Consider the following 57,671-nt stretch of genomic DNA (forward strand, 5'->3'; position numbering starts at 1 on the left):
AATCCGCCCATAAGGGACTTACACCCTCTGGAAAAATACACGCTGTAAGTTTTGTTTTCTAATTCGACAATTTGTATTTTCGAATTTTTATTCAAACTTACAGCGTGTGTCCTGCTCATGCAGGGCACACTCAGCGGTTTTGATATAGTGGGGTTTTAGTGGAATTATCGTTCCGCATCAAGTTTTCGTTAAGCCGAAAAATTAGCGATTACGATTTCCCCACCATCTCAAAACCACGAGACGTTACAGGCAAGTTTAGCCAAAAAACCGCATAAAAAATACATCTATTTAAAATGAAAAAAATTATTGTCACTTTACTAATACTAAACTTTAATTTAACTTTTTCACAAGATTACTTTGAAGGTAAAAACCTGTATTGTAAATCCGAAAATCCCGAAGCAATGAAGCTTTTTAATTTAGGTATTGAAACTTTATATTTAAATAAATCTTTAGACCCGAAATATCTCAAAATAACTTCAAATATTTTCTTTAAAGCATATAAAACCGATTCGACATTTTGTGATGCAATTTTTTTTACAGGATATACTTTGAGATTATTGAAAGACAAAAAAGCTATAGCTTGTTATATAATGGCTGACAGTATATCAAAAAAAACTTTAGAATTTAAAATTAATTTAGCATCCGAAGGATTAAGGCTAGGTGAAGAAAGATCATTAAAAATTGCACGAAAAAAATATAATGAAATAATAACTTTATTTCCCGAAAATCCAGAAGGTTATTATGGCTTCGCGTTAACATCTCCAATTTTCGGAGATGCAGAGAAAGGACTGGAAAACATAAATATCGCAATTGGAAAATACAAATTATTAAATCCAAAAATAAAAGACCAAGTAATATTTTTAAAAGGCATTTTATTATCTCAAAACAAGAAATATAGTGAGGGTCTAGAATATTTAGAAAAAAGCTATTCAACTTATAAAAAAGATGAAAACTTTAAAATACATTATTCATTATGTTTGCTCAAAGTTTCTGAAATTAAAAATGACGAAAAAATGAAACAAAAGGCGATTAAGTTCTATGACCAAATAGAGAATAAAGACCAAATTGCAGAAGAGATTAAATCCTTGCTGAAATTTTAAAAAATAATAAACGAAAAAATATAATACTTTATTTTTGCTATAAAAAAGGTAGGAATTGTGGTTGAATTTGAACTTTCGACTAAAAAAAACCAGCCTGTAACAGCTGTTTTGATATAGTGGGGTTTTAGTGGAATTACGGTTTCGTATCACTTTTTATACAAAGTAGAAAATTATCATTTACGAATTCCCACCATCTCAAAGCAGCGGGACGTTATGTGACACCTTATCAGAACTCATGAGAAAATACGCATTTTTATTAATACTTTTTACCATTTGTGTTCATTCACAAAATAAATTTATTTTGGTTAATGAGTCAATAAAGAAACAGAAACTTGAAGAAATTTCTTTGGTCAAAAATGAGAAAAAGTATCGTGGACGAAATACTTTGTGGTTTGAATGTGACAACAAACAGAATTTAGAATATTTAGACAAAGATTCTGACGAAAATTATGTCAAGTTTGATGAACTTGGAGTAATTAAAAGCTCAATCATTGTGATTCAAAAAACAGAATATAATTCAGAAAAATATATTTTACTTGAAACTAAAACTTGCATACAATTAATACTTGAAGGTTTTCCGTTAAGAATTGAACACTCAGAAAAATATGTGGTGTTTAATAATCCTGGAACTGACGAAGCATATAAAATTCAAATTCTGGAATTTAAAAATGACTTTTTTGAAATTAAACATACGATTTCATTTCCAAAAGAAATTTTACCAAAAGGAATTTTGAAGGTTGACAATAAAGAATTGTTCATAATAGACGTAGAAAATAGAATATGGAAAACAACTATGGAATAAAGGCGTCACATAACAGCTAGGGTTTCGTTGCGTTCGAAGAACGAACAATGAACCCGCGGTTGAACGGAACCGATTACATGCCGTCAACACTATGGGGTTATCGTAAAATTATTTGGAGGATTTCAAGAGGATTTGGAGTCCTCTTTTTTTTTGCCGTATTGTAAGAGCAATTTTTATAGTGATTTCATTCACATTTATCCATAAAATCCCTTACCCACAAAATTAGCTTTCATAGGAATTAGAACTGTGGCTACCGCCAAGATACCAAGCAGGCGGACCACGCTGGTCGAAAACCGCTATTCGGTGTAAATTACCCGTTTTGCAACAAGGACATTTGGGCAAAAAAGGTTTCTTCTCTGCTTTTTCTAGTACTTTTACTTTCAATTTCTCTTGCAAAAGTTTGAGCTTTTGACGTTTCCAAGTACTGCTCAAAAAACCGTAATGCCGTATTTTTACACCCGAGCCCAAAGGGCGAACTGACGAAGTAAACCGTTTGGGCAGAATATGCAACGCAAACCGTCGGATAAATTCGGAGTGCGTCAGTGTCATTTGTTTTTTGAACCCGTTTTGCCTGTAATCCTTGTACGCAAAAGTCACGTTTTGATGGTCAATACTTTGGATGCGGTTGTTGCTAATGGCGATTTTATGGGTATATCTTCCCAGATATTCCACCACTGATTTTGGACTTCCAAAAGGCTTTTTGGAAAAAACCACCTAAAAATAGGGAACTGGCAAGAACTCGCTCTGTCTGGCTATTGTCCACTTATATAAGCACAGCGGAAAAGCTAGGGCCGCAAAAAATTATTTTTTATAATTTGTTTAAAATGTTGTTAAAAAGAGTAAACAAACCATATTATTGTTTACCTTTGAGTATCTTAATTTAATTTAAACTTAAAATATTGACTATGAAATTAGTAAAAACAATTAGTGCATTTGTATTATTAGGAGTAATCACTACTTCTTGTGGAGAAAAAAAACAAGCAGAATCAACAGACATGACTGATTCAACAGCAGTAGCAATGGACACTACAGTTGTAGTGGAAACACCAAACATTGTAGGAGTAGCCTCTGGAAATGCAGATTTCTCAACACTTGTAGCAGCTGTAAAAGCAGCAGGTTTAGTTGAAACATTAAGTAGTGAAGGTCCTTTCACTGTTTTTGCACCAAACAACGCTGCATTTGATAAACTTCCTGCAGGAACTGTAGATGGTTTATTGAAACCAGAAAGTCTTGATAAACTGAAAGCAGTTTTGACGTACCACGTAGTATCAGGTAAATTTGACGCTGCAACAGTAATTGATGCCATTAACAAAAACAACGGAAAATACACTGTTACCACCGTTCAAGGAGGTACAATCGTTTTAAGTTTGAAAGACGGTAAAGTAATGTTAACAGATGCCAATGGCGGAATGGCAACAGTTGTTCTTGCTGATGTAGCTGCTTCAAATGGAGTAATTCATGCAATCGATACTGTAGTGATGCCTAAATAAGGTTTAAAACTTTTATTTTATAAACCGTTGTACCAATACAGCGGTTTTTTTTTGCAAAATTACTACCAATTCCCTTTGCTATTTCTATAATAAACGACTTCTTAGGCTATCTTTGGACTTCCATATCCCAACATTTGAAAAAAAATATACTTAACTGTGCGGGTAATAATTGGCAAACCGCGGGCTCTCCCTTTATTACTTGCATCTACCCTATTTTAAAAACATTTCTTTTTTGAATAAAGAAAAATGCTACCTTCTATTTCAAACTAACAAATTGAAAAAAATAATGTAGATACCCATCATTAAGAATATTATTTAAATGACTCAATACATTTGATTTAAAACACCTACCATGAAATTTTCTTCTTTTCTAATTCTTATTTCAGTATTGCTTTTGAATTGTCAAAACAAAGACAAGCTTGCGCCAAAAGCACCAATTAAAAAAAAGGCAGACACTTTGCACATTGTTGAAGAAAGCAACCAAAAGACAACCGATAGTGTGACCGCTATACAAACGCAAAAGACTCACCAACTCATTCTAACGTCAAATGCTTTACAAGTAATAAATACAAAGACAGGTTCCACATCGGAAATTCCTTTTGGCAAACCCTTTGATGAAATGAAAGAGATCGTGTCTAGAATTTTACAATCAAAACCAATATCCGAAGGAATTAATGCGGAATGTGGCGCTGGACCGCTAAAAATGGCATCTTGGAATAATGGATTGACGCTAGTGTTTCAGAAAAAAGGGGCACAATCAGTAGAATCAGAAAGCCCCTGGGAATTTGCGGGTTGGTATGTAAGCCTCAACCCACGAAATACAACAAAGAGTACTACCATGGCAGGAATCGGTATTGGATCTACGAGAGGCGAAATGGAAAGCGCTTATGTGATTATCGTGAAGAAATCCAGTTTGGGATATGAATTCTCAACGACTTCTGGCCTATATGGAATTTTTGACGGCATGGGAAAACAAGCAAAAATCACAACTATGTGGAACGGCGTTAGTTGTAATTTTAGATAAGGTAAAAAAAAGTCGTCAAACTATTTCAGCTACAAAAATAAAATTCAGAAAAATCAGCTAAAGCAATAGGTTTAAATTGAAACTTTTCTTTTTTTGTTGATTTTCAGTGCTGTCGTTTAAAACAATCACATGGATTGATGCCCCAAATAAAATTTTTTTGACCAAACCATTCGCAGGCAAAGCCAGAGCTGCGGTAGAATTTAGATAAAAATTATAAGCTCCACATTAAAATCACCTCTTAAAATCAATACCTAAAATTGAGAATTAAATATAGAAAAGGGGCGCAAAATTAATCCAGACAAATCGAAAGTTCCTGTTTTAGATTTGTAGTCTAAAAAATAACTATTGTATATAGCTTCCGTTTTGATTTTGTGCGATTAGCTATTTTTTTCTCTTCTAAAGTAAAAAAAGTGTAAAAATTCCATTTTAATTTCCCCATATCCTATTTTTGAAAATATCAACGGTTTGTTTTATATGTTGGTTTATAACCAAAAGGATGACGATAACTAACATGGCATACCCTACGACGGTAAAGATTTCCATATTAGACAATAAAACCGATTGTTTGGCCACGGAACTTGCGATTTTTTTTAACGCTAATTGACCCGCATTATCCTCCGTATACCCTTTAGAAATAAAACTTTCAGTTGCTTGTGAAATACGCATTTGAGTTACCGCACTTTCAGGTGTTACAGATTGTATTAACTTTGAATAATGAGTGTGTTGCAGATAAACACCTGCATTTTGAATAAATGCAAACCCCATCATACTTCCCCAAAAACGTCCCGCTACGCCTACAATTCCAGCAAACGGAGCAAAAGGAGTGGGTACCGCAGAGACAGTAAATAAGACTAACGGCACAAAAATAACTCCAACAGCCACTCCTTGTAAAACATAAGGAATTGCGATATCAGACAAGGTAGCATCGGGGACAAAAAGAAAAGTAAACCACAAATGAAAAACAGCAAAAAGTGAAAATCCTATTATAAATATAAAACGTATGCTCAGTGCCTTTGCTAAAAACAGTCCCGCTAAAAACATTCCTATTACATTCCCAAATACATTTAAATATTGCACATGCGCCACTCTTGAAGGTTCCCAATTCCAAATTACAAACATTGTACTGTGACAAATATTCAAAGTCGATCGGGCGATATAAAAAAATACCGAAAGGACTAATCCGGTTCGTAAATTAGCATAGCGAAATACATTGAGATCAAAGGTAGGTCGCTTGAGCATCATTTGTCGAAAAATAAATAAACCTCCCGTGATTAATGAAAGAACTAATGCTGAAATTATTTGGTGGGAATCGAACCAATATTTCTTTTCTCCATAAACAAAGAAAAATGCTCCTGATAAAATGGCCGTGAGTAAAAGAATAGAACTTGCCCAATCTACTTGATATAAAGGAATTTTTCTATGAAAACGATGTCCTTCAAAAGTTATCATAATTAAAGCCACACACATCACTTGAAATAATGCCGAACCATACGCCATATATTTCCAATCATAATTTTCCAGCAGCCACACCGCAATATTCATGATGAAAGGTGAGGCTAGCATCAACGCACCATAATTAACAGTAAAGCCAATAATCACTGCATTTTTAGATTTGAACCTTGAAATTAAGAAATGTCGCAGCGGCACCACAGGCAAGCCCATCAAAATACCTTCGGCTACTCTTAAGATGATAAACAGTGCGTAATTTTCAATGTAAGCCGTTAAAATAAAGGTTAATGCTGCCAAACTGTAAATGACTATAAAATACTTTTTAGTTGGAAAAAATTGAAATAGACGGGTTTCAATTAGAATCGTAGTCAAAAAAGTTCCATAAGTCACACACATCGAAAACTGTAAATCTTCAATTTCTACATCTAGAAAACTGGCTGAATACGTCAAATTAGAAGTGTAAACGCCTAGCAAAACCATCGAGTGTGTCAAACAGATAAACAAAATCGCGATGCTAGCCCAGTTGGGTACCCAGGATTTAAAAATGCTTTTATTTGACATTGGTTATTGGTGTTCTGCTACAACTATAACATTCATTCCTGCTCGAAGGAAAGCCGTTTGAGCGGCTGGTTCTTGTAGTCTGATTCTAACAGGAATACGTTGTTCGATTTTAATAAAATTTCCAGTGGCATTGTCGGGCGGTAAAAGCGAGAAACGCGCGCCACTAGCGGGCGATATTGATTCAATAATTCCGATGAATTTTCGTCCGCTAATCGCATCAGCTTGTAGCGTTACCTCTTGACCCATAGACAAGTATTGTATTTGGGTTTCCTTAAAATTAGCCGTAATCCATTTTTCCTTGCTCACAATAGAGACTAAAACTTGTCCTTCTTTTAGTAGTTGTCCGGGCTGAATCATTTTTTTTCCCACCCAGCCATCATAAGGAGCCGTAATCACGGTATAAGAAAGAAACAATGCAGCGTTATCCGCAACGGCTTGTTTAGCTGCAATTACAGTCTGAGCCGTTGGGATTTTAGCAGATGCTTCGGAAGTATTTAACGCTGCTGATTGAATGGTATTGACAATTTCTTGGTACTGGGCTTGAGCCGATTGATAATCGGCTTTAACTTTTTCGACTTGTTGATTCGTGGTTGCTTCCTGTTTTAATAAAGATTGATAGCGGTTGTATTCCAGTTTTGTTTGCCAAACTTTACTTTTTGCAGCCTCGAGTTGCGATCGTCTTACCAGAATAGCATTAGAAGTGGTCGCAACATTTTTTTCTATCACATTGACATTGGCTTTAGCATTTTCAACCTCGGCCAAAGCACTATTTAAATGCGATTTATATTCCCTATTGTCTAGTATAATTATCGTGTCTCCCTGGTGTACAAACTGATTTTCATTGTATCGAACTTCCTGAACATAACCCGTTATTCGAGTCAAAATAGGTGTTACATATTGTTCTACCTGAGCATCATTTGTTTCTTCGTGATTTCTATTAAAAAAATAAAACCAAATCCCTAGAACAATTCCCATGACCACTAAAACAGTTGCAATCACTGTAATCAGTTTACTAAATGATTTGTGGGCTCTTGATGAATTTTCTATTTTTATCATATTCGCTGAGAACTAAAATTATATAAAAACTTGAATTATTTTTTGGAAAGAATTCCCGCTGTATGAAGCAATTCGTATTGTTTCATCAACGCATCGATTCTGGTAGCTATTCTATTAAACTTGGCCTGAAGCAAGGCATTATCAGCATCCACCATTTCAGTAATTAAAACAAGTTGGTTGAGGTATTTTACTTTAACAATGCGATAATTCTCTTGGGCTAAATCCAGTGCCTTCTTGGTTACCACCAATTGATCGCTTATTTCCTGATATTGGGTGTGCTGCCTAAATACTTTATCAGTCATCTCATTTTTAACTATTTCGGATTCATTTTGCTGCAATTCTAATTGTAAGTTAGCCACTTGAACCTGCACCTTATTTTTGTACAAAGCTGACAAATCATACGTAGCTTCCACGCCTATTTGGCCAATGGTATATAAAAAAGGCATGTCTAATCGAAACGCCATGTAATTAGGGTACCGTAAATTGTAATTTCCAAAAAATCCAATTTTAGGCAGATACTTTGCTTTGACCATTTTTAGCTCTGTCTTTTTGACCGCTACTTCCCCACTCGCCATTTTCATTTCCTCATTTTGCATAGTCTTCTTAAAATAGAAATCATAATCCTCCATCGTGTCCCTATCAAATAGGCCTGTTGTATCTATTTCTATATTGGATTCCTCCGGCAATTGCAATACTGTTTTCAACTCTTGAAGTGCAATCGTGCAATTTTTATTGTTCGTCAAAGCAGTCAATTCCCGATCTGAAAGTTGCAATTCGGCACGCAAGACTTCATTTTTTGTCACTGTTCCAAACGCTTTAAATGCTTTTACCTCTTTTAATCGCTCTTGCTCTTCTTTAATGCTTTCATCAATAATTTTTTGAAGTTCCATCATTTTGTAAATACCCAAAAAAGTAGCCACAACCTCTAAACGCACATCATTCTTTGCCTTCTCTACGTTGATTTCTGCAATTTCACTTTGTAGTTTTGATTTTTTTATCGCATTGTTGATGCCATTTGCCTCATAAATAGGCATGCGGAAGTTTGAAACGGCATCGTAAATCAAATTACCTGGCAGTGGCGCAATCGTTTCTTTTTGGCTAAAAAAACCACCACGATACTGCGTTAAATCTGACAATCGCGAATACATGGCATTAAAATGAACTTCAGGTAAACGAAGATTTTTAGCAGTTCTAATTTCTGTCTCCGTAATCTTTCTTTGGATTTGGGCTTTTCGAATGGTCTTGTTATTTTCGTTGGCAATTCGCATCGCTTCAGGTAAAGTGAGTGCAACGGATTGTTGGGCTTGTACTGCCATTGCGTATGGAAACAAGAGTAATGTTAACAATACACTTTTTAAAAAATTAATCTTAGGTTGCTCTGGTGTAACCTGCTTTTTAAGAAACATAATAAAGATAAAAGAATAGTACACAAAGGTCTTTAATTTTATTGATGCTGTAAAAACATCAAAAGTCAAATATGTATTCATATCGGACAAAATTAAAAAGGAAGGTAATTCTGAACATGAGCTTATCCTTTTTTCAGTATTTCGACACCATTTAAATAATCAGAAGGGCGCTGTCCCAATATTTTGAAAAAAGTATTGCTGAACGTGGGAACACTGTTGTATCCAACAGTCCGCGCCACTTCACTTATGGAAAGTTTTTTTTCAAGTAATAATTCTATTGCTTTCAAAATTCGTCGGATCGTAAAATATTGAATAAAAGACATACCCAAATCTTTCTGAAACAAACGGTATAACGATCGCTCGCTAAAACCAAAGCGACTGGCCAGGTCCGAAAACAAAATCGTATCTCCCCAGTTTTTTTCTAAATAGTCAATAATCTTTAGCAACCGCATGTCTTTTGGAGAGGGTAAGGACAAAGGCAATTTAGTCCGGCAAATTTCTGGTAAAATAGCTTTTATAGCATTGGCAATGATAAAATTTCGACTTCCTTTTTTCAGGTTTCCGTTCCATCGATTCGTGAAAAGCATCATTTGCAACAAAAGATCATTAACAGGATAAATTCCTTCTGTTTCATAAAAAGATTCTTCATCCTTTTCAATAGGAAAATACAAATTTCGCATCATCACTTTTTCAGAGCTGGGATGAATGCTGTGTGCTACACCACCTGGAATCCATATAAAATGGCGAGCTGGAAGGAAATAAGTTCTCGTTTCGGTGGTGACGTAGACAATACCACCTTCGGAATAGAGCATTTGAGCTTTATCATGCTTGTGAGTTGGAATCAATAATTCCCCCATTAAATCATGATGGCAATAAATACTTTTTTTATCGGTATCTACTTCTTTAATGTAATATTTCTCTGTGGAAACTGCTATTAAATTCATTGTGGCTTATCTGAATATGTTTTTGGCGTATTAGGATACAAAACCAATGCGTAATTGTATTAAAATTGTATGGCAAATAAATCAAATTAAAAATAATTGATTTAATCTTTATTAAAACATCAATTTTCCGTTAATTTTATTAGTAAAAAACCAATTATGCAATCGGATAGAATCAAATTTCAAAGTTACAAAGACAAAGTTATTACAGCGCAGGAAGCAGCTCTTTTTTTCAAAGACAAAATGACCGTTGGAACTAGTGGTTTTACGAAAGCTGGCGATAGTAAAGCTGTTTTACCTGCTTTTGCAGAAAGAGCAAAATTTGAAAATATTGCAATCACTTTGATTACCGGTGCCTCTTTAGGACAAACTACCGACACTGATTTAGCCAATAATAATGCTTTGTATAAAAGAATGCCTTTCCAGTCCGATGCTGCTTTGCGAAAAAAAATAAACGATGGCGAAATACTTTATATTGACCAACATTTAAGTGAAACGGCTGAAATGTTAGAAAATAAACACCTGCCAAAAATTGATATTGCGGTAATTGAAGCCACTTATATTGATGAAAATGGAAATATTATTCCCACGACTTCTGTTGGTAACTCGCCTACATTTGTTCATTTAGCAGATAAAATTATAATTGAAATAAACACTTCTATTCCACTGGGATTCAAAGGAATTCATGATGTTTACATTTCTGAAAATTATCCAAACAGACAAATTCTCAATGTGACGGCTTCAAACGATAGAATTGGTCAGGACTATATTACCATTGATTCTAAAAAAGTAGTGGGAATTGTTTTTACAGAAATTCTAGACAGTCCGGCTCAGCCTACGGAAATAGATGTAAAAACTGCCGCTATTGCGGGGCATCTTTTAGGTTTTTTAGAAAATGAAATTACAGCAGGGCGCTTAACCAATTCGTTGATGCCACTTCAGGCTGGAATTGGAAAAGTAGCCAATGCTGTTATGTCTGGATTTGCGAAAAGTAGTTTTGAGAATTTAGTGATGTATTCCGAAGTTTTGCAAGACAGCACCTTTGAACTTATAGATAGCGGAAAAATGAATTTCGCTTCGGCTTCTTCTATTACTGTTTCAGAAAATTGTTATAAAAAAATACTGGCTAATTTTGATTTTTATAAAGATAAGATGCTACTTCGTCCGCAAACCATAAGTAATTCGGCTGAGGTCATCAGAAGATTAGGCGTTATTGCAATCAACACAGCGATAGAATTTGATATTTACGGCAATGTAAATTCAACGCACATTGCTGGAACCAAGATGATGAACGGCATTGGCGGGTCAGGTGATTTTGCTCGAAATGCCTATCTGAGTATTTTTGTAACCCAATCCTCCTCTAAAGAAGGAAATGCTGTTTCTCATGTTTTACCAATGGTTTCCCATGTAGATCATACGGAACATGATGTCGATGTTTTGATCACGGAGCAAGGAGTCGCTGATTTGAGAGGTCTGGCGCCAAGAGAACGCGCCAAAGTAATTATCGAAAATTGTGTTCATCCCGAGTACAAAGAAGAATTATCGGATTATTTTAATCGTTCCAAACTTCGCGGTGGTCACACACCACATCTTCTGGAAGAAGCTTTTAAATTTCATTTGCGATTCTTAGAAACTGGTTCCATGAAAAAAATGCTATAATCATTTATCATTAACCCAATTGAACCTTTCATGCTAATAGAAGATGCAGTGCCGAAAATTGCCTGTCGTTTTCCCTTAACAAAAATTCTTAAAGAAGACAAAGTATACTATTCGCTATTTAACCTTGCTGATTGCAATCCAAAAGACCGTTTATAATTATATTTTTTTAGAAGAAACAACAGTTTTACAGACTCCGTTTGATTTTAACGTTCTACTAAAGGGTAAAAGAATTGATTTAGTTGGTTTTCGTTCCACATATATTGCGTAGTTTTGACCATAGCACTTTGTCTTTCTGCTGCTCTATTTAAATGCAAAAGAGACCTAATAAAAAAACTTAAAAAAAACAATAATGACATCTTTTAGCAAAGAATTATCCTTTCGTTGGTCTGACTTAGACCCTAATTTTCATGTACGCCACAGTGCTTATTATGACTTTGGTGCACAACATCGTATTGAAATTCTAGAAGGTTTAGGCCTAACGATGAAAGTTTTACAAGCGCAGCATTTTGGTCCAATTCTATTTAGAGAAGAATGTATTTTTAGAAAAGAAATAAAACTTTCTGATAAAATCATAATGCGTACCAAAATTTCTAAAATGAAACCCGATGCTTCACGCTGGTCTATTGTGCATGAGTTCTTGAATGAAGAGGATAAACTTTGCGCCATAATAACTGTTGATGGGGCTTGGATGGATACAAAATTGCGAAAAATTGCTCAACCTACACCTGAAATTGCTATTGAAGCCATCAGTCTTTTTCCTAAAAGTGAAGATTTTATCAGTCTTTAATAAATTGAAGAATCCAATCCTATTTGTTTTATCATTTCTACATAATTAAGGTTTAAAAAAGAGTAATCAACTAATTCTAAAAAATCATGAGAACAAGAAGCTACTCCGTCACTTATAGAATTATGCATTGGTCCATTGCATTTTGTTTCATGGCAATGCTTTTTACTATATTTTTAAGACTTACGTGGATGAACAAAAACAATGTCGCACTAATCATTCAAGATTATTTAGCGACTACAAATCAATCTTTATCACAAGACCAGATCCTTACACTTGCCAAAAAAATAAGAAAACCTATGTGGGATTGGCATATTTATATTGGATACGCTTTGGTAGGTTTGTACAGCATCCGAATTTTGCTTCCGTTTTTTGGACAGATGAAGTTCTCTAATCCTTTTAGTCGTGGCCTTACGGTACAGGAAAAATTCCAATATTACATTTATGCCATTTTTTATGTCTGTGTAGCCATTTCTCTAACGACAGGTTTAATTATCGTTTTAGGTCCAAAAAATTTAAAAGAGCCAATGGAACAAATACACGTACTTTCGATTTACTATTTGTTGACCTTTATCGTTCTTCACTTAGGAGGTGTTTTCTTATCAGAGTTTACGACACAGAATGGATTAATTTCGAGAATGATCAGTGGGTCAAAAAAGGAAAAGTAAACTAGGATGGAGTAAAAATATTTGTTTCCCCATGCATCCGTTTCTTTTTATACTTTTATAATTATGTTATACATTAGCTACTAATCCATAAAAAAACCAATAATGAAATTATCAAAACTATTCCCAGCATTGCTATTGATTTTGATCTTTAGCAGTTTTAATTCATTATTTACGGATACAAAAAGCGCACTATCTAAAGCGTCAGCTGAGGAATATTACCAAATTAAAACGTATATTTTTAAAACCGAACAACAAGAACAAACTACTGACCTGTACTTAAAGGAGGCGTATTTACCCGGTTTAAAAAAACTAGGAATTAAAGATATAGGTGTTTTTAAACCTATATCTAACCGCACGGATACACTAAAAAAAATTATCGTGATAATCCCTTTTTCTACTTTAGAAGGATTTCTAACGCTAGACAAAAAACTAGCAAAAGACAAAAGGTACTTGCTTGCAGGTGCTCCCTATTTGAATGCAACGCACAAGCAGCCGCCTTACCTGAGAATAGAATCCGTTTTACTAAAAGCTTTTTCAGATCATCCGTTACTAAAAAAACCAATATTGAATAGCATAAGAAACAATCGTGTTTATGAATTAAGAAGTTACGAATCAGCAACTGAAACCATTTACGCCAACAAAGTAGACATGTTTAATGGTGGTGGAGAAATAAAACTGTTTGACAAACTCGGATTTAATGCTGTCTTTTATGGCGAAGTCATCTCCGGTGCCAAAATGCCTAACCTAATGTACCTGACTACTTTTGCCGATAAGGCGAGTCGCGAAGCACATTGGAACTTTTTTTCAGAAGCACCAGAATGGAAAGAAATGTCCTCCCTCCCAAAATATCAAAATAATGTATCGCACATGGATATCACGTTTATGTATCCTACTGACTATTCTGATTATTAATTCTAAAATACAAGTACTATCTGTGTTACTATGTTCATCATAATCTACCCAACACTTCTAGGAGACTGTGCCGTTTTTAAGGCACCATATTTTAAAATCACGGAAAACTAGCGCATAAATTCGATTGGTTCCACTAAACAACGATTGAATACAACCATCGTACTTTTTTTAAGAAGACCATCATAACAGCTCTCTTAAGTACCCCTTCAGCAAGAATAGCCGTAATTTGCTGGAACACTATTTAAGTAGGTGTTTACCTTAAACGTTATCTGTTGAAAAATAGCCTTTTTGAAACTCATTAGTGAAAATTAAAACTATTGTTTACATTCCTTTTATCACCAATTCAAAGTTAAATCGGCTCCATTATCCTTTTTAATCGCTATAAATAAGGATTAGATTGGTTCGTGTACCATCTTATAAATTTCAGTATCTTTAGTACCAATTTAAGCTATGGAAACTTTCAATACAATACTAAAACTGGGAGCTGGCGTGGGTTTATTCCTATTCGCTATTTACCTTGTTGAGGAATCCCTAAAGAACCTCTCTGGAAGAAGTTTCAAACTATTTTTGCAACGGATTACAAAAAACAATATTGGCGCTGTAGTGGGTGGTACCATTGTAACCGGTATTCTCCAGAGCAGTTCTATGGTTTCTTTAATGGTTTTAGCTTTTGTTGGCGCTGGTGTTTTTACAATGAAAAATGCGATGTCCATTATCTTGGGCGCAAATTTAGGAACAACAATTGCCAGTTGGTTAGTGGCCACACTCGGCTTTAAAACCAATATTGAAGTCATTGCTTATCCAGCCGTTTGCTTAGGCGGTTTTCTACTGATCCTATTAGGAAACCGAAAAAAAATAAAATACGTTTCTTATTTTCTTTTGGGATTTGGATTGATGTTCATCGGACTTTCCTTTATGAAATCAGCGATGGAATCACAAGTTCAGCACTTTGATTTTTCGCATTATGCTTCCATGCCATTACTTGTTTTTCTGATTATTGGTTTTTTAATTACACTGATTGTACAATCAAGCTCCGTGACCATGGCACTGACATTAAGTGCATTAAACGCTGGAGCAATTGGATTTCCTATGGCAGCTGCTATAGTTTTAGGCGGAGAAACTGGCACAATTATTAAAATATTAGTAAGTGCCATTGGTGGCAATGCTTCCAAAAAAAGGGTAGCTCTGGGCAATTTATTTTTCAATATTTTCATTACTGCCATTGCATTTATCTTATTAAAACCCATTCTATTACTAATTACTGACGTTATAAAAATTAAAGATCCGTTGATTGGTTTGGTTACCTTTTCTAGTCTGATCAATTTATTAGCCATCGTGCTGTTTCTTCCAGTATTAGATTCATTTACTAAATTTTTAGAGCGTTTTTTCAAAAATACGGATGGCAATACTGCGGCTTTTATAGGCCATGCTTCCATTGAGGAACCGGAATCGGCACTGGATTTATTTCGTCTAGAAGCCAACTACTTTATACACAACTCAATACTTTTCAATCTGGAATTATTTAAAATCAATAACTTCGATTTTCACAAACAAAGTGATTTTACAGCAATTAATGAAAAACGGAACTATAATTCGAAAACAAGTGAAGAAAAATATGAGTTTCTGAAACAGCTCCAAGGTGAGTTACAGGCGTTCCATCTAAAATTAAGAGCAAAGTTGAACAGTGAACAAAGTTCAGAACTCAACCAATTAATATCAGCCGTACGAAGTGCTATGCATGCCGTCAAAAGTGTAAAAGATATTCATAGTAATATTACAAATCTGAGCCACTCTTCAAAAGATATCAAATACCAGTTTTTTATGCACAACAAAAAAGAAACTGAAAGCCTCTATTTAAAATTAAATGGACTCTTATTCAAAGAAAAACAGTCTAGTTTTGACGAACTTGTATCTTTATTTAATAGCATTCAAAAAAACTACACCTCGGCGCTTAATACCTTTTACACAGATGTGCAACTTACTACAATTGAAAGTATCGATATAACGACAGTCATTAATTTTAATAGGGAACTTTTTACCGCCAACAAAGCGATTTTAATGGCTGTGAAAGACCTTTTATTGGAGGAGAAAGTAGCGGAACATTTTAATGAAATTCCCATTTATAAGACCTAAAGAACATTTATTTCAATGTAAATAGACTCGATAATTTTACAACTTTATTCGTAAACTATATAAGCTTTTTAACAATCAATTTTTGACCTTTATAGGCTATTGCGTTTGGGATTGAAATTGCAATTCTGATTTAAATTTGCTATTTTTAGCCAAAAATTTACCTCGTTTGAAAAAATATTTAAAGAAAAGTTTAAAAATTTTCCTTTGGATAATAGGATCTGTAATTCTATTATTCTTAGCAGTGGTTATTGTCATTCAAATCCCCTCTGTTCAAAATTATGCTAAAAGCAAAGCGGTAGCCTACCTGGAAGGAAAAATAAAAACCAAAGTGACCATTGACCGATTAGAAATTGGTCTGCCTAAAAAAGTGATTTTGGAAGGCGTTTATTTTCAAGATCAAAAAAAAGACACTCTTTTTGCTGGAGAAAAGTTGGCTGTTGACATTAGTTTATTTCAATTAATGAACAATAAAGTCGAAATTAATTCTGTTCACTTAATAGGTATTTCTGCTAATTTAAGCAGAGATTCTAAGGCTATTTTTAATTTTGATTACATTATCAAAGCATTCGCTTCACCAGAAAAGCAAAAAAGTAATTCGCCACCCATGCAATTTTCTGTCGAAGAAATCAAGCTGGATCGCGTTCAATTTAAATACAAGGATGTCACCACAAACACAACGATTTATGCTAATCTAAATCATTTTGAAACAAGAATCAAAACCTTCGATCTGGACAAAATGAGCTTTGAAATTCCAAAAGCTAAAATCAATGGTTTGAAATTCAAACTAAAAAAAGGCATAGCGCAACCCTCCATTTCCACATTAGAAGCTACGATAAAAAATGAGCCAGAATCCATTTTAAATTTAAAACTTGGAGAAATGGATTTAGCCAAAATAGATTTTGATTATGAAAATGAAGTCACAAAATTAGCTACTACTTTTTATTTAAAAAAGCTTCTTGCTAAAATTGACAAAATGGATCTCAATAATAAATTTGCTATTATTGAAAGTCTCAATCTTACCGGCGTAGAAGGTGCACTAACTCTTGGTAAATCAGATAAAGTAAATACTACTCAAGAATCTAATGACACACAATCTACGAATTGGCAAGTCAAAGTAAATTCAACGGAGTTCAAACGTGTTAATTTTCGCTACGATAATAATAATGTCGCACCATCACAAAAAGGGATCGATTACAACCATTTAAATCTTACCAATTTAAACTTGCAAGTGGATGCGTTGAATTACAATCCGGAAAACATTTCTGGAACGGCTAATTCCCTTTCTGTAAAAGACAAAAGTGGCTTGAACATTCAATCTTTTACTGCTGACTTTTTCTACGGAAAAAAGAATGCTTTCTTTAAAAAATTATATTTAAAAACACCGCAAACAGAATTAAAAGATGAAATCCGAATTGGCTATCCATCCCTTGCATCTTTAGCCAAAAATCCTGGGGAATTAGGATTAATAGCTAATTTTAAGAAAAGTAAAGTTGGAGTCAAAGACATTTTACTTTTTGCCCCTACTTTAAACAATACAAATCCATTTAGCAGTAATCCTAATGCTATTTTGCTAATCAATGGAACCGTAAAAGGGAAAATAAAAAACATGCAATTCCCATCCATTGCTATTAGCGGCATTGGAAATACAAAAGTAGCAGCCAGCGGAAGCATTGTTGGTTTGCCAGATATCAACAAAACGTATTTTGACCTGAACGTAAAAGATTTACAATCGGGTGCCACAGATTTTGTTGGCTTTTTACCTAAAGGAACAATTCCAAATTCTATTCAGCTCCCATCACAATTCAGCGCTAAAGGAACTTTTAAAGGAACGATTACCGATTTTAATACCAACATGAATTTGATTAGTAGCTTTGGTAATGCAAAAATCAAAGGAACATTCGATCAAACTAGGAAAAATTATGAGAAATATAATGTCCAAGCTGAACTGACTAATTTTGATTTAGGTAAGTTTATCAAAAATGATTCCATTGGAAAAGTAACTTTAAAGACCAACATTAAGGGAACTGGTTTTGATCCAAAAACAGCAGTAGCCTCCTTAAACGGAAGTATTCAAAAAGCATACTACAATAAATATACTTACAAAAATATAAATGTAAAAGGAGCTATTGCCAAAGGAAACTTTAACGCAATTGCTTCCGCTAAAGATCCTAATCTGACTTTTGATGTCGTGAGTAGCGGTAGTTTTAGAGACAAGTATCCTTCTGGAAAATTAAAATTAAATGTGGATATTGCAGATTTGGAAAAGTTAAATTTACATGCAGGACCATTAAAAATAAGAGGTATTGTTGATGCTGACATTCAATCGGCAAATTTAGATTACCTAAATGGAACAATCAATGCACATAGCATTTCGGTTATCAATGCCAAAGATCAATTTGTTATAGATTCTATTACAGTGGTAGCCACATCAACAACTGAGAAAAACACATTATCCATAAAAGCTCCTTTTTTAGATGCTGAAGTTAATGGAAAATATAAGGGTTCGAAAATTGTTGATGCCGTATCCAATTCTGTTGCAAAATATTATGATAGCAGCCCGAATTCAAAAAAAATAGCAGTTGAAAACCAACAATTTGCTTTTGCAATTAACATAAAAGATAGCCCGATTATAATAAAAATGATTCCTGATTTGAAAAGTCTAGAACCTATTACTGTAACCGGAAAATACAATTCTGTAAATGATTCTATTGTTTTAAATGGTAGTATTCCAAAACTAATTTACGCAGAAAACACCATTACAAATGCCGTTTTAAAAATCGATACACAAGACAAAGCGCTGGTTTATAACTTTGTTATAGACGACATCCAAAACAAACAAATTCAGTTGCCACACACCAGTATTACCGGTAAAGTGGAAATCAACCGCGTGGATTACACCTTGCAATTAAAAGATGCTAAGGACGTGGAACGATATTTAATTTCGGGAACATTAAAGAGCATAAACGGAAATAACGAAATAAATCTGGATCCAACTAATTTGTTGCTGAACTACGAATCATGGAATATAGCAGAAGACAATTTGGTGCGTTTTGGCAAAAAAGGAATTTATGTAGGTGAATTTGAGTTGAGTAAAGAGGAAAGTAAGCTTCGGATTGAATCCGAATCGACTACCCAAAATGCTCCAATAGCAATTGCTTTTAACGATTTTGAAATTAAAACTATCACGAGTTTTGTTGAGAAAAAAGATTTACAACTTAGCGGTAAGATCAATGGAAATGCATTGGTAAAAAATATAAATACCACCCCTCTTTTTACCTCAGACTTAAACATTGAAAATTTTACTTTCAAAAAAGATACTGTGGGCGACATAAGCATCAAAGTCAATAATAGCATTGCAAACCAATATGATGCCCTAATTGCAATCACAGGGCAAGGAAATCAAGTTGCTCTAGAAGGATTTTACAAAACGGATCAGAGTAGTTTTGATATGAGTCTGGATATTGAAAAACTAAATTTGAAAAGTATTCAAGGCTTCACTTTGGATAACATAACCGAAAGCACTGGTTTTTTGAACGGGAATTTCAAAATTACAGGAAATACCTCCCAACCAAAAGTTGTTGGGGAATTACAATTTAATGCTATCGGTTTCAAAGCGACACAACTTAATGCACAATTCAAATCTATAAATGATAAAATAATCTTTACCAACGATGCTATTATTTTTAATAATTTTATTATCAAGGATGAGCTGGAAAATGACTTAGCCATCAACGGTAAAATTAATAGTACCAATTTTAGGAATTTTGGTTTTGATTTAACCGTTGATGCCGAAAATTTTAAAGCCGTTAATTCCAAAGCTAAGGACAATGATCTGTATTATGGTGAATTGTATTTAGACAACCATTTAGAAGTATCTGGGAATTTTGAAAATCCTATTGTAGAGGGCAATATCAAAATAAATAAAGACACTAAATTTACTGTTGTATTGCCACAATCAGATCCATCAATAGCCGATAGAGAAGGTATTGTAGAATTTATAGACCAAGATAAACCTCAACTAGTTGAAACCATTGCTTTAGATGAACTGAACAGTGAAATGGATATAAAGGGAATCAACGCCTCAGTAAATATTGAAATAGATAAAGATGCTGAATTATCGCTGGTTATCGATAAAGCCAATGGGGATTTCCTTAAATTAAAAGGAGAAGCACAGTTGAACGGTGGAATTGATCCCTCAGGAAAAACAACACTAACCGGCAGATACGAGCTATCTGAAGGAAGTTACGAAATGAATTTTAACGCAATCAAAAGAAAATTCGACATAAAAAAAGGAAGTTATATTCTCTGGACTGGAGAACCTACAATGGCCGATATAAATATCACGGCAATTTATAAAACAGAAGCTGCTCCAATCGATTTAATCAACGATCAACTAGGATCGGTTACTGCCGAGATAAGAAATACGTATAAGCAAAAAATTCCTTTTGAAACCAATCTTAAAATGACAGGGGAATTAATGAAACCAACTATTTCCTTTGACATTATTCTGCCGGAAGGGAATAACAGTGTTTCAACAGAAATTATTAATTCGACACAGGCTAAATTGACGCAATTACGTCAACAACCTGATGAAATGAACAAACAGGTTTTTGCCTTACTCCTGCTGAATCGCTTTATAGGTGAAAATCCATTTGCAAGTGAAACTGGAGGAACCAATGTTTCAACCATAGCCAGAGAAAGTGCTAGTAAAATTTTGTCACAGCAACTCAATAACTTGGCGAGTAATCTAATTGAAGGCGTCGAACTTAATTTTGATCTAAATACTTCGAATGATTATACCACTGGGCAGCAGCAAAACAAGACTGATTTGAATGTTGGAATATCTAAGAAATTATTAAATGACCGTTTAAAAGTAACTGTTGGAAGCAGTTTTGGCATTGAAGGACCGCAACAAGTCAACCAGAATGCAAGTAATATTGCAGGAGATGTTTCGCTAGATTATCAACTCTCAAAAGATGGAAGGTATAAAATAAGAGTGTACCGTGTGAACAAGTATCAAGTAGCACTTCAAGGTGAAGTAGTTGAAACTGGCATCGCCTTTGTTATTACTTTGGACTATAATAAATTTAAAGAGTTATTTGCAAAAAGTGAAGCAAAAAAAGCGACTATAAAAGCAAAACAAGAATCAAAAAATAAGTCAGATGAATAAGAGCTCTTTACTATATTTTCTATTATTAGCCGTGCTCGCTTCATCGTGCAGCAACACTCGGTTTTTACCGGAAGGAGAATTGTTGTACACTGGCGCAAAAGTAAAAGTGGAAGGAAAGCAAACTACTAAAAAGGAAAACAAAGTATTAAAAAGCCAGTTAAAGGCTATTGTTAGGCCCAAACCCAACAGTGTTTTTCTAGGATTGCGACCTAAATTGTACCTGTACAATTTGGCTGGAAAGCCAAAGAAAGAAAAAGGATGGCGCTATTGGTTGAGGAACAAAGTGGGCGAAGCTTCTGTTTTATACAGCCAAGTAGATTTAGAATACAACAAAAGTGTTTTGCAAAATTTCTCTGAAAACAGTGGGTTTTTCAATGCTAAAACAGCGGCAGATTCCACACGAAAAGGCAAAAAAGTAAGTGCAGAATATCTTGTAAACCCTGCAAAACAATACAAAATCAAAGAAGTAAAATTTCCGCTAGATTCTTCAGTAATCGCAAAAGAAATAAGAAATACCAGACGCCGAAGTCTATTAAAAAAAGAGGAAGGATACAGCCTTGAGCGGATAAAAGAGGAAAGGGTTCGTATTGATGCTAGACTAAAAGAAGAAGGTTATTTTTACTTCAACCCCGATTATCTGAAAGTTCAAGTTGATAGTACTGTCGCTGATCATCAGGTTGATCTTATCGTAAAAATTAAGGACGAAGCACCTAAACTAGCAGAAACTCCCTATAGAATTAATAAAATTATCGTCTATCCTAATTACACAATTGGCAATGATAGTTTAAAAATTGATAGGGACTCTACCCAAAAATACAACGATCTCACCATCATAGATCCTGAAAATTTATTCAAACCCCGAATTTTTGATCGGGCTTTGTACTTCAAAAAAAATGATTTGTACAACCGAACTGATCATAATTTATCGTTGAATCGCTTAGTGAATTTAGGAACATTCAAATTTGTAAAAAACCAGTTCAGAGTTTCAGATACTATTGGCAATTACTTAGATGTCTACTACTATCTTACTCCCTTACCCAAGAAATCCCTGCGACTAGAACTATTGGCTAAAACCAATTCAGCAAATTACACGGGAACGGAACTGAGTTTAAACTGGAGCAACCGAAATACCTTCAGAGGTGCAGAATTGTTGACTATTTCTGCTTTTGGCGGGGTTGAAGTACAAGTTTCCGGACAAAATAATGGGTTTAATGTATACCGTTTTGGAACGGAGGCGAATTTGGTTTGGCCAAGATTAGTAGCTCCTTTTAAGCTTAATTCTCCCAGTGGTTTTGTACCAAAAACGAAAGCAACATTAGGGTATGAATTCCAAAACAGAACCAAATTGTATTCTTTACAAACCTTCAAAGGATCTTTCGGCTATTTGTGGAAAGAAAATGAACGAAAAGAACATTTGTTTAATATTACGGAGATTACCTACGCCAGTCCACAAAACGTTACTCCCTTGTATCAAGAGCAAATTTTGGCAAATGAATCGTTAGGAAAAGTGATTGAAAAACAATTAATCTTTGGGCCAACCTACTCTTATACGTACACCAACACCTTGCAAAAAAGGAAGAAAAACACCTTCTATTACAAAGGCACAATCGATTTAGCTGGAAATGTAGCTGGATTAGTTACAGGAGCAAATAGTAAAAAAGGGGATACAATTAAAATTTTTGATGTTCCTTTTAGCCAGTTTGTAAAAATAGAAAATGATTTTAGACATTATTATAAACTAGGACCTGATTCCCAACTGGCCAGCCGAATCATTGTAGGTGCCGGATTTGCCTATGGAAATTCAGGAGAAATGCCTTTTATAAAACAATTTTTTATAGGCGGAACTAATAGTTTACGAGCTTTTAGAGCCCGTTCTATTGGACCTGGAAGCTTTGATGGCGCCTCGGCAAATACCAGTACTTTTTTACCCGATCAATCCGGTGATTTAAAATTGGAATTTAATACGGAGTACCGAGCCAAAATTTACGGATTAGTAAAAGGTGCTTTATTTTTAGATGCGGGAAACTTTTGGTTATTGAATGAAAATTCAGAGAAACCAGGAGCCAAATTTTCGAAAAAATTCATGAATGAAATAGCCGTTGGAGCTGGAGCTGGGTTGCGTTTTGATTTTTCATTTCTAATTCTTCGAACAGATCTTGCCTTCCCATTACGAAAACCATATTTAGCTGACGGTGACCGTTGGGTTTTGGATAAAATTGATTTTGGAAGTGGTCCATGGCGCAGAGAAAATTTAGTTTTTAATTTGGCTATTGGATATCCATTTTAGTATTAATACAAAGGAATTAGTTGGTACTATATACCACTATCAATAGATTTTGTTTAGCTTTTTTAAGACATAGCAACTGCAACAGTAAACACAAATGACCAAGAATACATGACTTTAGTATTAAAAAAAAATCTCCCACATTGTGGGAGATTTCCATTTTATATGGATGTAACTGCTTTTAAACGGCGTACATTTTAGCTCTTAATTCCTGTACTTTTTCATCATCTAAGTAATCGTCAAAAGTCATATAACGATCAATTGCTCCATTAGGCGTTAATTCAATCACACGATTTGCAACCGTTTGAGAAAATTCATGATCATGTGTGGTGAAGATAACGGATCCTTTAAAGTTTTTTAATGAATTATTAAAAGCCGTAATCGATTCTAGATCCAGGTGATTCGTAGGCTCATCCAGCATCAAAACATTAGCTCGCTCCATCATCATTCGAGACAACATGCAACGTACTTTTTCTCCTCCAGATAATACTCTACATGTTTTCAAAGCTTCTTCTCCTGAGAAAATCATTTTTCCAAGAAAACTACGAATGTTTACCTCATCCCGTTCCTCTTCAGTTTTTACCCACTGACGCAACCAGTCTACAAGTGTGTAATCACTCTCAAAAAACGAATGGTTTTCTACCGGCAAATACGCTTGGTTTGTTGTAACTCCCCAATCATACGTTCCTGAATCTGCCTTTTTATTTCCGTTTAATATTTCATAAAATGCTGTTGTTGCACGTGAATCTTTAGAGAAAAGAACGATTTTATCGCCTTTGGCCATATTTAAATCTACTCCTTTAAACAAAATTTCTCCTTCAATAGTAGCGCTTAAATTTTGCACATTCAAAATTTGATCTCCTGCTTCACGCTCTTGATCAAAAATAATTGCTGGATAACGGCGACTTGATGGCTTTATCTCCGAAATATTCAACTTACTAATCATTTTTTTACGAGAGGTAGCTTGTTTGGATTTGGCTACATTCGCACTAAAACGACGAATAAATTCTTCTAACTCTTGTTTCTTTTCTTCAGCTTTCTTATTTTGCTGTGCACGCTGTTTAGCAGCTAATTGACTGGATTCATACCAGAATGTATAGTTTCCTGAATAATGATTTATTTTGCTGAAATCTATATCCGAAATATGCGTACAAACAGAATCTAAAAAGTGTCTGTCGTGAGAAACTACGATAACTGTATTTTCATAATTTGCTAAGAAATTTTCTAACCAAGCAATAGTTTCAAAATCCAAATCATTGGTCGGCTCATCCATAATAAGCAAATCTGGATTTCCAAATAAGGCTTGTGCCAAAAGGACACGAACCTTTATTTTTCCTTCCAAATCTCCCATTAAAGTGTAATGATGCTCTTCTGTGATTCCAAGATTGGACAACATCGATGCCGCATCAGAATCCGCATTCCAACCATTCATTTCTTCAAATTGAACTTGCAACTCTCCTATTCTGTCCGCATTTGAGTCGTTGTAATCTAAATACAAAGCATCCATTTCTTTTTTGATCGCATAAAGGGTTTTATTCCCCATCATAACAGTCTCCAATACGGTGCTTTCGTCAAACATATTATGGTTTTGGTTTAAAACCGACATACGTTTACCTGGTTCCAAATGAATATGGCCTGAAGTTGGATCCATTTCACCTGCAATTATTTTAAGAAAAGTAGATTTTCCAGCGCCATTGGCTCCGATAACTCCATAAATATTGCCGTGTGTGAAGGTCGTATTTACTTCGTCAAACAAAATTCGTTTGCCAAACTGAACTGATAAATTATTTACTGTTAACATGAATGTTTATTTTATAAAATTTTTGCAAAAATACGAAAAAAATACCGATTTACTGAATTCCAAAAATACATTTTGAGCAGTAAAATTTACGCTCGTTTGTAGTAATTTAAAAAAAAATCCTGTTCGTCGCGACGAACAGGAATTCAAATATCTTATTTCAGAAAGCCTGCGTTAACTTTATTTTATTTCTACTAATTTTTTCAGGCTCGTGTAAACAGCTAATTCGACATCGGCAGGACTTCTAGTATTGCATTTTTCTAATAAATCCTTCATTAAAGTTGGATTTACTTTCTGTTTTTTATCCATTTCAAGTAAAAGCTGCTCTGCTAAATCACTCAAAATTTGAGACAAAGGCAAAAGGGGCTGTACAAGAGGAGCATTGGTACTTAAAGCAATTAAATCATTATTCATCACAACCCATTTCTTAAAAAAGTTAGTCACAGCGCTACTATTAGCAACGGTTTTATTGTCTAGATAGGTATTGACTGTTTCGTTAAAATCCAAAGCCTGAGCCGCATCGGCATTACAAGCATCCGCAAATAAGGTTAATGGAGAATGCATGCGGTATTTTTTTCCGCCTCCGTTGCGCTTGTAATTTTTCAGTGGTTCACATAGGTTCGAAAAATCATTCAATGCTCGTGTATCTTGATTGTTGCTGATGTTTCTCAAAATCACTTCTTTGTTTCTAATATGCGTAATTCCGAGTTCTTCTAATCGAAAAGAGATAGTTTTCAACCTTTTGCGCAAGCTTTTCATATCAGTCACTTCTGCATTTGACCATAATCGCTCAGCTATTGCGGCGGTTCTTGGCCAAATTCTCGAATCTATATTTAAAGGTGTTACGAGTTCGCTCCACATCGCTGCTTCGCCTCCTAAAACTCTAGCTTTTTCTTCTGGACTAAGAATGATTTTTTTAGGTAAGGGATCATTCAAATAATGACTTTCTAAACCCAGCATCAAATCAATGTAATACCCATTAGACAAAACGGTATTGTAACCACTCTTTGCGGCTTTGATCAAAGCTCCACCAGCTTCTTGACCTTCATTTGTCCCTCTCCAAGCATGTATTATCGCATCTTTAGACATGTTTTCAGTCATTATTTCTTCCCAACCCATTAATTTCTTGTTGTGTTTCTTCAACATTGGAATCAGCTTCATGTTGAAATACGTTTGCAAATCGTGGTTGTTCATTAAATTATTATCACGCTTGAATTTTTGAATAGCGGGGTTGGCATTCCATTCTTTCCCATTGTTTTCGTCACCACCAATATGAAAATAACTACCCGGAAACAGTGGACATACTTCATCAAAAATCGAGCTTAAAATTTCATACGTTTTTGGATTTGTTGGGTCTAAAGTTGCATTGAAAATTCCTGAATTTCTTTGTACTTCGTACCTAATTTTGCCTTCGCCTACTTTACTTCCTATTTCTGGATACGCAGTCAACAATGCCGAAGCATGTCCAGGAACATCAATTTCGGGAATAACCAAAATCCCTCTTTCACCAGCATATTGTACAATGTTTTTGATTTCTTCCTGAGTATAAAAATTACCATCTGAGGCTAATTCTGTTAATTTTGGATGATTTTTCAATTGAATTCTCCAACCTTGATCATCGGCTAAATGCCAATGAAAAACATTCATTTTCATCGAAGCCATAGCGTCAAGATTTCTTTTAATAACATCAACCGGCTGGAAATGTCGTGCCGCATCAATCATCAAGCCTCTCCAAGTAAAACGTGGTGAATCTGATATTTCAACAACTGGAAAATAATACGAAGTACTGTTATTTTGAAGCAATTGCAATAAAGTTTCCAAGCCATGCAAAGCCCCTAAATCATTACTAGCATTAATAATTATTTTATTGGAAGTAACGGTCAACTGATAACTTTCATCTTCGTTAATTTCAATTCTTCCATTGCGAAGACAATTAATTTGTAATTCGGCTTCTAGTTTTTCGTTGATCTTCGTTAAAAAGGCTTGCTCCAGAAACAATCCCGTTCTGCCATCTAATCTTCGCAGGAAATTAGTAGCGCCAATGAAAATCCGTGGATTAGGGTTTCCCGTGATATTTATCTTAAAATTTTTGCTTAAAGCAAAAGTACCAGTGCCCAAATTTATGTTTTGAGGCCAAGGCATGAGGTTTAATTGTTCTTCCTTTATCTGAGCATTCGAGATAAAATGTGCCATTAACAAAATTAAAAAGTACTTCATAACTAATAGGTATTCAAAAAAAATTTAATAATCAAAACGTTTAAAAGCCTCGATAGCCTCATATTCAGCTAAGCCTAAATCATCATACAATTTTGCTGTATGCTTATTGCGTTCTTCGGCGCGCACCCAAAATTCTCTAGAATCATTGCCTTGAAACATCACCCGATCTTTTTGGGATTGATGGTACAAAATAGCGTGTCTTTTCAGCATAACTTCCTCAGGACTTAGCGGAACAGCCATATCTATTTCATGAATTTCCCACTCATGCCAAGCGCCCCGATACAGCCATAACCAACAATCGTTCATAAAAGGTTGAACTTTCAAAGCGGCCATTGCAGCAAAAATTGCGTTAAGGCAAACTTCATGTGTTCCGTGCGGATCGGCAAGGTCACCCGCAGCAAAAACCTGATGCGGTTTTATTTTTTTGATAATTGCTTTCACAATTGCGATATCCTCAATACTTATTGGATTCTTTTTTATTAGTCCTGTCTCGTAAAAAGGCATATCTAGAAAATGAATATTCGACTCTTTCAAGCCTATGTATCGCACTGCAGCATGGGATTCACGCCGTCTTATAAGTCCTTTTAGTCTGCGAACTTCTAAACAATCCATTTGGTTTTCTGACTTGTTATTCAAGAAATCAATTACGGATTCAAAATTAATTTTAGACTCATCACTACCCACAAAGTCTTTGCCTACTTCCGCATATTTTAAAGCCTCTTCGTCAGTAACTGCTATGTTTCCTGAAGTTTGATATACTACATGAATATCATGTCCTTGCTTTATGAGTTTTGAAAAAGTACCTCCCATGGAAATCACATCATCATCAGGATGCGGACTGAATAGAATGATTCGCTTTATAGCTGGATTTGCTCTCTCGGGTCTTTTTGAATCGTCTTTATTAGGCTTTCCTCCAGGCCATCCGGTTATGGTATGTTGCAAAACGTTGAACATAGTAATATTTAAATCGTATGCGGATCCTTCTAAAGCAAGCAAATCAGACATGCCGTTATTGTTGTAGTCTCTATCAGTCAGTTTTAATATGGATCGATTGGTTTTTAAACACAACCAAACAATCGCTTTACATTTAAGTTCTACGGTCCAATTGCAGTCTTGAACGAGCCACGGCGTTTTAAAACGGGTTAGCTCTGAAGCCGCTGATTGATCCAAAACAAAAGTAGTATTAGTATGGTTTTGTAAAAAAGTCGCTGGAATTTCTGAGCTTATCTCGCCTTGCGTTGTTCTATTAATAATATCGGCTTTATTTTGGCCCCAAGCCATCAAAACAATTCTTTTAGATTTAAGAATAGTTGAAACACCCATGGTAATGGCTCTTTTTGGGACGTTTTCGATTCCATTAAAATCAGATGAAGCATCCACTTTTGTTATATGATCTAAAGTTATTATTCGGGTACCCGAATTTATATGAGAACCAGGTTCGTTAAAGCCCACATGACCCGTGCGACCAATTCCTAACAACTGAAAATCAAGTCCACCAGCATTTTTTATTTCATTTTCATAGGCGATACAATAGTCTTTCAGTGCATCGATTGGCACTATACCGTCTGGAATATTAATATTTTCAGGTTTAATATCGATATGATTGAACAAATGCTCGTGCATAAAATAATGATAACTATGATGATTCTCCTTCTTCAAAGCATAGTATTCATCCAAATTAAAAGTAACGACATTGCTAAAACTAAGGTTCTCTTCGCGATGCATACGAACCAATTCTTCATAAACCTTAATGGGAGATGAACCTGTAGCCAAGCCAAGCACACAAATTTTATTTTGAGACCGTTTAGAAGCAATCAATTGAGCGATTTCCTGCGCAACTAGTATTGATGCTTCTGAAGCAGTATTGAAAATTTCAATATGAATTTTTTCAAATCGTGTTTCTTCAAATTTTCCGGCACTTTCATAACTAATATCTCTTTTTATTTCTGGAGCAATTTTCATATCCTGTTTTTAAAACTGATTTATAAAGATAACTTATTTTAAAATAGCTAGTAAAAATCAATCCAAAACAAATGAATAACCAACTTGTCGGCCTAAAATTTTATTAAATAACAAAAATAAGACTCTTTTTTCACCAATTAAAAATAGATCGAACCTCTTATCCAAATCCTCTCTGTTTCAGAATGAGCAAAAAGTTTGAAAAAAAAGCAGGTATTTTAAACAAAAATTGGTTATTCAATAATTCTAACAATATTTAGTCTAAATTATTTTTTTTTAATTTACTTAACAAATATATTTACGGTCTTACAGCGATAAAAAGTATTTTTTCAATAATCATTAACCACTTTATACTTATGAATTCAGAACAAACAAAGTCCAATAATTCCGCGCTTTATACACTTATAACCGTATTTTTCTTTTGGGGTTTTATTGGAGCTTCAAACGGAATATTTATTCCATTTTGCAAAGCTAAATTTGGATTAGATCAATTTCAAAGTCAACTGATTGATTTTGCTTTTTATGGCGCTTATTACATTGGTGCTTTATTGCTTTTTATTTTTAGTAGTATTGCTAAAAAAGACATTCTAAACGGTTGGGGATTCAAAAAAGGAATTATTTATGGCTTGTTGGTCAGCACATTTGGGGCTGTACTTATGATAATTGCAGTTACACAAGGAAGTTATTTGTTCATACTTGGCGCTTTATTTATTGTTGCACTTGGTTTTTCATTACAACAAACATCGGCACAACCTTTTGCAGCGTCTCTGGGTGAACCACATTCAGCTTCAAGCCGACTAAATCTTGCTGGAGGTATCAACTCGTTAGGAACCACAATAGGCCCGATCGTAGTTTCTATTGCTCTATTTGGTGTTATTGCAGGTGTAAATATTGAAGAATATGCTCAAAAACCAGATTCATTGGATTCCATGAGAATTCTTTATGTTTTTGTAGGAGGACTATTTTTATTGGCAGCTGCCTTATTTCAATTTTCTAAAAAATTGCCATCTGGAAAAAGTGATCCTACTTTTGAAACGGCGAATAAAGCAATGAAAACCTTAATTGCCATCACTGTAATATTGGTTGCCATTTTTGCTTACATCTTTTCTCGTTATGAAGAGCCTGAATTTATCACTCGTTTTATAGAGAACAAAGAAAAAGATTATTTAGGATTAGCATTAACGGTTTCAACACTTTTAGTAGTGGTAATTGGTTTATTGTTTGCCAATACAACCGCTCAAAAAAATCCTGAAGGATGGGGAGCTATGAAATACCCCCAATTAGTTTTGGGAATGCTAGCCCTTTTTGCTTACGTTGGTGTCGAAGTTACAATAGGAAGTAACCTTGGCGAATTATTGGTAACGGCTGATTTTGGTTCAATTTCAGGTCCAGCTTTAGCACCCTACATGTCTATGTATTGGGGAAGTTTAATGATTGGGCGTTGGGCAGGAGCCATTACGGTTTTTAACCCATCATCACAATTAAAGAAAATTTTACTTATCGTAGTTCCTTATGTTGCATTTGGAGTAGTTTTAGCGGCAAACGCTATTTCTGGACAAGATGTAACCCCTTTATACGCGTATGCTTTTGTAATTTTGTTCCAAATCGCTGGTTTCTTTTTAGGAAAAGACCAACCGTCAAGAACCTTAATGATTTTTGGTATAATGGGAATGACAGCCATGCTTATTGGATTATTTACTACCGGAACAATTGCAATTTTTGCTTTTATGAGCGGTGGTTTATTCTTAAGTATCATGTGGCCGTCTATCTTCTCTTTAGCCATTGCAGGTTTAGGAAAATACACATCACAAGGTTCTGCCTTTTTGGTGATGATGATTTTAGGTGGTGGAATTATCCCGCCATTGCAAGGAAAATTAGCGGATATCATCGGAATTCATACGTCTTACTTTATTCCTGTTTTATGTTTCGCTTTCATCGCATTCTACGGATGGAAAGTAATTGGAATTTTAGAAAAACAAGGAATCGGAAAAGAAATAGAAGTTGGTGGAGCACACTAATTTCAACACAAACTAACCAAAACCAAACCAACAAAAAATCCCATTCGCCGCGGCGAATGGGATTTTTTTATTTAACTGAGACTAAAAACTGCTCACTGAAAACTTTTTTATTTATTTCCTTTTTCGAAATCAGCTACAAACTGCGCCAATCCAATATCAGTCAAAGGGTGTTTCAACAATCCGTAAATAGCTGAAAGTGGTCCAGTCATCACATCAGCACCAATTTTTGCACAGTTTACAATATGCATGGTGTGACGTACTGAAGCCGCAAGAATTTGAGTTTCATAACCGTAATTATCATAAATTAATCTGATTTCTTCAATCAAAGCCAAACCATCTGTAGATACATCATCCAAACGACCGATGAATGGAGAAACGTAAGTAGCTCCCGCTTTTGCAGCTAATAAAGCCTGTCCAGCAGAGAATACTAACGTTACATTCGTTTTAATTCCTTTGTCCGAAAAGTATTTAGCCGCCATCACTCCTTCTTTAGTCATAGGCAATTTCACAACGATTTGCTCGTGTAAATCCGCTAATTCTTCGCCTTCTTTAATCATTCCGTCGTAATCCAAAGCATTAACTTCGGCACTTACATCACCATCAACTAGGTTACAAATGTCAACATAATGCTTCAAAATGCTGTTTTTACCTGTAATTCCCTCTTTAGCCATCAACGAAGGATTGGTTGTAACGCCATCCAAAACGCCTAATGCCTGTGCTTCCTTAATTTGAGCTAAATTAGCCGTGTCAATAAAAAATTTCATAGTATTTATATATTTAATTGTGTGTGTTTTTTATTTGTGCGTGACCACAAGGGTCAGGCTTTTCGCTGTATCCTCGCTAAAAAGCGAGGGATGCCGCTACAATCCTTCACGCAAATACGGTGCAAAATTACAATTTATAATGGTTCATCAGCATTTTTTCATATACTTTATCAGGCAAAATTCTTTTTAAAACAATAGAGATTTTTTGCATAAAAGCACCCACTTTGTAGTGAATATTAGGTTCCGGAGTTTGGATAATCTGATAGACCGCTTCGGCCATTTCATTTGGATTACTGCCACTATCCACATGTTCATCCATTGTTTTCAACGTATTTCCGTACGGAGTTTCGTAAGCTGAACCTTTTATAACCGGAGCATGAAATCGTCCCGCAGCAATATTTGTTGCAAAATCACCTGGCGCTACATTTGTTATATGGATTCCAAAAGATTTAACTTCCATTCGCAAGGCTTCAGTTATGAGTTCAAGTGCGCCTTTTGAAGCGGAATAAATACTTCGATAGGGCAAACCCATATAACCTGCAATGGACGTCACATTAATAATTAATCCTGATTTTTGAGCACGCATTTGTGGCAATACGGATTTCATTACTTCGATTGGACCAAAAAGATTAGTCTCAAAATTATTTTTAATCTCTTGCATTGGAATTTCTTCCAATGGCCCTGTAATCCCTACACCCGCATTATTAATAACAACATCTAATCTTCCAGCAGTCGCAATCACTTTGGCAACAGCCGCATGAATCGAGTCTGCATCCCTAACATCCAAAGCCACTAAAGGAAAAACCGAATTCAAGATTCGCTCCGGATTCCTGCTGGTTCCATACACAACAAAACCTTTATGATGTAAAAACTCCCCAATAGATTTCCCTATTCCCGAAGAACCTCCTGTAATTAGAACTACTTTATTCATGTTTCTTGCTGTTTGTGATACGAAAGGTCCAAAAATAAAAAAATCCTCCCGAAGGAAGACTACTTATTATTTTGAATTTAAAAAAAATGGCAAGCGACCTACATCGCATCGCTCAACCGCTTACCCTTGCTATGTTCCCATCCTGGGGGAGTCTGCAGGAGCTGATCGTGTAGGACTTGCCGGTGCAAATATACAATCTTTTTATATTTTTGCAAGAGCTTTATTCATTAAAAATATCGTTGTATATTGGGGTATTCAAAATCCAAACTATGAGAAATTATAACTTCCTATCTATCATTTTATTAGGAATCACTTTAGCCAATTGTAACCAGATAAAAAAAGGCGAAAATACTTCATTCACCTTTGATAATTCAAAATTTAAGGAACAATACAAGCCACAAGAAGCGCTTTCTATGGAAATTTTGAACTTAAAAGAACAAACAGTAGACAGTATCATCTATTTTGTAAATGACAAAAAAATAGCTTCTAAAATGGGTTTGGAGAAACTAACTTTTGAATTAAAAGACCAAAAACTAGGCTACCAAAACCTTAAAGCATTGGTATATTTTGGAGAAGAAAATTCAGAAGCTACCGCTAGAGTAGAACTGGTTTCTGAAATTCAACCTAAATTGTTGAAATATACTATTGTAAATACTTATCCACACGACATCGGAGCCTACACACAAGGTTTAGAATTTTATCGTGATACTTTATACGAAGGAACTGGACAATATGGAAAATCTTATTTAAGAAAAACCGATTATAAAACAGGGAAAGTACACAAAGAAATTAAACTTGATTCCAAATACTTTGGCGAGGGAATCACAATTCTTAACAATAAAGTGTACCAACTGACTTGGAAAAATAATGAAGGGTACGTTTATAACGCAGATACTTTCAAAAAAGAAAAAACGTTTACTTATTTCAAACCTATCGAAGGTTGGGGATTGACAAATGACGGGAAATATTTATATCAATCTGATGGAACTGAAAAAATTTGGATTATTGACCCAGCCACATTTAAAGAAGTTGACTACTTAAACGTATATTCTTTTGAAACAAAAATAAAAGCAATCAATGAACTCGAATGGATTGACGGAAAAATTTATGGAAATGTGTATCAAAAAGACGCTATTGCAGTCATCAATCCGAAAAATGGAGCGGTCGAAGCAATTATCAATCTTGCTGATTTGAAGAAAAAAATAACTCAATTGCCAGACACGGATGTTCTAAACGGAATCGCCTACAACCCAAAAACAAAAACCATTTTTGTAACCGGAAAGAACTGGGATAAAATGTTTGAAATTAAAGTTTCAGAGTAATTTTATATAAAATGACAACATTAATCATCAATATCAAAGAATTACTGCAGGTTCGGGATGCTGCAATTTTGAAGGTTTCAGGTGCCGAAATGGCGGTTCTTCCAACAATCAACAACGCCTATTTAGTAATTCAAAATGAGCTTATTTCTGATTTTGGTTCAATGGAAGACTTGCCTAACATAAATCCAGAAAAGTGTATTGATGCAGACGGAAAGATAGTTTTACCATCTTGGTGCGACAGTCATACACATATTGTGTATGCCGGCAACCGAGAGCAGGAATTTGTAGACCGAATCAATGGGTTGACGTACGAGGAAATCGCTAATCGTGGCGGTGGAATATTAAATTCCGCTAGAAAACTCAATGAAACTTCAGAAAGCGAACTGTACGACCAGTCCAAATTTCGACTGGAAGAAGTGATGCGTTTAGGAACCGGAGCAGTAGAAATCAAATCGGGATATGGCTTAACTGTTGAAGGAGAGTTGAAAATGCTGCGCGTCATTCAACGCTTAGCTCAAAATTATCCTATTACGATAAAAGCAACTTTTCTTGGTGCTCATGCTTTCCCCTCAGAATTTAAAGAAAACCATCAAGGTTATATCGATCTTATCATCAACGAAATGCTGCCTGCAATAGCCAAAGAAAAGTTAGCGGATTTCATCGATGTTTTTTGTGAAACTGGTTACTTTACTGTTGCCGAAACGCAAGAAATCATAAAAGCTGGAATTTCATTTGGCTTAAAGCCAAAGATTCATGTCAATCAGTTCAACTCTATTGGCGGAATTCAAGTTGGAGTGCGACAGGAAGCACTTTCTGTAGATCATCTAGAAGTAATGACTGTCAATGATCTTGAATCTTTAAAAAATACAACTACAATGCCAGTGGCGCTGCCTTCATGTTCCTATTTTTTGAGTATTCCGTATGCTCCAGCACGAGAAATGATTGCAGCTGGACTTCCTTTAGCGCTAGCAACGGATTATAATCCGGGTTCTACTCCATCGGGAAATATGAATTTTGTAGTGGCTACGGCCTGTATAAAAATGAAAATGACGCCTGAAGAAGCCATTAATGCCGCCACAATAAATGGAGCTTATGCCATGGGAATTTCTGAAACCCATGGAAGTATCACTATTGGCAAAAAAGCAAATCTAATTATCACGAAACCCATTCCCTCCTATTATCAACTGCCTTATGCTTTTGGCAGTAATTTAATTGACACCGTATTCATAGAAGGAAAAATAGTTGCATAAAAAAAGAGGAACATTACGTTCCTCTTTTAAATAATTTTCTATAAATGATTATCTTAAGATAAAACTTGTTTTAGAAACTAATACATCTCTATCAAAAATATTGATAAAATACGTTCCTTTAGCAAAATCTTTTCCTCTTAAATCTTCAGAAACTTGAATTGTTTTATTTTCATATTTCACATTAGTTAAAAAACTATAGGTTAATGTGTTTTCTCCAAAGTTCTCTGTTTTCTTGTCCCCTAAAACATTGTTTTTACTATCAATTACTTGAACGTAATATGTTTTTTCACCAGATTTAGCAATAGCATTTTCAGCAATTGTAAAATTAACTCTCAAAACATCAGCTCTACTTGCTTTGTCCGTTTCAATTTGTTTACCAGAACTACGTAATTTAAAAGCCGATCCTCTTGTGTTCAAAACTGTTAGTTTCGATCCTATTTCTACCGCTTTAGCTAATTCTTCGTTTTGCCCAACCAATGCTTCATTGTATTTTTTAGACTCTCCTAGCACAACAACAGTACTATCACGTTGCACTGTAAGTGTTGTGTTAGCCTTTTTTAAGTTGTCGTTCTCCGCCATTAGAACTTTCATATTCCCTTGCAAAGCATTGAATTGACTTCTATATTTTGACAAAGAAGCCACATCCCCTTTTGATTTACTTAGGTCTGACATTAAGTTAACCACTTTATCTCTTTCTAAAATTAACTCATCAGACATTGAAGTGTTTTCTGAAATAGCAGCATCGTAAGTCGATTTTAGTTCCTGTAGATCTTTCATTACCGTTTCTTTTTCGGTCAATGTAGCTTTCAATTCTGTTTTAACTGTATCTGCATCAGAGGTCATTTTGAATATGTAGATTAAACTACCTACTAATAAAATAGCCAATACTGCTACAACCGCTTTAAGACTTGAACTGCTTTTTTGATTTTCCATCTCGCTTTAATTTTTTAATTTATTTACAAATTTAACATTATATAACCACCTGATAACGTAAGTTAACACAATTATATTATTTTTGAATAAAAATTATTTTTTTAATGGACAAAATTATCCCGTTTACCATCAAAGATCTTGCAAAAATAACCAACCACAGAAGTGGCGAAATAAAATTTGGAGAGAAAATGTTAACCATTCCAAAAGATGCAGATCCCACTGATTTTTTAAAAAAATGTGAGGCTAAATATGTGCTCTTTGGAATTCCCGAAGATATAGGCATAAGAGCTAATTATGGCAGACCTGGAGCAGCTTCCGCATGGGATAGTGCGATAAAAAGCATTGCAAACATTCAGCACAATCGTTTTTGTAAAGGCAGTCAACTTGTGGTTCTAGGACAGCTAGATGTAAGTAAACTCACGAAAAATGTAGAATCACTAGACTTTAATGATATTGATGACCGCTCTAAATTGAGTCAGCTCGTCGATAAAATTGACAAAGATGTTTCACACATTATATTTAATTTAGTAAAATTAGGCAAAACACCAATTGTTATTGGCGGCGGACACAATAATTCTTATGGAAATATAAAGGGAACGGCACTCGCCAAAGGCAAACCTATAAATGCAATTAATTTTGATGCCCATTCTGATTTTAGAATTCTAGAAGGGCGGCACAGCGGCAATGGTTTTTCGTATGCTTATGAAGAAGGTTTTTTAAAAAAATATTTTATTTTTGGGTTGCATGAAAACTACACTTCCAAAAGTGTTTTGGATATTATCAAAAAAATCGAAGATCGGGTGCGCTATGCCACGTATGATAGTATCAGCATTAGAAGAGAAAAGGAATTTGATAAAGAAATGGCACACGCGCTAGAATTTGTAAATGACGATTTCTTTGGAATTGAAATAGATCTCGATGCCATTCCAAATATTGCTTGTAGTGCAATGACCATGAGCGGTTTTTCAGTAGAACAACTTCGACAGTTTATTTCGTTTTTTGGCAAAAATAAAAATGCATCCTATTTGCATATTTGCGAAGGCGCTCCAGATTTAGGAGAAGAAAAAAACAATCACCTTATTGGCAAATTGATAGGATATCTAATTACTGATTTCATTAAATCCAACACGATCTCTCCGGTTCAAATTCCAACTTCATTAACTAAAATACTCTAAAGTAGTGCCTGACGGACCTACAAGCACCCATCAAAAATATTAATACTATCTTTGCAAGACTATCTATGTACCTAATACAAGATAATTAATATCAAAAATATGTTATTCGAAGATTTACCACTCTCAAAAAGTATACAAAGAGCCGTATTTGAACAAGGCTATTTAGAGGCAACTCCAATACAAGAACAAGCAATTCCAATCGTTTTATCTGGAAGAGACATGATTGGTTGTGCTCAAACTGGAACAGGGAAAACTGCTGCTTTTGCTATTCCTATTATTCATCAACTTCATAGAATCGTAGGTTCGTCTAAAAAAGCAAGCCCAATCCGTGCCTTAGTTATCACCCCAACTAGAGAATTAGCCGTTCAAATTGGACAAAATTTTGACCAATATGGCAAATACACAAACTTAGTCCAACTGACCATTTTTGGGGGAGTTTCCCAAGTGCCTCAAGTAGAAATGCTTAAAAAAGGAATAGATATCCTGATTGCTACGCCAGGACGTTTACTAGATTTGGTAAAGCAAGGGTTCATAGATTTAGACCATTTACATACATTAGTTCTTGATGAAGCTGATCAAATGCTGGATATGGGATTTGTAAATGATGTCAAAAAAATTGTAAAGTTGACGCCTAACAACAGACAAACACTTTTATTCTCTGCAACAATGCCAATTGCAATAAGAGAGTTGGCGGAGATGTTTTTAAAAGACCCAGCAACAGTTACCGTTTCGCCTGTTTCATCAACTGCGGAAAATGTAGAACAACGCGTCTATTTTGTTGAAAAAGGAGAAAAGAGAAATTTATTATATCATTTAATAAAAAACGAAAATTTATCTAATGTTTTAGTTTTTTCAAGAACAAAACATGGAGCTGACAATGTTGTCAAAGCCTTGCGAAAACATGATATTGCTGCCGAAGCTATTCATGGAGATAAGTCTCAAAATGCAAGACAACGTGTTCTTGATGGTTTCAAAAATAAAGAAATCAAAGTTTTAGTTGCTACTGACATTGCCGCCAGAGGAATTGATATTGACCAATTACCATTTGTCATCAATTTTGATTTACCAAATATTCCTGAAACGTATGTACATAGAATTGGTAGAACTGGCCGCGCTGGAAATGAAGGTGTTGCCATTTCTTTTTGTGGTAAAGATGAGCATCAATATTGGAAAGACATTCAAAAATTAATTAAAGTAGATGTAAAAATAGTAAGTGACCATCCTTATGGTTGGCATTCTGGAAGTCCAGAGACTGCCCCTGCATCAAAACAAGGCAACTCTAATCGAAGCGGTGGAGCCCATAAATCAAGAAAATCAGACGCTAGCAAGCAAAACAAAAAAAGGTGGTATTAACACCGTTTTCAACTGTCAGAAATACCTTTTTAACTTTAGTTAAAATACGTAAATAAACGTCAACTATTTGTTTTTCAACGTTTTGTATTTATTATTTTGGATTAGAATAAATTATATCAGTACATTTGATTTAAGATATTAAAACAATTAAATACAAAATTATGGAAACTTTAGTTAAAAGAAACGGCTTTTTCCCATCAGTAAATACTTTATTTGATGACATCTTTTCAAAAGATGTATTCGATTGGACTGATAAAAATTTCTCCTCCAATGGATCAAATTTACCCTCGGTAAATTTGAAAGAAACAGAAAATAAATTAGAAGTGGAATTAGCAGCTCCCGGATTAAAAAAAGAAGATTTTAAAATTGAAATTGACAACAACATGCTAATGATTTCTTCTGAAAAGAAAGTAGAAAAAGAAGAAACTCGAAAAAAAGATAATTATGTTAGAAAAGAGTTTAATTATCAGTCGTTCTATAGATCGTTCTCTTTGCCCGAATATGTAGACGAAAGTAAAGTCGAAGCCACTTATAAAGATGGGATTCTACATGTTGAGATTGCCAAAAAACCGGGGATCACGAAAAAAAAGCATCAAACAATTACAATAAAATAAAGAGGATTTTCACTTTTAGCCTCTATAACTTTATAATCGTTAAACCTTAAAGCTGTTAAAATAGTTTAGGGTTTAGCGATTTTATGTTAGATGTAAATTGACAAAGTGATTTCTTAAGTTTTAATTAGTGGCTATCAAAATAGCTATAATTTTAAACAATTTAGCGGAATCAAATGGTTTAATAATGATGTCGTTAATTCCCGCAGAAAGCGCCTCTTCTGTAATTTCAGATTTATCAAATGCGGTTAGTGCAACAATTGGAGTTACTATTCCTTTTAAACGAATTTTTCTAGTAGTTTCAAAACCATTTATCAATGGCATATTGATATCCATTAGTATAATATCAAAAAATTCTTTGTCCAAAATTTCTAGTGCTGCATAGCCATTATCAACAACACTGCACTTGTAGTTATTCTTTTCGATGGTCTTTTTAGTGACCAATTGATTAATGTGATTGTCCTCAACTACTAGGACATTTATCGTTTGTGGTGCCGTGATATCGACTTGAATATTATTGATGAGTTCAATTGTCTTCGCTGGATTATATTCAAAAGGAATCACAAATTTAAAAACTGTTCCCTGATCTAAGGCACTTTGAAGTGAAATTGTACTATTAAATAGACCCAATAATTGTTTTACTATAGAAAGACCAAGACCAGTTCCTTGATAATCAGTTTCTTTTCTTCCCACTTGAACAAATTTTTCAAAAATCTTTTCCTGATCCTCAGCCGCTATTCCTATGCCGTTATCTTCAATTTTAAACGCTATAAAATAAGATTTACCTTCTATTTTTTCTAATTTAACATGAATGGTTACTTTACCATTTCTAGTGAATTTCAATGCATTACTGACTAAATTCATAATGATTTGAGAAAGCCTTAATTTATCACCAATTAGATATTCCGGAATTGCAGCATCAATTTTAACTGCTATACTATTGTTGTTATTTTTAGCCAAAAATGAAAGTGAATTTTTGACCATATTAATTTCATCAGATATATTAAAAGTCAAATTTTCCAAAACAATTCTATTGTCTTCAATCTTGTTAATTTGTAGAATATCGTTCACTAATGATAGTAAATATCTGGCGGAAAATTTAAGCGAACTCAAATGTGGACTGTTGGCTAATTCTTTGTGTTCATCTAGCAGCATATTTGTGATTCCTACTACGCCATATAAAGGAGTTCGCAATTCATGACTGATAGTTGAAACAAATTGTGATTTTAAAACAGACGCTTCCTCCGCTTTTTCTTTCGCAATTATTAACGCTTCATTGGTCTTGGAAAGTGCCGCATTGGATTTTTTTTTGAAATTATTATTTTTGAATAAAGTATAAAGCAGCAATAGTAGCACCAAGGAAATTACCATAAATAGCACTACAATAGTTTTAGATTTTTCCATTATTTGAAGTTGAGCCTCCTTTTCAATTTCAAATTTATCAATTTCTCTTTTATACTCTTCTAATTGGATGTTTATTCCCGCTACATTAGCTTTATCCAGTTTTTCTGTGTTGTAGAGTTCTTCTGTAATTTCATTGTATTTCGAAAGGTTAACATAAGCCGCCTTGTAATCCCCTTTCTTCCATAAAAACTTCGAAAATTCTAAATGAGCAAAGGATAAATCTGACCTTTGATTCGATTGATTACCATTCTCAATGGCAGTTAAATAAAAAGAAGTTGCTTTCTCATTGTTGCCCTGATGCGCATAGTACATTCCATTGAGCATATTTACTGCTGCAACATTTGATTTATTACCAAATTTTTCATTATGCGTGTTTATAAATTCTAAATTTGGATATCCTTTTTCAAAATGACCAACGTCAAAATAAGCCCAAGCAATATTAAGTTTAGTCATAAATATTTGACTACTGTCTGCTATTTTTTGACTGTATTTAAGCGTCTTTTCGTAGTAATTAATCCCTTTCAGATATTGCTTTTTTTCAAAACAATAGATGTTACCTAAGTTATTATTAATTTTATTTTTTAAAGTATCATTTGTGGATTTAGTAGCATAAAGCATGGCCTTGTTATAGAAAAAGATAGCTTTGTCAAATTCAGCGATTTCGGCATAATTTGCAGCAATCGTACTGTAAGAAATAGTTGTAGCGAAAAAATCATTAGCTTTAATTGATTTGTGCAGTGCTATTTTAGAAATCTCTAAGGATTTTTCGAAATTGGCCTCTTTTAAATAACGGGAAGCTTGATTCGTTAATTTTGTAATTTCATTATTGGAAAATGTCTTTGTCTGCGCTACTACACTATCGTTAAAAAAATTTATAATAAAGAGTGCGAACAAAACAATACGTATCTGATACATAACCAATTGAGTTTTATCAAATATACATTTTATTAATAAAAATAAATATAAAAACACTTCTTTTTACTTAAAATGAATAGTATAATTTTGAAATACGGAATTACTTTAGAATTTTTTAAATAAAAAAAACCTATTCTCCTCAGGGAATAGGTTTAGTATGTATTACTTCGTCAAGTTATTACTCAATAACAGCCGTTTCTGTTTCAGTATCACCTTCCCATTTTCCTACAACTGATGTTGCTAATGCGTTTCCTAAAACATTGGTTGCACTACGAAACATATCGCAAAAATGATCAATAGGTAGAATCAAAGCAATTCCTTCAATAGGTATGTCGAACATGCCACAGGTTGCGGCAACGACTACTAAGCTGGCTCTTGGAACTCCTGCAATCCCTTTACTGGTTAGCATCAAAACTAAAAGCATTGTCATTTGTGTTCCCAAATCTAAATCAATACCGTACGCTTGAGCAATAAATATACTGGCAAAAGTCATGTACATCATACTTCCGTCCAAGTTAAAAGAATAACCCAGGGGCAACATAAAAGAAACAATTCTGTCTTTGACGCCAAAGCGTTCTAACTCTTCCGTTAATTTTGGAAAAACAGCTTCGCTGCTAGTAGTTCCAAAAGCAATGATTAATGGACTAACTATTCTTTTCAGTAAAACGGTCATTCTACTTTTTAGAAAAATATAACCGACAATTATTAATACCACCCAAAGGGAGGAAATTCCAATTAAAAAGGAACCGAAAAACTTGAAATAAGTAATTGCTAATTCCTGAAAATCACGTACAGCAAAAACTCCTGCTATAGCTCCAAATACTCCAATTGGTGCAAACTTCATTACATAGTTAACCATTTTAAGGACAATATGAGATGTTTTCTCTAAAGCATTTGTAACTGGCTTTACATAATCTCCTAATGAAGCAGCTGCTAGACCAAAGAAAATGGAGAAAATTACAATTTGTAAAATTTCATTAGTAGCCAAGGCCTCAAAGATACTTTTGGGTACAATATGTTCAATAAAATTTTCAAAAGATATATTTTGTGTTTTAGCAGTTACTTCTGAAGCAGAGGCTAAATCGATACTTGGTAAATTAAGTCCAACTCCTGGTTTAAGGGTATTGACAAAAAACATACCTAACAACAAGGAAACAAACGAGGCGGTAAAAAACCAACCCATCGCCTTACCACCAATCCTTCCTACTGCTTTAATGTCTCCAAGCTTAGCAATTCCCACAACCAAAGTCGTAAAAACTAAAGGAGAAATAATCATTTGAACTAAACGAATAAAGATGGTTGCTAAGATGTTTATTTTTTTACTAAAGGCTTTTGCATCTTCTGGTGAAATCCAATTGTGTATGACAATACCCAAAATAGCACCTAAGACCATAGCTATTAATATTTGTCCTGTTAATCCTGCAAAAAAAGAAGGCTTCTTCGTTGTAATTGTATTCATTAAAAGTAGGTGTTAGTTTTAAATTAGCCCTTGTTGTAGTATTCTTTCTTACTTAAATCTTAGTAATAAAGGTTATTTCAAAATAGGGAAAAAGCTAAAAATTAGTATTAATATGTTTTGTTTATCAAATAAAAATCAGCTAGAACAATAGCAGCCATTGCCTCAACAATAGGAACAGCTCTAGGAACAACACAAGGGTCATGACGTCCCTTTCCTGTCATCTCAGTAATATTCCCTTTATTGTCTAGCGATTCCTGTTTTTGCATGATTGTTGCCACAGGCTTAAAAGCTACACGAAAGTAAATATCCATCCCATTGCTGATACCGCCTTGAATCCCCCCCGAAAGATTAGTCTTAGTAGATCCATCAGGATTGTATAAATCGTTGTGCTCACTACCTTTCATTTTAGCACCACAAAAGCCACTTCCAAACTCGAATCCTTTTACAGCATTTATAGAGAGCATGGCTTTACCGAGTTCAGCATGGAGTTTGTCAAATACTGGTTCTCCAAGTCCGATGGGTACATTTTGAATTACACACGTTATGGTTCCGCCTACTGTATCCCCTTGTTTCCTAATATCGCGAATATACTCTTCCATCACTACTGCCATTGCTGGATCAGGACACCGAACAGGATTATTCTCTGTCAAGGAAAAGTCTAACTCTTGGTATGGTTTTTCTAAAAAAATAGGACCTACAGAAGAAACGTAAGCATTAATTTTAATTTGCGGTAACATTTGTTTGGCAATTGCACCAGCAACTACTCTACTAGCAGTTTCACGCGCTGAACTACGTCCTCCACCACGGTAATCACGAACTCCATACTTTTGATCGTATACATAGTCAGCATGACTGGGCCTGTAATTGTCTTTGATGTGGGAATAATCATCAGATTTCTGATTGGTGTTGGGAATGATAAAACCTATTGGAGTTCCAGTAGATTTACCTTCAAAAATTCCAGAAAGGAATTGAACATCGTCTGGCTCTTTACGTTGGGTAACTATTGCCGATTGACCGGGCTTTCTTCTAGACATTTCGAGTTGAATGGCTTCCAAATCTATTGTTATTCCCGGAGGACAACCGTCAATTATTCCGCCTAAAGCTTCACCATGAGATTCTCCAAAAGTTGTTATTCTAAATAGTGTTCCGTAGCTATTTCCTGCCATTATAATTAGTTTTGAACAAAAGTACCATTTTACTTTAAGGTTCAAAAGTTTAAAGTTTAAAGTTTTAAGAAACAATTCACATTTATTATTATAAAATTAATATTGTATTAGATTTCTTAACCTTTATTTCTATTTCATTTGCTAATAATTCGATTATTTTGGTAAACCTAAAATCCAAATGCCTTGAAAAAAAGAAAAGTAGAACTAGTGGTCCTTTCCGATGTACATTTGGGAACTTTTGGCAGCCATGCCGATGCACTTTACAATTATTTAGCAACCATTAAACCTAAAATTTTAGTACTAAATGGTGATATTATTGATATTTGGCAATTTAGAAAATCTTATTTTCCTCAGGCACATCTAAAAGTCATACAAAAAATAATCAGTTTTGCTTCAAAAGGAACTAAAGTCTATTATATAACTGGTAATCATGACGAAATGCTTCGAAAATTTAGTGACATGAGTATGGGAAATTTTGAATTACGTGACAAATTGGTATTGGATCTAGATGGCAAAAAAGCCTGGATCTTTCACGGTGATGTTTTTGATGCCTCGGTACAACATTCCAAATGGATTGCTAAATTGGGTGGCTTGGGTTACGACTATCTCATTCTTTTAAATCGTTTTGTTAATTGGTGTTTATTGAAAATAGGAAAAGAGCCCTACTCTTTTTCAAAGAAAATAAAGGCTAGTGTAAAGAAAGCGGTCAAACACATCTCTGATTTTGAGGAAACAGCTACTGATTTAGCAATCGAAAACAAATATGACTACGTAGTTTGCGGTCACATTCACGAACCTAAAATAATCAAAAAAGAAAATAAAAATGGCACTACACTTTACTTAAATTCAGGGGATTGGGTTGAAAACTTAACGGCATTAGAATACAATAAAAAACGCTGGAAATTATTTCATTATTCAGAAATGAATTATGTAGCAGAAGAAAATCTTTTTGAAATGGAAGACATATTAAGTTATCAAACATTTGTATAAGCCCAATTTCCAAAACAGAACATCAAACTCTATTGCTCTTTTTAAGCCAATTCCATTTATCAATAATGTGGTAATTATATAACTTTTCTTTGTAATTTTATAATCAATATCGTGAACTTTAGAGGTACATTTGTTCCTATATAAATTTACTTATGAAAAAAATTATTTTATCAGCAATAATGCTAATTGGTTTAGCATTTACAGCACAAGCGCAGGATATTTCAAAAAATGCATTAGGTTTACGTTTAGGTGGAAATAATGGTTTTGGTGGAGAACTTTCTTACCAAAGAGCATTAGGAAGCAACAATAGACTTGAGCTTGATTTAGGTTGGAGAAATAGAAGTAATTACAACAATAATGGTTATGATGACAACGCTATCAAACTAGCAGCTTTATACCAATGGGTTTGGAACATCGATGGTGGTTTCAACTGGTATGCAGGTGTTGGTGGTGGTGTAGGAAGCTACAGTTATGATGACAATAATAATAATTCATTTAATGATACTTTTGTATTTGCTGCTGGAGATATCGGTATTGAATATAATTTTGACATTCCATTGTTAATCTCTTTAGATTTCAGACCTGAGTTTGGAGGAAATGGATATTACGAAAATAATTATGGTTCTGATATTGCATTAGGTCTTAGATACCAATTCTAATATTAGTAGTTTTTTTATAAAAAGGGGCTGTTCAAATTGAACAGCCCCTTTTTTTATTTAAATATAATTTCTTTTTTAGAATTTATTTTAACCACACAAAAAGGAGTAGTTACTGATTGTGTAACCATACTGCCTGTTTTGGGATTTGTTTCTTTAACAGTTACCACAATATTTTTATCGGTTTCCGTTACAGTCTCAATTCCTATAGCATATCCGCCCGTAGCCTTCTCGCCCATATTCAAAATAATAAAATTAGAGTTCTGAACCTCATTCGCACTAATCTTATGTTTTAAACTTTCATCATTTTGCAGCATTTTAATTTCATCTGGCTCAGAAAGTATCTCAAAAAAACGAATGCTTGCTCCACCATTTGTTTGCTGAGTCAAGACTTCGTATAATTTAGTTGCATCAGCACTTTTAACAGCTGTTGTACCGCAAGCAGCGAGCGTTAGGACAAACAGTGACAAAATTGTTTTTTTCATTATTCTTTTTTTACGGTTGAATCCAATATGTTTCTTAAAGCCCATGAACTATTACAGTCCCAACTAAAACAGTATATTTTATAAATATTTATTGATTGCTTTTTGATATAGGGCTTCGTACAGTGGTAAAATATTTTTAATATCAAATTGTTTTGCAACAGACAATGCATTTTCTTTAAAGGTTTGAAGAGTAGCATCCTCTTTTAAAATTTTTAAGGCATTTTGAGCCATCTCTTCTATATTTCCTACGTCACTTAAATAACCAGAAACACCTTCAAAATTAACTTCTGGCAAACCACCCGAATTACTTGAAATAACTGGAACCCTGCACGCCATAGCTTCAAGAGCGGCCAAACCAAAACTTTCTGTTTCTGAAGGAAGTAAAAACAAATCCGTCAGGCATAAAATTTTATCAATTTCATTGCTGTTTCCAAAGAAAATAACCTTGTCTACTATCCCCAATTCCTGGCATAAATATTCTGCCTTTTCCTTTTCAGGACCATCCCCTACCATCATTAACTTAGCTGGAATCTCTTTTTGAATATTATAAAAAATCTTAATCACATCAGGAATTCGTTTAACTTTTCTGAAATTACTGATATGAGTTATAATGCGCTCATTTTTCTTTGCCATAACGGAACGTTGACACGGAATACTGGGATCGTTTGTATTTTTGTCTAATTCTATAAAATTTGGAATAACCTCAATTTCATTTTTAATATTGAATAACTTAAGGGTATCATCTTTTAAACTTTGGGACACCGAAGTAACAAAATCTGATTTATTAATACTGAAAGTAACCGCTGGTTTATAAAACGGATGATTCCCTACTAAAGTAATATCAGTTCCATGCAAAGTCGTCACCATTGGGATATTTATTCCCTCATCTTTCAACATTTGTTTAGCCATATAACCGGCATAAGCATGCGGAATGGCATAATGTACATGAAGTAATTCGATTTTATAGAGTTTAACCATGTCCACTAATTTGCTTGAAAGAGCCAATTCATAGGGTTGATAATGGAATAAAGGATATTCAGGAACATTTACTTCATGGTAATAAACATTTGGGCTCAAAAGGGCTAAGCGTACAGGTTGACTGTACGTTATAAAATGAATTTCGTGGCCGCGACGAGCCAATTCTAGTCCTAATTCTGTGGCGACAACACCACTACCTCCAAAGGTCGGATAACAAACTATTGCAATTTTCATGTATGTAATTTAATGAAACGAATTTAATAAAAATAGCAATGTGTTTTATGGAAATTTAAGTTAAATACTATCGGTAATTAAAACTTCATGCGCTGAATGCGTATGGCATTCAAAATTGCCAAAAGGGCCACACCTACATCTGCAAAAACAGCCTCCCACATGGAGGCTAATCCACCTGCACCCAGAATCAACACGATTAATTTGACAGAAAAAGCCAACGTAATATTTTGCCAAACGATTTGTTTGGTTTTTCTTCCAATGTTGATTGCTGTGACAATTTTTGTCGGTTGGTCATTTTGAATCACTATATCAGCCGTTTCAATTGTAGCATCACTTCCTAGGCCGCCCATTGCGATTCCTACATCTGCAAGGGCAATAACTGGAGCATCATTAACTCCATCACCAACAAAAGCGACTTTAACCTGCTGCTGCAATAGTGCTTCTACTTTTTTCACTTTATCTTCTGGCAATAAACCTCCAAAAGCATCTTCAATATTCAATTCTTTGGCCACAGCAGTGACTACAACTTGATTATCGCCAGAGAGCACCATCGTTTTAATCTTAATTTTATGTAAACCATCGATAGCTATTTTAGCATCCTCTTTAATCTCATCGGCTATAAGGAAATACCCGACATATTTTTGGTTGATGGCTACAGCAATTGCCGTAAAAGGAATTCGATCCAATTCGGGATCATAATCAATTTTTAAATTTTTCAACAGTTTAGGACTGCCAACAGCTATTTCATTTCCATCAACAATACCTTTTAATCCAAGACCTGGAATTTCAGTTACTTCACTGACATTAGTATGAATGCTGTTTTCATTATTATTGTGGGCAAATTCAATTATTGCGGAACCTACGGGGTGTGTACTTTTACCTTCAATAGCTGCAGCATAACGAACTAAATCAGTTTCATAAATTCCAACGGTAACTACTTTTTGAACTTTAAAAACACCTTTGGTCAAAGTCCCTGTTTTATCCATAACTACCACTTGAATGCCAGCCATCGTATCTAGAAAGGTAGCTCCTTTAAATAAAATTCCATTTTTACTTGCGGCCCCAATTCCGCCGAAATAACCTAAAGGAATAGAGATAACAAGTGCACACGGACAAGAAATAACCAAGAAAATCAAGGCTCGATACAACCAATCTGCAAAAATATAATCCGCTACAAATAGGATGGGCGTCAAACAAATGGCTATAGCAAGATAGACGACAATTGGCGTATATATTTTGGCAAACTTCCTGATAAATAATTCGGTTGGTGCTTTTCTGGCAGTAGCCTCTTGAACCATTTCTAAAATTTTAGATAATTTACTATCCTTAAAATTGGTTGTTACCAATACAAGAGCAATGGAATTGAGATTAATCATTCCCGCGAGAATGACATCCCCTTTCAACTTAAAATCGGGTTTGCTTTCTCCAGTTAATGCGGCAGTATTAAAAGTAGCATGAGGGGAAAGTAATTTTCCATCTAGGGCCAATTTCTCTCCTACTTTTAGTTCTATTATTTCACCAAGTGCAACTTCAGATGCTTTTTTTAAAATCACTTTCTGTCCTTCTAGAACAGTAGCAAAATTAGGTCTTTGATCCAATATTGATTTAATGTTAGATTTAGACTTTTTTACCGCCAGCATTTGAAACAGTTCTCCTACTGCATAGAACAACATTACAGTAACTCCTTCCGCATATTGACCAATTCCAAAAGCACCAACTGTAGCAGTGCCCATCAGAAAAAATTATGAAAAAACAGCTCCTTTTCTACTACTATGAAAAGCCTTTTTTAAAACAGGAAAACCGACAGTGAGGTATGCAACGACATACCAAATAATCCGAATCCATCCCAAAAACCACGATTGAGAAAAAAAGTGATCTAGCGACAAAGCCAACAGTAAAAGCACAAAACTGATGATTGCAGGCAAAAAAAGCGTAAATAAACTTCCTGTTGAACTACCATGATCATGATCTTGCTCCGAATGATGCTCAGCATCACTATCTAACGTGCAACATCCGACACCTTCAATTGTATTTTTAGAACTTGCTTTTTGTTTGGAGACAGCGCAAACCTCTTTATTGTGCACTACCTCTTTTTTAGATTTTTTCATTTTTAATAATTTTGTCTTTCAGAAAAAAAGAAAAGTAAATAACAACTGAAACGGTAGCAATCCCTGTAGTTAAAAATGTAGCTTGGGCTCCAAACCGGTACCAAATTAATCCAGCAAGCGAACTTGCTATCAAAGCACCTATACTTTGAAATCCAGAGTATGTTCCAATGGCCGTAGCAGTATCTTTAGGATCACAAATGGTGCTAATCCATGCTTTTGATATTCCCTCAGTTGCTGCAGCATAAATACCATATAAAAAAAAGAACAACGCAATTAAATAAATGTTAGCACTAAAAGCCATTCCAAAATAAACGATGGCAAATAAAGAAATCCCCACCATAAACATCTTCTTTAAACCTATTTTGTCCGCTAAAATTCCAATAGGTAATGCTACAGTCGCATAAACTAAATTATAAAAGATATAAATTCCGATTACGTAGGAATCATTTAACCCTGCTTGTTTTGCCTTTAATAATAGAAAGATATCGGAACTATTAAAAACTGCAAATGCCAATAAGCCTACTACTACTTTTCTATATTCGCGTGGACTTGAATGCCAATAACTCAGAAAGGAGAAAAACGAGAATCCTTTTTTTTCAGTGGGGAGATTCTTTGATTTATCTTTGAGCAACAAAGAAACCAAAACCGCAATGACACCAGGAAGAAATGCAAAATAAAAAAGTGTTTGATACTGTTCCGGATAATAATAAAGATAGGTTAAGGCAATCAACGGTCCTAAAACAGCACCAAAGGTATCCATTGCCCTATGAAAACCAAAAACTTTTCCTTTGGTCTCCGGTGTAGCCTCCTCCGATAAAATAGCATCTCTTGCTCCTGTGCGAATTCCTTTTCCAAAACGATCAATCGATCTTGCAAAAAATATCCAAAGTGGAAAAATAAATACTGCCATCATTGGTTTTGAAATGGCACTCAAAGCATAACCAACTTGCACAAAGGGAACTCTTTTGCCTGAACGATCCGATAACTTGCCAAAATACCCTTTGCTTAATCCTGCCAATGCCTCGGCAAATCCCTCCAAAACCCCTATTAATACGATGGAGAAACCTATTGTTTTAAGATAAATGGGCATTATAGGATAGAGCATTTCACTAGCAGCGTCTGTAAACAAACTGACTAAAGAAAGTATCCAAACAGATTTTGAAATGTTTTTTACTATTTTCACTTTGAAAAATTTTGCTTTTGATAGTGCAGTCAACGATACAAATAAAAAGTGTCTTTGGGAGTACTATCAAATATACAATAAATCAGTGTTTCATTCTAAATTAGAAATATCAATACAACGAGCAGTATCAATTTTTATAATGGTATCGCAACTAAAACTATTTTAAGAAATCCTATTTAGACAAGAAATTTTTACTAAAACAATAATTTAATTCTTGATAGCTTCATAAATTATTTTTTGGATATCTTCTCTTATGTTTGCTTTAGATAATCTATTCTCATTAGCAATTGGATACGTTCTATTCGATAAAAACACATAAACAATTTGTGTTTCAGGATCTGCCCAAGCCATCGTTCCAGTATAACCAGTATGTCCAAAACTAGTCATCGAAGCACAACCACAAGTCGGACCTACAAGACCCAACTGAGGCTTGTCAAAACCTACTCCTCTCCTGTTTCCTGCAGCACAAAAATAACAAGTATTGAAATCTTCAAATGTCTTTTCGGAAAAATAGCGTTGATTGCCATAACTTCCTTTTTGCAGGTACAGTTCCATTATTTTAGCCACATCCATAGCATTCGAAAAAATCCCAGCATGCCCTGAAACTCCTCCTTCTAGTGCAGCGGACAAATCATTTACATAACCTTGCAACAGTTGACGACGAAAATAAGTATCTGTTTCTGTTGGAGGAATTCTGTTTTTATCAAATTTAGTTAAAGGATTAAAACTAGAATTGTTCATCCCTAGGGAGCGATAGAAATTCTCTTGAATCAAAACATCTAATGTTTTACCGGTAGTTTTCTCTAAATAATCTTTTAAAATCATAAAAGTCAGATCACTGTATTTGTATTCTTTTTTTGATAAAATTTTACTTTTAACGATCATTTCCATTATAGTATCGCTAAAATCATTTCTTATAAAAAGACTGTCCCCCAATTGCTTCGAAAACTGATCTTCAGACTTTTTCCTAAAATAGATCTCCGAAGGCAATTTTGATTTATCCATTGCAGCCTTGTAAAATGGAATTCCAGCGGGTAAGCCTGCATAATGAGATAATAAATCCTTGAAATTAATATTTTGTTTGTTGGAGTCTTTAAAAATAGGAGACATAGCTCCTAATGTTGTTTCTAAATTTATTTTTTGCTGATCGTATTGTAGCATCACATTAGGCAATGTAGCTAAAATTTTTGTCAAAGAAGCGACATCATAAATATCAGAATTTTGAACCTTAATTGTTTTATCATACGTATGATACCCAAATGATTTTTGGTAAATAACCTTCCCATTTCTGGCCACTAGCACCTGAATTCCAGGAGTCATTTTAGCATTAATTGCTTTAGCAGCAATACCATCAATTTTTGTTAAAATTTCAGAGTCCATCCCTACATTTTCAGCCAAAGTAAATCCCAATCGATTTAATTTATCAGTAGATAGGCCATCATTTATTTTAAAACTAGTGTTTATAGAAACAGGTAATTTCCCTTTTGCTTCAATCGCACCAAAAATTAGTTCGGCCGAAACTACCTGAGCAATAGCACTATTTTGATACGATACCACCAACCCTTCTATATTTTGATAATTGGTAATGGGCAAGAGTGCGTAGGGTTTAGCAAAAACATCTAGAATTACATTATTGTTCTGGGCTAAAAATGCAATCTTTGCTATCTCATCTGCTCTCATATCATCATTTCTAAAAGCTACATCTGATTTATGATAACCAACGATAACGGTGGTAAACGGAGCTAATTTCGCTTGCAAGCTATCCAGATTAGCATCGGCTATAACAGTAACTTCTGCATATTTTTTAAGGGTAGTAACAAACGCATCGTTGTTGTCGTCTCCCATTTTTACGTAAGCAATTTTTTGCAGGTCCAAATTCTTGATAGGTAAAACAGCTGCAGTATTTTTTAGTACAGTGATAGCATTCTCATATAATTGATAATGCAAGGCCTCATTTTCAACTGAATTTAATTCCTTGTATAAATTATCCGTTTCAATTGCTTTGTACGAGTTCAGTCCTGCTTTGTATTTGAATTTTAGTATTTTCTTTACAGAAAAAGCCAATCGCTCCGCTGTAAATAAATTAAGTGAATAAGCAAGTGTAAATTTTTCGATTGCAGCAGGAACATTTTCTGGAAATAGCAACACGTCATTCCCGGCCATAAAAGCTTCGAAATTGATTTCACTTGGCAATTTAAAATCACTTACACTTTTCATATTTAAAGCATCGGTAAAAATAAGTCCTTTGAAACCCAATTCATTTTGAAGAATATTAGTAACTACATTGTAAGAAATAGAAGAAGGAAAATTAGTTCTACTCTCTAAACTAGGAACGTTTAAATGCGCCACCATAACCGAAGAAAGTCCTTCATGAAACATTTTTTTATAGGGATAAAATTCTACTTCTTGCAGCCTTTCTTTTGAGGAATTTATGGTGGGCAATCCTTTGTGAGAATCCATTGCAGTATCGCCATGTCCTGGAAAATGTTTTCCCGTAGAAAAAACGCCCTGACTTTGGACCCCTTTCATTAAGGCAATCGCATGTTCCGTCACTTTGAATTTATCTTCCCCAAACGAACGAAAACCAATAATAGGATTTTTTGGATTTGAATTAATATCTAAAACAGGAGCAAAATTAAAATGCAATCCCATCCGTTTACTTTGCTGTCCTAATTGGACGCCCAGCTTTTCTATTAATTTCATGTCTTGAATGGCTCCAAGTGTCATGTTCCAAGGATAAGTATAGGTTGAATCCAGTCGCATTCCCAAACCCCATTCGGCATCGCTACCTATAAATAAAGGAAGCTTTGATTTTGATTGAAACCGATTGGACAATTTTGCTTGGCGAACTGGCCCACCTTGAAAGAATAGTAAACCTCCTATTTTATAATCTATAATTAGTTTATCAATACTTTTAATGTGGGCTGAATCTTTATTAGAATAAGCAGCAACCATAAATAGTTGACCAAATTTTTCCTCTAAAGTCATGGAATTGTAAACACTATCTACCCATTTATTCCCTTCTGGCTGTAACTCAAATAATAATGGAGTATTTGTTATAGCCAAACTATCAAGATTTTGAACTTTGACAGGAGCGTTGGTTAAAATTACTTTATTCTTATTAATTTTTGTACCAACACAACTTGCAGCAACAAAAATAAATAAGACATAAGTAAAAAGAATTTTGATGCTTATTTTTTTCATTGGAATGTTTTGTTTAAAAAAAGCGACTGTGCCAGCTATCAATGGCAGCAACTTCCCACGATTCATTAAATTCTTCTATATTGTTAACCAAATTATTGAAAACGATAGTATTCTCTGTAACGGCTTTATCTTTGACCATTTTCTTGAAGTCGATTAGAGGCTTATGGGCAATATGTTCTCCTAATTTAAAAGTGACATTCATTTTATCTAATAAATCCACTGAATATTTTTGTTCTAAACTTTGGATAAATTCTACAGAGGAATCGATAGAACATCCTGTTGCAGCTTGAACGTCCTGATTTACGGCTATAATAATAAATCGATTGTATTTTAATTGGTAAGAAGATTCTAAACTAGTGCCATGCGCAGCCCAACCTTCAAGAAAGGATTGTAAAGCTGTTTCTATTTCAGAAAATTCAGCATCTGAAAATTTTCTATTCGATTGGTAGATCCAGATTTTAGACTCTTCGGGTAAATTTTCAAATGGAATGTACATGGTAATTCTGAGTTATGAGTTATAAAATCGAAATTCGTAATTTTTGATTCGTAATCAATTTACAAATCCTGGGCATTAGCAATCAGTTCAGCAATATCCATAACTTTTACTTCGCCTTCCTTTTCTTTATTTTTAATTCCATCAGTCATCATGGTATTACAAAAAGGACAACCAGCAGCAATAATTTCTGGTTTTGTTTCTAAAGCATCTTCTGTTCTTTCAATGTTAACCTCTTTATTTCCGGGTTCAGCATCTTTAAACATTTGAGCACCACCTGCGCCACAACACAGTCCGTTAGCTTTAGAGCGCTTCATTTCCACTAATTCAGCATCCAATTTAAGGATCAATTCCCTTGGAGCTTCATAAACATTATTGGCTCTCCCTAAATAGCAAGGATCATGAAATGTAATACGTTTCCCTTTGAATTGTCCTCCCTCAATTGTTAGTCTTCCATCATCTAACAATGATTTTAAAAATTCAGTGTGATGCACTACTTCATATTTTCCACCTAATTCAGGGTATTCGTTTTTAAGAGTATTAAAACAATGAGGACAAGCAGTAACAATTTTTTTTGCTTCATAAGCATTTAAAACCTCGATATTCATCATGGCTTGCATTTGGAATAAAAATTCATTCCCAGCTCGTTTAGCAGGATCTCCAGTACAGCTTTCTTCAGTACCTAAGACTGCAAAAGGAACATTGGCACGATTCAAAATACGAACAAATGCCTTTGTTATTTTTTTTGCTCTATCATCAAAACTTCCTGCACATCCTACCCAAAACAAAACTTCTGGTTGTTTCCCTTGAGCTAACATTTCGGCCATTGTTGGCACTATTAAATTCTCTGACATAACTTTTATTTTTTTTTCAAACGGTCAAAAAACACCTATTTGTAAGTATTGTTAAATTCTGCTTAGTACAAAATTAATTTTCGTTTTTCCAATTCAATCTATCTTGCTGATTGTATTGCCATGGTGCTCCATTATTTTCAATATTGGTCATCATTGCATTGACAGGCATTGGAGCTGCGCTTTGTTCCATTACTAGATAGCGTCTCATATCCATAATAATTGAAAGTGGACTGATATTTACGGGACATTCTTCCACGCAAGCATTACATGATGTGCATGCCCATAGCTCTTCTGCTGTGATATAATCGTTTAATAAGGTTTTGTTATCAGGAATAAAAATACCCTTATTGGCATCTATATTTCTTCCTACTTCCTCCATTCTATCTCTTGTGTCCATCATGATTTTGCGAGGAGACAATTTTTTCCCTGTTATATTGGCGGGACAGGAAGAGGTGCATCGACCACATTCTGTACACGTATACGCATTCAACAATTGAACCCAATTTAAATCCTGAATATCACTAGCGCCAAATTTACTTGGTACAGCATTTTCATCAACTGGCGCTGCTGCAAATGGATCTGCGGTAGGGTCCATCATTAGTTTTACTTCTTTAGTAACGGATTCTAAATTATCAAATTTTCCTTGTGGATTTAAATCAGCAAAATAAGTGTTAGGAAACGCTAAAAGGATATGTAAATGCTTAGAAAAATACAAGTAATTCATAAAAATTAAAATACCCGTAATATGCAACCACCAAAATATTTCAGAAAGTAGCATGACTAATTCATTCGACATTCCATTAAAAATTGGTTCAATAAATTGACTTATAGGAAACGAACCCGCTTTTATAAAATGAGAAAAACCTCCAGGTACATTCTGTAAATGCAAATCAGAAGCATTCATTAATAAGAACAATGTCATTAATACTACCTCAAAATACAAGATGTAATTTCCATCATTTTTAGGCCAACCTTTTAAGTCTGAACTTACAAATCGTTTTAGTTTGATTGCATTTCTACGACTCCAAAAAGCAAAAACAGCCACTAAAACTAAAAATGCCAAAATTTCAAAAGAAGCAATTAGTACATCATACGTAGTTCCTATAAAAGCAAAAACGCGGTGCGTACCAAAAAGTCCATCGATTATGATTTCTAGCAACTCTATATTAATAACCACAAATCCCACATAAACAATAATATGCAGAATTCCTGCAACAGGACGTTTGACCATTTTTGATTGACCCAGAGCAATCATAGCCATGTTAGTCCAACGTGCTTTTGGATTATCTGAACGATTTACGTCCGTTCCTAGATTAATATTTCTTCTGATTTTTTTGACGCTTGTAAAAAAATATCCGAAACCAATTACCAATAGTATGGCAAATAAAATGTTGTCTAAGTAGCTCATATTTACTATTTTTTTTCTAGGGAAATAGAATCATTTTCAGGACCGACGTACGGTTTATTTTTTTTACCAAAGACAGAGATGTTGACATATCGTGTTGGATAAAGTCTTATATCTTGCAATAACAATTCCAATTCTTTGGTGGAAGTTTTAACATTTTGATAGAACGCATCATCATTCAATAATTTCCCCATAGAACCTTTACCGGACTCTAATCCAGTCACAATACCATCTACTCTTGCTAAAGTTGCATTCAAATTTTTAACGGTTTTACCCAAATCAGCTTTATCAAGTGAGTCTGAAATTTTTGAGAAATTCCCAGATATTTTATTAAAATTGGTAACCACACCATTTATTTGAGTTTTAT

General features: G+C 34.4%; 41 protein-coding genes, 1 other RNA gene and 2 pseudogenes (1 of these 44 running past the window's edge). 19 read left to right on the top strand and 25 right to left on the bottom strand.

The window, feature by feature from the left end:
- The first annotated feature begins 293 nt into the window (after positions 1-293).
- Positions 294-1,100 carry a hypothetical protein gene (locus IWX83_RS10335; protein WP_196829519.1) on the top strand — a complete coding sequence of 269 codons (807 nt, stop codon included), beginning with the start codon at positions 294-296 and terminating at the stop codon, positions 1,098-1,100.
- A gap of 235 nt (positions 1,101-1,335) precedes the next feature.
- The gene (locus IWX83_RS10340) at positions 1,336-1,902 is read left to right on the top strand and encodes a hypothetical protein (protein ID WP_196829521.1); all 567 of its coding nucleotides are present in this window, start codon (positions 1,336-1,338) and stop codon (positions 1,900-1,902) included.
- Positions 1,903-2,124: 222 nt separating this feature from the next.
- On the opposite strand, the pseudogene IWX83_RS10345 reads toward IWX83_RS10340, so the two are convergent.
- Positions 2,125-2,616 (bottom strand): annotated as a pseudogene (locus IWX83_RS10345) (transposase); the annotation flags it as partial.
- Positions 2,617-2,807: 191 nt separating this feature from the next.
- Between IWX83_RS10345 and IWX83_RS10350 the strand changes: the two are divergent.
- Together IWX83_RS10350 and IWX83_RS10355 are read left to right on the top strand one after the other, a co-directional pair.
- On the top strand, positions 2,808-3,392 hold the full coding sequence (locus tag IWX83_RS10350; protein WP_196829523.1) for a fasciclin domain-containing protein: 585 nt from the start codon (positions 2,808-2,810) through the stop codon (positions 3,390-3,392).
- Positions 3,393-3,744: 352 nt separating this feature from the next.
- Positions 3,745-4,416 carry a hypothetical protein gene (locus tag IWX83_RS10355; protein WP_196829525.1) on the top strand — a complete coding sequence of 224 codons (672 nt, stop codon included), beginning with the start codon at positions 3,745-3,747 and terminating at the stop codon, positions 4,414-4,416.
- Positions 4,417-4,842: 426 nt separating this feature from the next.
- Here IWX83_RS10355 and IWX83_RS10360 read toward each other — a convergent pair whose 3' ends face one another.
- From IWX83_RS10360 to IWX83_RS10375, 4 genes are read right to left on the bottom strand one after another with little or no spacing between them, the layout of a single operon-like run.
- On the bottom strand, positions 4,843-6,426 hold the full coding sequence (locus IWX83_RS10360) for an MFS transporter (RefSeq protein WP_196829527.1): 1,584 nt from the start codon (positions 6,424-6,426) through the stop codon (positions 4,843-4,845).
- Between the two features lie 3 nt (positions 6,427-6,429).
- Positions 6,430-7,482 (bottom strand): HlyD family secretion protein, encoded by a 1,053-nt coding sequence (locus IWX83_RS10365; protein ID WP_196829529.1) that lies wholly within the window; start codon positions 7,480-7,482, stop codon positions 6,430-6,432.
- 35 nt (positions 7,483-7,517) lie between these two features.
- Entirely contained in the window at positions 7,518-8,969 is a 1,452-nt protein-coding gene (locus tag IWX83_RS10370; RefSeq protein WP_231379934.1) for a TolC family protein, read from the bottom strand.
- Positions 8,970-9,010: 41 nt separating this feature from the next.
- Positions 9,011-9,832, bottom strand: a complete 822-nt coding sequence (locus tag IWX83_RS10375) for an AraC family transcriptional regulator (protein WP_196829532.1) — start codon at positions 9,830-9,832, stop codon at positions 9,011-9,013.
- A 156-nt stretch (positions 9,833-9,988) separates the two neighbouring features.
- Between IWX83_RS10375 and IWX83_RS10380 the strand changes: the two genes are divergently transcribed.
- A complete protein-coding gene (locus IWX83_RS10380) occupies positions 9,989-11,488 on the top strand; it encodes a succinate CoA transferase (protein ID WP_196829534.1) in 1,500 nt (499 codons plus the stop codon).
- Between the two features lie 349 nt (positions 11,489-11,837).
- On the top strand, positions 11,838-12,275 hold the full coding sequence (locus IWX83_RS10385; protein ID WP_073353067.1) for a thioesterase family protein: 438 nt from the start codon (positions 11,838-11,840) through the stop codon (positions 12,273-12,275).
- On the opposite strand, the gene IWX83_RS17405 is transcribed toward IWX83_RS10385, so the two are convergent.
- On the bottom strand, positions 12,272-12,403 hold the full coding sequence (locus IWX83_RS17405; RefSeq protein WP_255546487.1) for a hypothetical protein: 132 nt from the start codon (positions 12,401-12,403) through the stop codon (positions 12,272-12,274). The genes IWX83_RS10385 and IWX83_RS17405 overlap by 4 nt on opposite strands.
- On the opposite strand from IWX83_RS17405, the gene IWX83_RS10390 reads away from it, so the two are divergent.
- The 5 genes from IWX83_RS10390 (at position 12,398) to IWX83_RS10410 (ending at position 23,442) form a co-directional block, all read left to right on the top strand.
- Complete coding sequence (locus IWX83_RS10390) at positions 12,398-12,940, top strand: cytochrome b/b6 domain-containing protein (protein WP_231379940.1); 543 nt, start codon at positions 12,398-12,400, stop codon at positions 12,938-12,940. The two genes, IWX83_RS17405 and IWX83_RS10390, sit on opposite strands and share 6 nt — an antisense overlap.
- Before the next feature lie 102 nt (positions 12,941-13,042).
- Positions 13,043-13,852 carry an NIPSNAP family protein gene (locus tag IWX83_RS10395; RefSeq protein WP_196829538.1) on the top strand — a complete coding sequence of 270 codons (810 nt, stop codon included), beginning with the start codon at positions 13,043-13,045 and terminating at the stop codon, positions 13,850-13,852.
- A gap of 450 nt (positions 13,853-14,302) precedes the next feature.
- Entirely contained in the window at positions 14,303-15,985 is a 1,683-nt protein-coding gene (locus IWX83_RS10400) for a Na/Pi cotransporter family protein (RefSeq protein WP_196829540.1), read from the top strand.
- Between the two features lie 166 nt (positions 15,986-16,151).
- The gene (locus IWX83_RS10405; protein ID WP_196829542.1) at positions 16,152-21,155 is read left to right on the top strand and encodes a translocation/assembly module TamB; all 5,004 of its coding nucleotides are present in this window, start codon (positions 16,152-16,154) and stop codon (positions 21,153-21,155) included.
- Positions 21,148-23,442: a BamA/TamA family outer membrane protein gene (locus tag IWX83_RS10410; protein WP_196829544.1), complete on the top strand. Its 2,295-nt coding sequence runs from the start codon at positions 21,148-21,150 to the stop codon at positions 23,440-23,442. Before IWX83_RS10405 ends, IWX83_RS10410 begins: the two co-directional genes overlap by 8 nt.
- Before the next feature lie 178 nt (positions 23,443-23,620).
- On the opposite strand, the gene IWX83_RS10415 is transcribed toward IWX83_RS10410, so the two are convergent.
- The 3 genes from IWX83_RS10415 to nagB form a co-directional block, all read right to left on the bottom strand.
- Positions 23,621-25,240 (bottom strand): ABC-F family ATP-binding cassette domain-containing protein, encoded by a 1,620-nt coding sequence (locus IWX83_RS10415; RefSeq protein ID WP_196829546.1) that lies wholly within the window; start codon positions 25,238-25,240, stop codon positions 23,621-23,623.
- 177 nt (positions 25,241-25,417) lie between these two features.
- Complete coding sequence (locus tag IWX83_RS10420) at positions 25,418-27,454, bottom strand: beta-N-acetylhexosaminidase (RefSeq protein WP_196829548.1); 2,037 nt, start codon at positions 27,452-27,454, stop codon at positions 25,418-25,420.
- Positions 27,455-27,478: 24 nt separating this feature from the next.
- Entirely contained in the window at positions 27,479-29,416 is a 1,938-nt protein-coding gene (gene nagB, locus IWX83_RS10425) for a glucosamine-6-phosphate deaminase (protein ID WP_196829550.1), read from the bottom strand.
- A 353-nt stretch (positions 29,417-29,769) separates the two neighbouring features.
- Between nagB and IWX83_RS10430 the strand changes: the two genes are divergently transcribed.
- A complete protein-coding gene (locus tag IWX83_RS10430; protein ID WP_073353075.1) occupies positions 29,770-31,431 on the top strand; it encodes an MFS transporter in 1,662 nt (553 codons plus the stop codon).
- A 107-nt stretch (positions 31,432-31,538) separates the two neighbouring features.
- On the opposite strand, the gene fsa is transcribed toward IWX83_RS10430, so the two are convergent.
- The 3 genes from fsa to ffs all read right to left on the bottom strand — a co-directional run bounded on the left by fsa (position 31,539) and on the right by ffs (position 33,308).
- The gene (gene fsa, locus IWX83_RS10435; protein ID WP_073353076.1) at positions 31,539-32,195 is read right to left on the bottom strand and encodes a fructose-6-phosphate aldolase; all 657 of its coding nucleotides are present in this window, start codon (positions 32,193-32,195) and stop codon (positions 31,539-31,541) included.
- A gap of 127 nt (positions 32,196-32,322) precedes the next feature.
- The gene (locus IWX83_RS10440) at positions 32,323-33,126 is read right to left on the bottom strand and encodes an SDR family oxidoreductase (protein WP_196829552.1); all 804 of its coding nucleotides are present in this window, start codon (positions 33,124-33,126) and stop codon (positions 32,323-32,325) included.
- Positions 33,127-33,210: 84 nt separating this feature from the next.
- Positions 33,211-33,308: signal recognition particle sRNA small type (gene ffs / locus IWX83_RS10445), an RNA gene on the bottom strand.
- Between the two features lie 87 nt (positions 33,309-33,395).
- Here ffs and IWX83_RS10450 point away from each other — a divergent pair.
- Complete coding sequence (locus tag IWX83_RS10450; protein ID WP_196829554.1) at positions 33,396-34,448, top strand: glutaminyl-peptide cyclotransferase; 1,053 nt, start codon at positions 33,396-33,398, stop codon at positions 34,446-34,448.
- Positions 34,449-34,459: 11 nt separating this feature from the next.
- The gene (hutI, locus tag IWX83_RS10455) at positions 34,460-35,698 is read left to right on the top strand and encodes an imidazolonepropionase (RefSeq protein WP_196829556.1); all 1,239 of its coding nucleotides are present in this window, start codon (positions 34,460-34,462) and stop codon (positions 35,696-35,698) included.
- Positions 35,699-35,746: 48 nt separating this feature from the next.
- Here the strand turns inward: hutI and IWX83_RS10460 are convergent, their stop codons facing one another.
- On the bottom strand, positions 35,747-36,631 hold the full coding sequence (locus IWX83_RS10460) for a hypothetical protein (RefSeq protein WP_073353080.1): 885 nt from the start codon (positions 36,629-36,631) through the stop codon (positions 35,747-35,749).
- 104 nt (positions 36,632-36,735) lie between these two features.
- Here IWX83_RS10460 and IWX83_RS10465 point away from each other — a divergent pair, with 104 nt between their 5' ends.
- From IWX83_RS10465 to IWX83_RS10475, 3 genes are all read left to right on the top strand, one after another.
- Positions 36,736-37,806 (top strand): formimidoylglutamase, encoded by a 1,071-nt coding sequence (locus tag IWX83_RS10465; RefSeq protein WP_196829558.1) that lies wholly within the window; start codon positions 36,736-36,738, stop codon positions 37,804-37,806.
- A 99-nt stretch (positions 37,807-37,905) separates the two neighbouring features.
- Entirely contained in the window at positions 37,906-39,159 is a 1,254-nt protein-coding gene (locus IWX83_RS10470; protein ID WP_073353082.1) for a DEAD/DEAH box helicase, read from the top strand.
- Positions 39,160-39,320: 161 nt separating this feature from the next.
- Positions 39,321-39,773 (top strand): Hsp20/alpha crystallin family protein, encoded by a 453-nt coding sequence (locus IWX83_RS10475; RefSeq protein WP_073353083.1) that lies wholly within the window; start codon positions 39,321-39,323, stop codon positions 39,771-39,773.
- Between the two features lie 120 nt (positions 39,774-39,893).
- On the opposite strand, the gene IWX83_RS10480 is transcribed toward IWX83_RS10475, so the two are convergent.
- The 3 genes from IWX83_RS10480 to aroC all read right to left on the bottom strand — a co-directional run bounded on the left by IWX83_RS10480 (position 39,894) and on the right by aroC (position 44,714).
- Entirely contained in the window at positions 39,894-42,089 is a 2,196-nt protein-coding gene (locus IWX83_RS10480) for a response regulator (protein WP_196829560.1), read from the bottom strand.
- A gap of 178 nt (positions 42,090-42,267) precedes the next feature.
- On the bottom strand, positions 42,268-43,548 hold the full coding sequence (locus tag IWX83_RS10485; protein ID WP_073353085.1) for a dicarboxylate/amino acid:cation symporter: 1,281 nt from the start codon (positions 43,546-43,548) through the stop codon (positions 42,268-42,270).
- Between the two features lie 107 nt (positions 43,549-43,655).
- Positions 43,656-44,714: a chorismate synthase gene (gene aroC, locus IWX83_RS10490; RefSeq protein WP_196829562.1), complete on the bottom strand. Its 1,059-nt coding sequence runs from the start codon at positions 44,712-44,714 to the stop codon at positions 43,656-43,658.
- A gap of 183 nt (positions 44,715-44,897) precedes the next feature.
- Here aroC and IWX83_RS10495 point away from each other — a divergent pair, with 183 nt between their 5' ends.
- Both IWX83_RS10495 and IWX83_RS10500 read left to right on the top strand, forming a co-directional pair.
- Complete coding sequence (locus IWX83_RS10495; RefSeq protein ID WP_073353087.1) at positions 44,898-45,704, top strand: UDP-2,3-diacylglucosamine diphosphatase; 807 nt, start codon at positions 44,898-44,900, stop codon at positions 45,702-45,704.
- 152 nt (positions 45,705-45,856) lie between these two features.
- Complete coding sequence (locus tag IWX83_RS10500) at positions 45,857-46,363, top strand: hypothetical protein (RefSeq protein ID WP_196829564.1); 507 nt, start codon at positions 45,857-45,859, stop codon at positions 46,361-46,363.
- A gap of 53 nt (positions 46,364-46,416) precedes the next feature.
- Here the strand turns inward: IWX83_RS10500 and IWX83_RS10505 are convergent, their stop codons facing one another.
- From IWX83_RS10505 to IWX83_RS10545, 9 genes and pseudogenes are all read right to left on the bottom strand, one after another.
- Positions 46,417-46,845, bottom strand: coding sequence for a protease complex subunit PrcB family protein (locus tag IWX83_RS10505; protein WP_196829566.1), 429 nt, complete (start codon positions 46,843-46,845; stop codon positions 46,417-46,419).
- 78 nt (positions 46,846-46,923) lie between these two features.
- Entirely contained in the window at positions 46,924-48,057 is a 1,134-nt protein-coding gene (bshA, locus tag IWX83_RS10510; protein WP_196829567.1) for an N-acetyl-alpha-D-glucosaminyl L-malate synthase BshA, read from the bottom strand.
- A gap of 77 nt (positions 48,058-48,134) precedes the next feature.
- Positions 48,135-50,165: pseudogene (locus tag IWX83_RS10515) on the bottom strand (heavy metal translocating P-type ATPase).
- Positions 50,152-51,348 (bottom strand): MFS transporter, encoded by a 1,197-nt coding sequence (locus tag IWX83_RS10520; protein WP_370568412.1) that lies wholly within the window; start codon positions 51,346-51,348, stop codon positions 50,152-50,154. Before IWX83_RS10520 ends, IWX83_RS10515 begins: the two are co-directional and overlap by 14 nt.
- A 207-nt stretch (positions 51,349-51,555) precedes the next feature.
- Complete coding sequence (locus tag IWX83_RS10525) at positions 51,556-54,552, bottom strand: glycoside hydrolase family 3 N-terminal domain-containing protein (RefSeq protein ID WP_196829569.1); 2,997 nt, start codon at positions 54,550-54,552, stop codon at positions 51,556-51,558.
- A gap of 13 nt (positions 54,553-54,565) precedes the next feature.
- Complete coding sequence (locus IWX83_RS10530; RefSeq protein WP_073353092.1) at positions 54,566-55,048, bottom strand: ABC transporter ATPase; 483 nt, start codon at positions 55,046-55,048, stop codon at positions 54,566-54,568.
- A gap of 59 nt (positions 55,049-55,107) precedes the next feature.
- Positions 55,108-55,899 carry a (Fe-S)-binding protein gene (locus tag IWX83_RS10535; RefSeq protein ID WP_066078732.1) on the bottom strand — a complete coding sequence of 264 codons (792 nt, stop codon included), beginning with the start codon at positions 55,897-55,899 and terminating at the stop codon, positions 55,108-55,110.
- A gap of 73 nt (positions 55,900-55,972) precedes the next feature.
- Positions 55,973-57,307: a (Fe-S)-binding protein gene (locus IWX83_RS10540; protein WP_073353095.1), complete on the bottom strand. Its 1,335-nt coding sequence runs from the start codon at positions 57,305-57,307 to the stop codon at positions 55,973-55,975.
- A 5-nt stretch (positions 57,308-57,312) separates the two neighbouring features.
- On the bottom strand, positions 57,313-57,671 hold the end of the coding sequence (locus tag IWX83_RS10545; RefSeq protein ID WP_196829571.1) for an MlaD family protein. 607 nt of this gene lie beyond the right edge of the window; only the last 359 of its 966 coding nucleotides appear in the window; the start codon falls outside the window, past its right edge; it ends in the stop codon at positions 57,313-57,315.

Origin of the sequence: Flavobacterium sp. CG_9.1 (assembly GCF_015751645.1) — a bacterium.
Lineage (GTDB): Bacteria > Bacteroidota > Bacteroidia > Flavobacteriales > Flavobacteriaceae > Flavobacterium > Flavobacterium xanthum.

Excerpts from the sequence above, each read along its gene's own strand:
- IWX83_RS10360 (WP_196829527.1), bottom strand. The coding sequence starts at position 6,426 with ATGTCAAATAAAAGCATTTTTAAATCCTGGGTACCCAACTGGGCTAGC.
- IWX83_RS10415 (WP_196829546.1), bottom strand. The coding sequence starts at position 25,240 with ATGTTAACAGTAAATAATTTATCAGTTCAGTTTGGCAAACGAATTTTG.
- IWX83_RS10485 (WP_073353085.1), bottom strand. The coding sequence starts at position 43,548 with ATGAATACAATTACAACGAAGAAGCCTTCTTTTTTTGCAGGATTAACA.
- IWX83_RS10505 (WP_196829566.1), bottom strand. The coding sequence starts at position 46,845 with ATGAAAAAAACAATTTTGTCACTGTTTGTCCTAACGCTCGCTGCTTGC.
- nagB (WP_196829550.1), bottom strand. The coding sequence starts at position 29,416 with ATGAAAATTGCTCCAGAAATAAAAAGAGATATTAGTTATGAAAGTGCC.
- IWX83_RS10365 (WP_196829529.1), bottom strand. The coding sequence starts at position 7,482 with ATGATAAAAATAGAAAATTCATCAAGAGCCCACAAATCATTTAGTAAA.
- IWX83_RS10385 (WP_073353067.1), top strand. The coding sequence starts at position 11,838 with ATGACATCTTTTAGCAAAGAATTATCCTTTCGTTGGTCTGACTTAGAC.
- IWX83_RS10420 (WP_196829548.1), bottom strand. The coding sequence starts at position 27,454 with ATGAAGTACTTTTTAATTTTGTTAATGGCACATTTTATCTCGAATGCT.
- aroC (WP_196829562.1), bottom strand. The coding sequence starts at position 44,714 with ATGGCAGGAAATAGCTACGGAACACTATTTAGAATAACAACTTTTGGA.
- IWX83_RS10535 (WP_066078732.1), bottom strand. The coding sequence starts at position 55,899 with ATGTCAGAGAATTTAATAGTGCCAACAATGGCCGAAATGTTAGCTCAA.
- IWX83_RS17405 (WP_255546487.1), bottom strand. The coding sequence starts at position 12,403 with ATGCATAATTCTATAAGTGACGGAGTAGCTTCTTGTTCTCATGATTTT.
- IWX83_RS10460 (WP_073353080.1), bottom strand. The coding sequence starts at position 36,631 with ATGGAAAATCAAAAAAGCAGTTCAAGTCTTAAAGCGGTTGTAGCAGTA.
- IWX83_RS10375 (WP_196829532.1), bottom strand. The coding sequence starts at position 9,832 with ATGAATTTAATAGCAGTTTCCACAGAGAAATATTACATTAAAGAAGTA.
- IWX83_RS10530 (WP_073353092.1), bottom strand. The coding sequence starts at position 55,048 with ATGTACATTCCATTTGAAAATTTACCCGAAGAGTCTAAAATCTGGATC.
- IWX83_RS10475 (WP_073353083.1), top strand. The coding sequence starts at position 39,321 with ATGGAAACTTTAGTTAAAAGAAACGGCTTTTTCCCATCAGTAAATACT.
- IWX83_RS10400 (WP_196829540.1), top strand. The coding sequence starts at position 14,303 with ATGGAAACTTTCAATACAATACTAAAACTGGGAGCTGGCGTGGGTTTA.
- IWX83_RS10390 (WP_231379940.1), top strand. The coding sequence starts at position 12,398 with ATGCATTGGTCCATTGCATTTTGTTTCATGGCAATGCTTTTTACTATA.
- IWX83_RS10380 (WP_196829534.1), top strand. The coding sequence starts at position 9,989 with ATGCAATCGGATAGAATCAAATTTCAAAGTTACAAAGACAAAGTTATT.
- IWX83_RS10350 (WP_196829523.1), top strand. The coding sequence starts at position 2,808 with ATGAAATTAGTAAAAACAATTAGTGCATTTGTATTATTAGGAGTAATC.
- IWX83_RS10370 (WP_231379934.1), bottom strand. The coding sequence starts at position 8,969 with ATGAATACATATTTGACTTTTGATGTTTTTACAGCATCAATAAAATTA.
- IWX83_RS10470 (WP_073353082.1), top strand. The coding sequence starts at position 37,906 with ATGTTATTCGAAGATTTACCACTCTCAAAAAGTATACAAAGAGCCGTA.
- IWX83_RS10410 (WP_196829544.1), top strand. The coding sequence starts at position 21,148 with ATGAATAAGAGCTCTTTACTATATTTTCTATTATTAGCCGTGCTCGCT.
- IWX83_RS10335 (WP_196829519.1), top strand. The coding sequence starts at position 294 with ATGAAAAAAATTATTGTCACTTTACTAATACTAAACTTTAATTTAACT.
- bshA (WP_196829567.1), bottom strand. The coding sequence starts at position 48,057 with ATGAAAATTGCAATAGTTTGTTATCCGACCTTTGGAGGTAGTGGTGTT.
- IWX83_RS10440 (WP_196829552.1), bottom strand. The coding sequence starts at position 33,126 with ATGAATAAAGTAGTTCTAATTACAGGAGGTTCTTCGGGAATAGGGAAA.
- IWX83_RS10540 (WP_073353095.1), bottom strand. The coding sequence starts at position 57,307 with ATGAGCTACTTAGACAACATTTTATTTGCCATACTATTGGTAATTGGT.
- IWX83_RS10395 (WP_196829538.1), top strand. The coding sequence starts at position 13,043 with ATGAAATTATCAAAACTATTCCCAGCATTGCTATTGATTTTGATCTTT.
- IWX83_RS10465 (WP_196829558.1), top strand. The coding sequence starts at position 36,736 with ATGGACAAAATTATCCCGTTTACCATCAAAGATCTTGCAAAAATAACC.
- IWX83_RS10355 (WP_196829525.1), top strand. The coding sequence starts at position 3,745 with ATGAAATTTTCTTCTTTTCTAATTCTTATTTCAGTATTGCTTTTGAAT.
- IWX83_RS10480 (WP_196829560.1), bottom strand. The coding sequence starts at position 42,089 with ATGTATCAGATACGTATTGTTTTGTTCGCACTCTTTATTATAAATTTT.
- IWX83_RS10430 (WP_073353075.1), top strand. The coding sequence starts at position 29,770 with ATGAATTCAGAACAAACAAAGTCCAATAATTCCGCGCTTTATACACTT.
- IWX83_RS10450 (WP_196829554.1), top strand. The coding sequence starts at position 33,396 with ATGAGAAATTATAACTTCCTATCTATCATTTTATTAGGAATCACTTTA.
- hutI (WP_196829556.1), top strand. The coding sequence starts at position 34,460 with ATGACAACATTAATCATCAATATCAAAGAATTACTGCAGGTTCGGGAT.
- IWX83_RS10340 (WP_196829521.1), top strand. The coding sequence starts at position 1,336 with ATGAGAAAATACGCATTTTTATTAATACTTTTTACCATTTGTGTTCAT.
- fsa (WP_073353076.1), bottom strand. The coding sequence starts at position 32,195 with ATGAAATTTTTTATTGACACGGCTAATTTAGCTCAAATTAAGGAAGCA.
- IWX83_RS10525 (WP_196829569.1), bottom strand. The coding sequence starts at position 54,552 with ATGAAAAAAATAAGCATCAAAATTCTTTTTACTTATGTCTTATTTATT.
- IWX83_RS10500 (WP_196829564.1), top strand. The coding sequence starts at position 45,857 with ATGAAAAAAATTATTTTATCAGCAATAATGCTAATTGGTTTAGCATTT.